We start from the raw sequence: 42,477 nt of genomic DNA, 5'->3' as shown, positions 1-42,477 counted from the left end.
GACAAATAGTCTATATCCTGAATATTTCTGCTCCACACTTCTCTTAAATCGTTACCTGTAGATTATGGGTATTCAAAAAAATTATTGATATATTTTTTAAATTTTTTCTTGATTTCTATTATCCAATTTTTTTCTTATAAAAATTGAGAATAAGGAGCCTGCGGTCGCGCGAATTGGGATAAAGGGGCATGCCCCTTTATCCCAATTCCTTAATTCCAGTTTCATTTTACAATTGAGGATTGATTTTAAAAATAAAGAAATTAATATCAACAAAACTATTAATTTTGTCGGAAAGGATCCAATTATTGGACCACCAAAAACAAATAACAGCTATCGAATACTAGGAATGTCTAATACCGTTTTTAACATTCTTAAAATGGTCCAACAAGAACAAAATGAAAAAAAAAAAACAATTTTTAAAAGAACAATATATTAATCCTAATATAGTTTTCTCTACTCCATTAGGAGATTATATACATAGAAATAATATCAATAAAAGATTAAACGCAGTAAAAAAAGGAACTGATTATGAATATATAACAGTTCACTTCTTAAGACATGCTAATGCAACATTGTTAATTATGAACGATGTAGATATAAAAGTAGTCTCTTCTCATCTAGGCCATAATGATATTCAAACAACAGCTAATATATATGCTGATGTCTTAAAATCCAAGGAACATCAGATAGCTCAACTAATCGAATTCAATCTTGAAGATGACCAATAAAAAACAGGCTTTTTTACTTAATATTTCCAAATTAGTGCGTAAATAAGCGTAAAATTTGAATATCAATCAAAAAAAGTGCTGATTATATCGGCACTTTTTGAGAATTGAATTTATTCAACACCAACAATAAATGAGTAAACTGGCTGTTTACCAACATGAACTTCACATTCTACATCTTCATAGTTTTCTTCAATGAAGCTTCTAGCTGCTTCCTGTTCTTCTTCTGTTACGTCTTCACCACAAATAAGTGTAACGATTTCAGAATCTTCATCTACAAGATTGCTTAAAACATTCTTTAATGCTTCTAGCTTATCTGGTACACAAGCCACAATCTTCTTTTCACATAAAGCCATATAGTTATTTGCTTTAATTTCTAAACCATCAATTGAAGTATCCTTGATTGCGAAAGTCACTTGACCAGTCTTTACATTTGCAATAGCTTCCTTCATTTCATCCACATTTTCATCTAATGTTGCTTCTGGATTATACATGATAGCAGCAGATAATCCCTGAGGAATAGTCTTAGTAGGTAATACCACAACGTCTACTTCTCCTTCTAATACTGTAGCCGCCTGCTGTGCAGTCATGACGATATTAGAGTTATTTGGAAGAATGATGACATGTTTTGCATTCACACCCTTGATTGCTTTAACGATATCTTCAGTTGCAGGGTTCATTGTCTGACCACCAGATACAACATGATCACAATTTAATTCAAGGAACATATCCTTAATACCATCACCTGCAGCCACAGAAATAAGAGCCATTTCCTTAGCAGGAGCCATTGGGATTTCTTCTTCAGATACTTCAGTATTCACTACAGTTACCTTAGTGAATTCACCAAAACGAAGACCTGTATTTAATGCATTACCAGGCTTTAATGTATCTACATTACCAATAACCTTATTATCTTTCTGTGCTACATCTACGTTCTTACCTGGTAAGTTCTTTAACTCATTGATGAAACCATCTAAGTTGAATGCATTCATCTTTCTTTCATCAATCTTTAATGTGAACTGTACACGATAACCATAAGGCTTTTCTTCTTCCTGTACAATTTCCACATCACTTGCGGCACCAACATTGTCTACTTTTTCAATCACTTCACCAGCAAGAGCAGCCATGAAACCAGTTAATACTAATAATAAACCAGCTCCTCCTGAGTCAACTACACCTACTTCTTTTAATACTGGAAGAAGTTCAGGTGTATTATCTAAAGACTTTTCAGCACTCTTTACAAAGTAAGAGAACCAGTCTTCAATTTCCATATCTGGCTGTACATACTTAGCAGCTACATCAGCAGATTCTCTGATAACTGTTAAGATTGTTCCTTCTACTGGACGCATAACTGCCTTATAAGCCACTTTAGCACCAGAAGAGAATGCATCAGATAATTCTGCAACATTGGCAGTTTCTTTGCCTTTAAGTGATTTAGCTACACCTCTAAAGATCTGAGAAAGAATAACACCAGAGTTACCTCTTGCTCCCATTAATAAGCCTTTAGAAAGAGTTTTAGCGATATCACCAATAGGTGTATCATCAGCAAGCTTTTCAACCTGTTCAGCCCCAGAATTGAATGTAAGAGACATATTAGTACCTGTATCTCCATCTGGTACTGGGAAGACGTTTAAAGCATCTACCTCAGGATGATTATTATGTAATACGATGGCCCCGCTTAAGACCATCTGTTTAAACATTTTACCGTTAATTTCCTTCATGCTTCATCCTCCTAGTCCATTACACGGATGCTCTGAACATAAACATTCACAGCTTCAACATCAATATCTAGAGTCTTTTCTAGTACATATTTAACTTTCTTCTGTACTTCATATACGATTTCAGAAATCTTCACACCGTAACCTACAATAATATAAAGATTAATAATAGAACCAGTCTGACCTTCTTCAACAACAATTCCTTTAGAATAATTATCTTTACCTAGAAGATCATAAAAACCATCCATCATCTTCTGGCTAGCCATACCTACAACACCATAACATTCTGTTGCAGCTCCGCCACAAATAGTAGCAATAACGTCAGTTGAAATATCTATATTTCCAAGATCAGTTGTTTTTTTAATCATATTGATTCCTCCATTTTTATTCTTTTTTCATAATAGTAATTATATATCATATACACAAACATTACAAACAATTAGGATTATAGCAAACAATAAAGATTTTTCAATCCTTATTTTGTCCATATATTCAACTTTTTTTACATTTTGGACAGATTAATTAAAAAAATGATTGATTTTTGATGAGGTAGATGGTAAGATACACGAGTATGTGAAACAAGTAAAAGGATGGTGAATTCAATGTCTAGAAAATGTCAGCTTAGCGGTAAAGGACCTATGTCTGGTAACAACCGTTCTCATGCATTAAACGCTACAAGAAGAAAGTGGAATGTTAACTTACAGAAAGCTACTGTCATCATCGATGGTAAGCCTACAAAGGTAAGAGTTTCTGCAAGACAGTTAAGAACTTTAAGAAAGAGCGCTTAATCGATATAATAATAGAGGCTGGCAACAGCCTCTTTTATTTTACTACGTCTAACACTTTTATAAGTTTGTCTATTTCGTATGTGACAGCTTGAGAAGTGTTTTTTTGATGTCCTGGATTAAAGTAGCATGTATCAATTCCTGCGTTCTCTCCACCCTTTATATCACTTGTAAGTGAATCTCCGATAATAATTGTGGTATCAGGATCATAGTGGGTCTTTTCTTTAATATAATTAAAGTATGTAATATCTGGCTTTTCATGCCCTACATCTTCTGAGATGAATATATCATCAAATAAGTCATAAAGCCCTGTACCCTTTAATTTGCCTAACTGAGCGACTTTTGAGCCATTTGATGCTGCATACTGCTTGCAATGTGGTTTAAGTGCCAAAATGACTTCTAAGGCGAATTCATTCAAACAATAATAAGTACCTAATGCTTCCTGATAATCCTTATTAAACTGAACACCATCAATAGAAACATTAAGTAATATAAAAAAGTCTACAAAACGTTTCACCATGAGTTCATTTCTTCTTGAATGATCCTTTTCAATCATCTTCCAGCATTCTTTATTAATCTTTTTGTATTCTTCAAATTGTGCTTCTGTCATAGATACGCCATGCTTCTCTAAACATTTTTCCATGCTGATTCTTTCAGACATTTCAAAATTAAGAAGTGTGCCATCTATATCCCATAATATAGTTTTATATTTCATAATGTCCTCCTTATTTCATTATACAAAAAAGATAGGAATACTCAATATCCCTATCTCTTGAATGATTTCTTAAATTGATCAAAAATAGATTCTTTTTCATCTAATTCTTTAAGTTTTGTATAAAGGTCTTTTTCTTTCTTGCTTAACTTCTTAGGAATAGAAACGTTAACCTGAACATACTGATCACCATAAGTATCACCACGCATGTTCTTGACACCTTTACCCTTAAGTCTCATGACTGTACCAGTCTGTGTTCCTGCTGGAATCTTCATAGTGACATCACCATAAACAGTAGGTACTTCAACTTCACAGCCAAGAGTTGCATCTACTGCAGAAACTGGAACTGATATAGAAATATCATTACCGTTTCTCACAAAGTATTTATGTGGACGTACATAGATTTCTACATATAAGTCACCATTAGGTCCACCATTGACACCACGCTGTCCTTTACCAGCGACACGCAACTGCTGATGAGAATTAATACCAGCTGGGATTGTTAATTCTACAGTGACATTCTTATTAATATATCCTGAACCATGACAATGTGGGCACTTATCCTTGACTACCTTACCTGTACCATGACAGTCTGGGCAGACTGATTCATTAATGATAGTACCAAATGGTGAACGCTGCTGTACTCTAATACGTCCTGTTCCACCACATCTAGAACATGTATGCACATCATTAGGATTCTTAGCACCTGTACCATGACAATGAGAACACTGTTCATCATAGTTAATCTTAAGTTCAGTCTTTTTACCTTTGATAGCATCCATGAAATCAATTTCTATCTGAACATAACGGTCTTCACCTTTTTGTGGTCCTGTAGGTCTTCTAGAACGTGACTGTCCTCCGCCAAAGAATGAACCGAAGATATCGCCAAAGTCCATATCTTCAAATCCGCCAAATCCCTGGCCACCAAATCCTCCAGCACCTGCACCACCCTGTTCAAATGCTGCATGTCCATAACGGTCATAAGCAGCCTTCTTATTCTCATCAGAAAGAACTTCATAGGCTTCATTAACTTCCTTGAACTTATCTGCTGCATCTGGCGCTTTATTCACATCAGGGTGATATTTCTTTGCCATCTTACGATAGGCACGTTTTATTTCATCTTTTGAAGCATCCCTAGATACACCAAGGACTTCATAGTAATCTCTCTTATCTGCCATAAATTACACCTCATTTAATATAAGCCAAGGGGATTGCCCTTGGCTTTCTTGTTAGTTCTTTTCAGTAAAGTCTGCATCAACGAAATCATCGTTATTGTTGTTAGATGAAGTGTCTGCACCTGCTGTATTACCAGCATTCTGCTGCTGATACTGAGCAGCAGCCATCTGCTGAGCGATCTGTTCAAGTTCACTCATCTTAGATTCAAGAGTAGCCATATCATTATTGTCTAATGCAGTCTTAAGTTCATCTCTTAAAGCTGTAGCCTGGTTCTTCTGATCTTCTGGAAGGTTAGCACCCTGTTCAGCTAAAGCCTTATCAATCTGGTTAATCATAGCTTCTGCTTTGTTCTTAGTTTCGATGTCTTTACGTTTCTTTTCATCGTCAGCTTTATTGCTTTCAGCTTCCTTAACCATTCTATCGATTTCTTCTTCACTTAAACCTGTAGAGTTCTGAATAGTGATAGACTGTTCTTTGTTTGTCTTCATATCTTTTGCTTTAACATTTACGATACCGTTAACGTCGATATCAAATGATACTTCAATCTGAGGAATGCCTCTTGGAGCTGGTTCAATACCATCAAGTTTAAATAAGCCTAACTGCTTATTATCTTTAGCCATTGCACGTTCACCCTGTAGTACGTTAATATCTACAGCTGGCTGGTTGTCAGCAGCAGTTGAGAAGATCTGTGATTTAGTAGTTGGGATAGTTGTGTTACGAGGGATTAATACTGTCATAACACCACCCATAGTTTCGATACCAAGTGATAATGGTGTAACATCAAGTAATACGACATCCTTAACATCACCAGTGATAACACCACCCTGGATTGCAGCACCCATAGATACTACTTCATCAGGGTTAACTGACTTGTTAGGTTCTTTTCCTAATAATCTCTTAACTGATTCCTGTACTGCAATGATACGAGTAGAACCCCCAACTAGTAAGATCTGATCGATTTCAGATGCAGATACTTTCGCATCAGTTAATGCCTGTCTTACTGGAACTTCTGTTTTAGCAACTAAATCAGCTGTTAATTCATCAAATTTAGCTCTTGTAAGAGTCATATCTAAATGAAGTGGTCCATTAGCACCAGCAGTGATATATGGTAATGAGATCTGAGTCTGCATCATACCAGATAAGTCTTTCTTAGCCTTTTCTGCAGCATCTTTAACTCTCTGCATAGCCATCTTATCAGCACTTAAATCAACACCGTTTTCTTTCTTGAATTCAGAAACCATGTAGTCCATAACTTTCTTATCGAAGTCATCACCACCTAAGCGGTTGTTACCTGCAGTGGCTAATACATCAAATGTACCATCATATAAGTCAAGGATAGAAACATCGAATGTTCCTCCACCTAAGTCATATACTAATACTTTCTGTTCCTGTTCAGTTTTATCTACACCATAAGCAAGTGCTGCTGCTGTAGGTTCATTGATAATACGTTCAACATCAAGGCCTGCAATCTTACCAGCATCCTTAGTAGCCTGACGCTGAGCATCATTGAAGTAAGCTGGAACTGTGATAACAGCCTTAGTTACTTTTTCACCTAAATAGCTTTCAGCAGTAGCCTTTAAGTTCTGAAGAATCATTGCTGAAATTTCTTCTGGTGTATAATCACGACCATTTACATGTTCTTTATAGTTTGTACCCATATGTCTCTTGATTGATGCTACAGTATCAGGATTTGTAACAGCCTGACGCTTTGCAGCTTCACCAACGATGATTTCACCGTTCTTGAATGCAACAACCGATGGAGTTGTTCTCATTCCTTCTGGATTTGCAATTACTTTTGCTTCACCATTTTCCATAACACTGACACATGAATTTGTTGTACCTAAATCAATACCAATAATTTTACTCATAATAAGTTCTCCTCCTATTAATCCTTATTCACTTTCACTAAAGTTGCTCTAATTACTCTATCTTTTAACATATAACCTTTTTGTAATTCTTCAGTCACAATATTTGGACCAAAGTCAGGATTATCATCCTGCATGACTGCCTGGTGCATATTTGGATCAAATTCCTTACCCTGTGCTTCAATCACAGTTACACCATTCTTACCAAGAATATTCATTAACTGGTTCAAAATCATCTTATTACCCTTAAGAATATTCTTACCTTCTTCGCTTTCAGGCTCAACAGTTAATGATCTTTCATAGTTATCAATAACTGGTAGTAACTCTTCAATAAAAGACTGCATTGCATACTTTAACTGATTCGCGTGTTCATTTTTAAGTCTTTTCTTTAAGTTTTCCATATCAGCGAATACTTTATAATAATCTGTCTTCCACTTGTTGATTTGAGATTCTAAATCCTTAATCTTTTCATCTTTAGGATCTACTGTTTCTTCAGCTGTTTCTTCAGTTGTTTCTTCTTTTACTTCTTCAGCTTCTTCCTTAGTAGATTCTTCAACAGTTTCTTCTGCTTCTTTCTTCATTTCTTCTGCCATGGTCTCACCTCTTCTACTCATCATTTTCCTTGATGATTCTTTCTATATTTTCAGTAATATATTCTACAAGCGATACAACTTTCTTGTAAGGCATACGTGTTGGACCGATTACAGAAATCGTTCCTTTACTAGCTCCTCCTGTATCAAAAGAAGATGAAATAACTGATACATCATCAAGTCCAGATACATTTGAATCATCACCAATCAATACCTTGATGCCATCATCATCAGTTGGTGGTAAGAAATTCCAGTTTGATGAATTTTCAAATGCACTCACTAATTTTCTTAACTTGTTGACATCATTGTATTCTGGTTGATACAGCAAATGATCTTTACCAGAGAAATATACATTGTTTCTTGCAAACTTCATAAATGCTTCTAAGAAAGCATTAAACAAGATTTCATGTTCCTTGATTCTCGTATTGAGGATTGGCTTGACATCGTTTTCTAATCTATCTGCCACCTGATTGATTGGTGTGCCAACTAATGTGTCATTCATTACCGCCACACAAGATTGTAAATCATCCAAACTCAATGTCTCAGATAAAGTGAAAACTCGATTTTCTACATGTCCCTTATCCGTTACAATAATCGCAGTGACATTACGCGTCCCAATTGGAACAAGTGTAATGTTCTGCAGACATTCATAACTTGAATTAGGTCCTAGAGCAACCGCCGTCAGATTAGTCAACTGGCTTAACATTTCGCAGCTTTCTTTAATCAAACTATTCAATGATTGATGTGTATCACTAAAGATAGTTGCAACCTGATTCTTCACCTGTTCGTCGACATTTGGCTGAAGCAAAGTATTTACATAATAGTAATATCCCTTCTTAGAAGGAACACGGCCAGAAGATGTATGTGTCTTCACTAGAAAACCAAGTTCTTCAAGCTTGCTCATTTCATTTCGAATAGTGGCGCTTGAATATGGTAATTCATATTTTGTCATCAGAAGCTTAGATCCAACAGGTTCTGCTGTTTCAATAAACTCTTCGACAATATATTTAAATATAAGCATTTGTCTTGCCGAAAGCATCCCAAGCACCTCCTTAGCACTCTTTTTCCTCTTGTGCTAGATTCATTATACATTCTTTTTTAGCAGTGTCAAGACTTTAGTGCTAGTTTATATTAAAAAGGGGTTCTCTTATTTGAGAAACCACTTATTCTGGTAAGAAATCTAGAAGAATGGAATTAAGAAGATCGAGTGTATCATTTGTTTTCAAATGATTGTTTTCAATAATCAACGAATGATTACCTAGGTTCTTAGTAAGAGCTTCTTTATAGACATCTTCTACAGAACAATGATATCTTCTTTTAAATTCATCAAGGTCTAATCCTTCTTTTAGACGTAAAGACATCATAAGATAATTAAACATTGTATCTTCAATTGTTTCTTTTTCTATATATATTGTATTCTTCCCCTTCAAGTAATCAGTAAGACTACGCGAGTGAGAAATAAGTTCATCATCTATTTTACCTGTCGCACCAATGCCCACACCATAATAATTATCATAATGCCAATAAACTTTATTATGTTCTGATTCATGATTTCCTAACGCAAAGTTAGAGACTTCATAGCGATGAAAACCAGCATGAGAAAGTGTCTCTACAATATAATCACTCCACTTTCCTTCTGTCTCTTCATCAAGAGGTTCATAGTTGTCATAAAGTCTTGTATGTTCCTCCAATATAAGTGAATAATAAGATAAATGATTAATAGGAAGTGATAAGGCAGTCTTTAAATCTTCTTGGACATCTTCTAATGTCTGATTAGGAAGTCCATACATGAGATCAATAGAGATATGCTTAAAGCCTATAGAGCATGCATTTCTTATTACTTCTTGCGCAATATCAGAAGTATGATAACGTTCAATCCTTTTTAATAAATCATTATTAAATGTCTGTACACCAACGCTTATTCGATTCACACCATGAGTATGCATACATTCTAGTTTATCAAGCGTTGCTGATTCAGGATTGACTTCTATTGTATATTCGAGAGTATCATCCCCTACAAAAGGATCAACCATACTTAATAATGTGTCTAATTGTTTTAAAGAAAGAGCACTTGGTGTGCCTCCTCCTATATAAATAGTTCTCATAATATGATGAGGAAGAGCGTTAAGTTCTTCCTTTAATCGTTCTAGATATTTTAAGACAAACTCTTCACGATAATAGACCTTTGCGAAATCGCAATAAGAACAGATATGATCACAAAAAGGAATATGAATATAAAGTGCTTTTGTTTCCATATTATATCCTCATCAAGAAGAGTTCTAATCCTCTAAATTTATCTACTGTACCTGTCTTGATTGCATAATCCAGTTCTGATAAGTCATAAAGTTTTTCCATGAGTTCAGTAATATCAAAATGTGCTGCATTTTTACGAATTGGATAGATAGCACGAGGATTAAGACCTAGTGCTGAGGCAATATCATTATCACGATATCCCTTCTTGCTCATAATAGAGACCTGGTAGAGATTACGTAACGCATTCGCAATTAAACCAATGAGTTCTAAAGGATCATGTTTCTTAGAGATTAAGTCTTGATAAACACGCATTGTATTTCTTAAATCATGATTCAATAATGCATTAGTTAACTTAAAAACATCCTCTTCAACTCGTGGTGGGACTAATCTTTCAACATCTTCTTTCTTTATACTATGTGTATAGAGACATAATTTCTCTACCTGATTAGAAATAGTCAAAAGATCATTTCCACAGCGTTCTAGTAATAAAGCAAGAGCATTGTCTTCAATAGAGGCATTTCTATGAACAATGGCTTCTCTAGTAGCCTTATAAAGCTGATTGAAGGTTAATTTCTCTATTTCATACCATTTCGCGTTTTTACGTAATGATTTAACTACTTTTTTTCTTTCATCAAAGTTACGCTGATCATGATATATTACAAATAATGTTGTTGGATTATCATGTTCAATATAATCTAAAAATAACTTGATATCTTCATCTGTGACTAGCTTCTTTTTAGGCTTCTCTTTTGTAAGAAAGATTGGATTCTTTAATACAACCATCTTATATTCTGTTAAGAAAGGTTGTGTTAAAGCATCTTCAATAATGTCCTTCATAGGTGTTTCACCTGCATGATAGACCATATAGTTCATATCATCGCTTGTACATTGATATTTCTTTTTTAAGTCTTCTAATCTTTGTGCACGTAATAGTTTTTCTTCTCCATATAATACAATATTCATAGTTCTCCATCCTTTTGTCCTATTCTACCATATATTCATGATTAACGGTAAATAAGATGTTCTCCTAAATAAGTGATAATAGAAAAGCTACCATCAAGATCTGTACGCAGTATTTTAATCTTTCTTTCTTCTAATCGTTTAATGACAATATGAGCTGGATGCCCATAGAGATTATGTTCTCCTACACCAATCATTGCGATACGAGGATGAACCATTTGAAAGAATGTTACAGAAGAAGAATAACCACTGCCATGATGTGCAACCTTTAAGACATCCACATCTATTTTCCCATATTTCTTATAGAGGTCTTCTTCTACATTACTTGGGATATCGCCTGTAAATAAATAATTATAGCCTCCTGTTGTGACTAACATCACTAATGAGTTTTCATTAGTAGAAGGATAGATAACATCACTTTTGAGCATCTTGATTGTAATGAGCTTATTCTTCTCTTCTTTTTGATAGGTATCAACAACACGCTTGACTTTATATTTCTTCTTTAATGAATCTAATGCACCATAGTGATCATAATCATGATGAGAGATATAAACTCTATCAATACACGGAACACCTTGAGATTTAAGAAATGGAATCACATTATGAGAGGCAATATCATATTCCCTATTACCACCTGTATCAATCAAATAATTTCCTTGATTAAAAGGGAGACGAATGAGTGAACAATCTCCCTGTCCTACATCAATAGTAGAGACCTGCGTGTAAGGTTTATAGATACTATATATATGGAAGCTGATCAGTAGTGCGCACAACAATGACATAGAAAGTTGAATACTTTTCTTTTCTTCTAATAATAAGAAGATATTAAACAAGATAATGTAATAAAGAATAATAAATGAGAATGTTGGTTTTTGAAAAATGATTTCAGCATTGAATGAAGTAATAAAGGTAAGAATCATCTGCTGGTAGCCAATCATCATCTTCATAATCAGATCTATTGGAAAAATAAGAGAGAGAAGTGTCACAATATAGAAACAGGATATAAAAGGAGAAAGAAGAACTGTTAAGAAATAAGAAAAGATATTAATAGAGAAATTAAGTGAGAGGACAATAGGAATACCACCTAAATAAATAAGGAAAGAGCGGTATGGGAAATGTTTGGTCATAATGACAAGAAAATAAATAAAATATGAAAAGATAAAAGAAATACTAAAGATGATATAAGGATTCTTAATAACATTAACTAAAACAAGAAGTGATAAAACATCTAGTTGATTGAACTTCTCCTTCACAAGATCATAGATAACAAGCATATAAAAGGCACGATAAAGAGATATATTATAAGGTATAGAAAAAACATAAAATCCTATAAGTACTTTAATGATGATATCTGCAATATCATCACGTATAAATGATTTAATAAGACTGAGACATTTATAGAGTAAATGAATATGCATTCCTGAAAGAGCAAACATATGTACGAGAGAAAGACTTGTGAGGAGTGAATAGTCTTCTTTAATGGCTTCATCTTTAATGCCTAAGATAAACAGCTTCTGGTAGCTTTTAATAGATTTTGAAGAAGAAAACTGTTTTTCTAATAATTGATAAAAGGACGGATGGGATGAGACAGAAGTAATATGGGTGATTTTAGCCTTTGCGACGATATTGTTAGCTTTGAATGAATGATATTCATCATAACCTATAGGATCTTTACGATGATTGATTTCTAGAAAGTTCAATTTAACGAGTACTTCATCATTATATTGAAACGTATGATCTGTATAAGCTTTAATCTTCCCATAATCTGTATTTAAAATAACATAATTATCTCTTATATCTTTCACCTTTCCAGAAACAATAGAAGACACTTCTGTTGATGTGGCTGGTCTAAGTATAATTGGTAATAAAAAAAGAAGAAATAACATCTTTCTTCCAAATCGTTTTACTAGATAAATTAAATAAGCTAATAGAAATATATAAAATAAAGGATGAACAAGATAAGCAACAGATAGTAATAAGACAAATACTGCATAATATACTAAATGATATCTTAAAGGCATAAGTAATCACGGTAGATGAGATATTTCTTCTCACCGATTCCTTGTATATTCATAATGTCTTCTATTGTATAAAAGGGCTGTGTATGCCTATAGTCTATAAACTTCTGTGCTGTTTTCTCTCCTACTCCTTTTAATGTCATAAAGTCTTCTATTGTTCCTTTATTGAGTGAAATCATATTTGCTCTTTTTTCTGGTAAGTAAAGACGCATCTCTGCCTGAATACTTCTATTCATATTCAAAGAATCCATGCAAGCATTTTCTTTAACTCCAACTTCCTTAACTAAATCACTCATTGTCATCCCTTCTTTTATAGGGACTTCTCCTGTCTTGTTAAAAGCACCTTCTAATGTAATATAGACTTCTGATTTTTGTGTTGAGCCGACCTTCTCAGGCTTTTGATAACCATATATAAATGAGGCAATACTTAGAAGAATCAGCCCTATAATCTTAATTTGACGCATAAAAAAAAAGAGAATTAAATTAATTCTCTCTTGTAATATGAAAATGCCTATAAGCAAGATCTGTCGCAATTCTGCCTCTTGAAGTACGTTTGATCAAGCCTTTTTGTAGTAAGTAAGGTTCATAGACATCTTCTAATGTCATTCTTTCTTCACCAACGCTTGCAGCAAGTGCTTCTAATCCTACAGGGCCGCCTTGGAAACGATTGATGATACCAAGCAAATATTTATGATCAACATCATCTAGTCCTAGATTATCTACTTTTAAACGGTCCAATGCCTGCATTGTACGGTCTTTAGTAATGATTTCATCACCATAGAACTGAGCAAAATCTCTGACACGTCTAAAGAGTCTATTCGCAATACGTGGCGTTCCTCTTGAACGTCTGGCAAGTTCCATCTTGGCTTCTTCTTCCATGACCATACCATAGACTTTACTTGTACGAGAAATAATATCTCGGAGTTCTTCATCCTTATAATAATCAAGTTTAGCTACAATACCAAAACGATCACGCAATGGGGCAGAAATATCTCCTGCACGTGTAGTCGCTCCTACTAATGTGAAAGGGGGTAAATCAATACGTACAGAACGTGTTGTCGCATCTTTACCAATCATAACGTCTACACAGAAATCTTCCATTGCAGGATATAGTATTTCTTCTACAACTTTATTTAAACGATGAATTTCATCAATAAAGAGTACATCACCTGGTTCAAGAGATGTAAGTAATGCAACAAGGTCTCCTGTTTTTTCAATAGAAGGTCCTGTTGTAATCTTGATATGCGTTCCCATTTCATTCGCAATAATCATTGACATTGTGGTTTTACCTAGTCCTGGAGGGCCATAGAATAAAACATGATCAAGTGTTTCATCACGCATCTTTGCAGCGCCTACAAAAACACGAAGGTTTTCTTTTAAATCATGCTGACCGACATATTCATCAAAAGAAGCCGGTCTTAAAGAACTTTCTTCATCTTCGATATGTTCATTTGTATCTAAAATATCACGATCCATAAGATTCTCCTTTCATTATTGTGTTAATAAAGCTAATGCACGTTTCACATAACCATTAGTGTCTAGATTTTCACTAGATAATACTTTCATTGCTTTTTCTACATCATTTTGTTTATAGCCTAATGCGATTAATACTTCAGTGGCTTCTTCATAATCTGGAGAACCAAGAGGCTTCATTGCACGTTTATCAAACTTTCCATGCAAATCAAGGATAATCTGCTGTGCAGCTTTAGGACCAATCCCAGGTATCTTCTTAAGATATGCTGTATTTTTACCTTCTATCGCATCAATAATTGCATCAATCTCACCTGTCGCAAGAATACCAATAGCTGTCTTACAGCCTATCCCTTTTACAAGAATAAGTTTCTGAAATAATTCTTTTTCTTCTTTTTTCTTAAAGCCAAATAAAGTAATATCATCCTCTTTGACCTGCTGATAGATATAGACTGTTGCATCATCACCCTTTTTAAAATTATAGGGGTTGGATACATGTACCTCATAACCTATTCCATGATTATCTATGACAATATGATCTGAATATAAATCTGCAATGATTCCTTTGATATAACTATACATAAAAATCTCCTTTACGCATTTCCTAATTCTATCATATGTCAAAAAAAAATACCATTTCTAGAAATGGTATTAATTATAAAATTCAAATTCGAAGTCATATAAGCGTACAGTATCGCCATCTTCACAGCCAGCTTCCCTTAATGCATCATCAATACCCATATTACGGATTTGTAATGCGAATCTCTGGAAGCCATCATCTGTAGTAAATGAGGCCATCTGTACAAGTCTTTCAACCTTCTTACCAGTAACTTCCCATACACCATTACCTTTATTATGAATAGTGAATGGTTTTTCTTCTTCCTTATAAGTATAAAGAACACTTTCCTGTTCTTCTTCCTGATTAAAGAAGTCTGGAGCAGTTTCTAATGCATCAGCAACTGCATAAAGAACAGCGTCGATACCTTCATGAATTGGTGCAATAATTGGGAATACTTTCTGATCTCCAAGCTTTTCCTTGAATTTCTTTAAGTTTTCTTCTGCTTCATCACCATCCATCTTATTAGCCACAATAATCTGTGGTCTTTCCAATAGGCGATATTCATATTCACCTAATTCTTTATTAATAGTGACATAATCTTCATAAGGATCTCTGCCTTCGCTGCCGCTCATATCAATGACATGAACAATAACACGACATCTTTCGATATGTCTTAAGAACTGATGACCTAAACCCTTACCCTGTGATGCGCCTTCAATAAGACCAGGTAAGTCAGCCATAACAAATGAACGACCATCCTTAACCTGTACAACACCTAAATTAGGTACGATAGTAGTAAAGTGATAATCAGCAATCTGTGGTCTTGCCTTTGAAACAACAGATAATAAAGTAGACTTACCAACACTTGGGAATCCTACTAATCCAACATCTGCAAGTAGTTTTAATTCTACTCTTAGATTGAATTTTTCACCCGGTTCGCCATTTTCACAGATCTTAGGTGCTGGGTTACGTGATGAAGCAAATCTTGCATTCCCTCGACCGCCACGGCCACCTTTTGCGATTACAGCATGCTGACCATCCTTTGTAAGGTCGGCAATAATATTGCCTGTTTCGTCATCATAAACACAAGTTCCTACTGGTACTCTGATAACTAAATCATCAGCATCAGCACCATGCATCTTTTTAGCATGACCTTTTTCACCATTTTGAGCCTTGTATTCACGATAATATCTTAAATCTAACAAAGTTGATAATGAGTTTGTTGCAACGAAGATAACACTTCCGCCACGACCTCCATCTCCTCCAGATGGTCCTCCCTTTGGAACATGCGCTTCACGTCTGAAAGCAACTGTACCATTACCTCCAGTACCTGCTTGAACATAAATCTTAACGCGATCAATAAATTTCATGTATCCACCTTCTTTCTTTAAAAAAAGAATCCCATGGGGGATTCTTGAGATTAAGCTACAGGGTAAACAGATACCTGTTTCTTGTTTTTACCAAGTCTTTCGTATTTAACGACACCATCAACTTTAGCGAATAAAGTATCGTCTCCACCTTTACCAACATTAGTACCAGGATGAACCTTAGTACCTCTCTGTCTATAAATAATTGAACCAGCTGTGCAAGTCTGTCCATCAGAAAGCTTAGCACCTAGACGCTTTGATTCAGAGTCACGACCGTTCTTAGTAGAACCTACACCCTTTTTAGAAGCGAATAACTGTAAATCTAACTTTAACATAGTATTATACCTCCCTAGTGTTAATTTTAACATATTGTTCATATGAGTATTCAACAGTTTCTAGAATTTTTAATAAAGTTTCTAGAATAATCTGATAATCTTCACGATTATTGAATATCTCGAAATAAGAGTAACCACTCTCAACATTGGCAAGATTGCCATCTTTCATGAAGCCTTTAGCTTCAAGCATATTGTAAATACCTACCACTGCGGTACTGATACCAGCACATGCAAGATCTTTACCATATTCATCTTGACCAGCATGTCCTTCAACCTTAATTGATTGAATCTGACCTGCATGGCAAACGACATCTACGTGAGTCATTAAGCGTTGATTTCTTTGATTGTTAGCTTAGTATAAGGCTGTCTATGACCCTGTTTCTTATGATAATGCTTCTTTGGCTTATACTTGAATACAGTGATCTTCTTTTCCTTACCCTGTTTTTCAACAGTTGCAGTAACCTTAGCACCTTCTACGTAAGGATGACCAACTTTAACACCGTTATCACCAACTAAAAGAACCTTTTCGAAAGTGTATTCAGTGCCTTCTTCAACATCTAACTTTTCTACAAAAATAGTATCTCCAGCTTCAACCTTTAACTGTTTTCCACCAGTTTCAATAATTGCGTACATCAGTGTACCTCCTTCATATTTTTTTCTCTTAGACTCGCCAACCAAGGCAGCACTTGCATTTAATACCTTTTATGTGCGGTTGTAGTCAGAGGTCTACAACGCTGATTATAATATCATTTATTACCCTTATCGTCAATATTTTTTTCAATTTTCTTAAATTCTTGTCGAGGGCAGGTACGATTATATACTTCTCTTAAGTGTTCTTGGGATACATGGGTATAAATCTGAGTTGTTGATAAAGAGGAATGACCCAATAATTCCTGTACAACACGGATATCCATTCCTGCATCAAGTAAATGAGTCGCAAAAGAATGACGTATCGTATGAGGATGAATCTTACGCAATGGATCATAGAGATACATTGTACGATCGATAATATTTTCTACTCCCCTATTTGTTAGCTTTTTTCCTCTTCTGTTCACAAATACATAATCATGTGTTTCATGATATTCATTCATAATGCTTACTCGATCATTATCAATATATTCTATTAACCATTTCTTTGCATAATCATGAAATGGCACTTCTCTTTCTTTACTTCCTTTACCGAATACTCTAAGCATCTGTCTATTATAATCAACCTGGGATAAACGTAATGAGACAACTTCACTCACACGAAGTCCTGATGCATACATAAGTTCTAAAAGAGCCTTATTTCTTACGCCTAAAGACGTATGCGTATCAATTGAGTCTAGATACCCCATCATTTCATCTACATAGAGGAAATCAGGATTTCTAGTACCTGTTTTTAATGAGTGCACCTGTGTGAAAGGATTAGAAGAAACAATCTCCTGTTTACATAAATATTTAAAGAAAGATCTTAAAGAACTCAAATAATGATTAATTGTTGTATGAGATAAGTGCTTCTCATTTAAATGAATCAAATAATTCTGAATAACATAATAATCTACTTCCTGTAAAGAAATACTTTCTTTACCTATAAATAAAAGAAAATCAGTCAATTCTCTATCATAAGATTCTAAAGTGAGTACAGAGTAGTTCTTTTGATATTTAAGATAGTGAAGAAAAGTTTTCTTCTCATCCATTGATAAATTCTTCCATCTTTTCTAATGCACGTTGTGCATATTTTTCTTTCTTTTCTTTTTTCTTCACTTTACCTTCTAAATCAGGAAGAATTCCAAAGTTAGCCTTCATTGGTTGGAAATCACTAGGAGACGCATGAGTAATATAATAAGCGAGAGATCCCATAACTGTTTCTCTAGGATAGACTAGTAATTCTTCTCCCTTTAAATATCTCACCATATTTTTACCAGCCACAATACCACTCTGAGCAGATTCCACATATCCTTCTACACCAGTCATCTGACCTGCAAAGAATAAATCTTCACGATTCTTGAACTGATATGTAGGATTTAAATATGTAGGTGAATTAAAGTAACAGTTACGATGCATAATACCATAACGGACAATAGAGGCATTTTCTAGTCCTGGAATCATATGAATAATACGGTCCTGTTCACCCCATTTTAAATGTGTCTGGAATCCTACAATATTATATAGAGACCCAACCGCATTATCCTGTCTTAGCTGAACAACTGCTTCAAAACGCTGACCATCCTTTTCTAGTCCTACTGGTTTCATTGGGCCAAAAAGTAATGTCTGTTTACCTCTTCTCGCAATTTCTTCAAAAGGCATACAGCCTTCAAAGAACTTTTCTTCAAAATCATGAGGCTTAACAACTTCCGCAGTAATCAGTGCATCATAGAAAGCATCAAATTCTTCTTTAGTCATTGGACAGTTAATATATTCTCCATCGCCCTTATCATAACGTGATTTATAAAAAGCTTTATTAAAATCAATAGATTCTTTTGTGACAATAGGAGCTGCTGCATCATAGAAATAAAAATAATCCTGATTACCCATTAAATTCATAATTTCTTTTGCGAGTGCATCACTTGTCAAAGGTCCTGAGGCAATAATAGTAGGCCCTTCAGGTATTTTGGTCACTTCTTCTCGGTGTACAGTGACTAAAGGATGATTTTCAATAAATTCTGTCACTGCATGAGAAAAACCTTCACGATCGACTGCCAAAGATCCTCCTGCAGGAACTGCATGGTCTCTTGCCATCTTGATAATCAAGCTATCATTCATTGTCATTTCCTGTTTTAATACACCAACCGCATTCTTTAAACCATCTGCACGTAATGAATTAGAACATACAAGTTCTGCAAAATCACTTGTCCTATGAACATCAGTCTTTTTCACTGGTCTCATTTCATATAAATGTACAGGAACACCTTCTTTAATAAGCTGATAAGCCGCTTCGACACCAGCCAAACCTCCACCCACGACATTTACTTCCTTAATCATATTTTCCTCCAACAAAGAAAATGAACTGCATGGGCAGTTCATTATTCTTCTTTCTTTTTCTTTTCTTTAATAATTGTTTTACACTTTGGATAATTAGAGCAGGCTTTAAATGGACCAAAACGACCCTTTTTCCATACAACTGGACTGCCACAGTTAGGACATGTTTCACCTGTCTCTTCAAGCTTCTGAGGCTTGATATATTTACATTTAGGGTAATTAGAACATGCTTCAAAGCGTCCAAAACGACCCATTTTATAGATCATAGGAGAGCCACATTGAGGACATGTCTCACCTGTTTCTTCATTGATCTTATTTTCATCAGCCTTAACATATTTACATTCTGGATAATTGGAGCAGGCTACAAATTCTCCAAATCTTCCTTTTCTAATAACAAGATCTCCACCACACTCAGGACATTTTTCTCCTGTTTTTTGTGGTTCAATCTTTTCCATACCATCATAGGCTTTTTCTAATAGTGGTTCAAATACTTGTTCAAATTCAGTTAAAGCATGAACATAAGTATCCTGACCCTTCGCAATTTCATCAAGCTCATTTTCCATCTTTGCAGTATAGTCTACATTGATAATTGAATCAAAATATTCAAGAAGTTTCTTATTAGTCAAAAAACCTGATTCAGTAGGCTTGAATGTTTTCTTTTCTAAAATGACATATTCTCTAGTCTGAATTGTATCAATAATAGTGGCATAAGTAGAAGGACGACCAATACCTAATTCTTCCATTGCCTTAATAAGTTTTGCTTCTGTATAACGTGCTGGTGGTGTAGTGAAATGTTGTTCCTTGTTGATCTTTTTAGCGTCAATTTCTTCATTTTCACTCATATCTGGGAGTAATTCATTCTTACTCTTATCATATTCACCATAAACCTTTAACCAACCATCAAACTTTAAGATAGAGCCTGATGCATTAAACTTATAATCATTGTTGTCTAATACTAAAGATGTACTTGCAGACTGGCTTGGTGCCATGAGTGAAGCAAGTGCGCGGGCATAGATCAATGAATAAAGCTTATATTGTTCCTGTGTAAGATATTGTTTAATACTTTCTGGTGTACGTTCAATACTTGTTGGACGGATGGCTTCATGGGCATCCTGAACATTTTCAGTCTTTTTAGACACCTTAATGCTTCCTACATATTCTTTACCATATGTCTTTTCAATATAATCCATAGCAGCAGAAGTGAATTCTGGTGATAAACGGATAGAGTCAGTTCTCATATAGGTAATTAGACCGACAGTTTCAGTACCGATATCAATCCCTTCATATAATTTCTGAGCAATGGACATAGTACGTCTTGCCTTAAATCCTAATTTACTGGATGCTTCCTGCTGAAGTGTCGAAGTAATAAATGGTGCATAAGAATTTCTTTTCTTTGTTGTCTTTTTAATCTTTTCAACAGTAAAAGTTGAACCTAGTGCATCATAAATAACCTGTGCTTCTTCACCATTATGGATTTCTAACTTCTTAGTCTTATGTTTTGTAAGTTCTGCCTTGAAAGGAATATTATCCTTTTCAAATTCAGCATCGATTTTCCAGAATTCTTCTGGTACAAATGCATCAATTTCTGCTTCTCTTTCACAGATCAATCTTAATGCAACTGACTGTACACGTCCTGCAGACTTAGATTTAATCTTCTTCTGTAGTAGTTTAGAAAGCTTAAACCCAATAATTCTATCTAGAACACGTCTTGTTTCTTGTGAATGAACTAAATCCATATCTATCCTACGTGGATTTTCAATTGCATTTGTGACTGCATTCTTAGTCACTTCGTGGAATTCTACTCTCTTTGTAGTTTCAGGATCTAATCCTAATACTTCTGCTAAATGCCATGAGATGGCTTCCCCTTCACGGTCCGGATCGGTTGCGAGATAAACATCATCTGCTTTTTTCGCACATGCTTTTAGTTCTTTTACAACATCTTTCTTATCTTTACTAATAACATAATGAGGGGCAAACTCATTTTCTATATCTACACCTAAGCCGCCTTTACCCGAGATAGCCAGGTCTCTGATATGTCCTTTTGATGATTTAACTACGAAATCATCGCTTAAGTATTTACTAATTGTTTTAGATTTAGATGGTGATTCGACAATAACTAAATGACTCATACATCTAACCCTCCTTCATCACCTTATAATATGGGATTTTTTTATTTTGTCAACATCTTAGTGAGAATAAGAAGCGAAACGCTTCCTATTCTTCTAAGATATCTTCTACACTCATAACTAGCTTTGCGCCCTGCTGGATGAGTGCATTACAGCCTTTACAGTCATATATACGCCCTGGAACTGCAAAGACATCCTTGCCTTGTTCTAGGGCAAAACCAACTGTAATCATTGTGCCACTTTTAATATCTGCTTCAGTGACAAGAAGTTTCTGTGAGAGTCCGGCTATAATACGATTTCGTTTAGGGAAATAGTCCTTTCTTGGTGGGGTAAGACCTGGATATTCACTGATAATAAGTTCGTTTTTTAATTGATCATAGAGTTCCTTATTCATTGGTGGATAGGGATAATCAATCCCACTTCCAAGTACTGCCACTGTATGACCATTAGATTTTAAAGCCGTACGATGGCCCACACCATCTATACCTTTAGCCATGCCTGATACAATCACAAGTCCTTGTTTTACAAGATCTTCTACAAGAATACGCGTCGCCCTGACACCATACTCACTGCAGTCTCTCTTACCAATCACACCGATACATTCATTATCTAACAAAGATAAAGATCCATAATAATAGAGCACAAATGGAGGACAGTTGATGAACTTAAGATGCTGTGGATAATCATCACTAATAATAGTCGTATAAGAACACTTAATTGTCGCAAAAAGTTCTTTCTTTAATGATTCATCTACGCGTTCTTTACGTTCTAATGCCTTATAAATTAAATCAAACTGTCCATGATACTTCAACGAAAAATAAAGTAGAATATCTTCCACACAATCACCTCCTACTATATCTATTCCCTGTAAGAGGCTTCTTTTCTCAAAAAAGAGAAAGATATTTAATCTTTCTCTTCAAAATCAAATGATAATTGTTCATTCAGTACTTTTTGTACTGGCGCAAAAGATTTACGATGTATTGGAGTCACACCATATTTTTCTAATGCTTCCTTATGTGCCTTAGTGACATAACCCTTATGTTTTTCAAAGCCATATTCTGGATATTGTTTACCATATTCCTTCATGATGCGGTCTCGAGTCACTTTCGCAAGAATACTTGCTGCTCCAATAGATAAACTTTTTGCATCTCCTTTAATAATAGAAAGATGAGGAATATCTCCTAAAGGCATTGCATCACTTAATGTAAAATCAGGTTCTAATGATTCTACAATACGTTTCATACCAGTACGAGAGGCTTCATAAACATTCAGTGTATCTACTTCTTCTACTGATAAAACCTCTATTTGATAAGCAAGCGCATTCTCTATAATGAGGTCATAGAGTGCTTCTCTTTTCTTTTCTGTGAGCTTCTTTGAATCATTAATACGTTCATCATAGAAATCCTCAGGAAAGATGACACCCCCCACAACAAGAGGTCCAGCCATAGGACCTCTACCTGCTTCATCGACACCTAATATTCTAGAATAACCAGCACCTCTGGCTTCATTTTCATATTTTAAACGTTCCTGATTATTCATCGATTAACTCCCAAGTAATTCTTCCCAGAGAGGCATTCTTTAAGTCATTAAAGAACGTTTCCTGAACACGGTCATAATCTGTTTCGCCTCTTAATTTCTTAATATGACGATAATCTGAAATATGATCATAGACTGGTAGTACCCAATCAGAATCTAAATTAATAGTCAAATTATAACGTTCCTTCAACTTTTCTGGATAATGTTTTGCAAGATAACCAATTGCATGAATAAAGAGATCATCAAGAGGAAGAATTTCCATCTTAATAGAGCCACATAGTGCAACATTCATCGCTTTATTGATATCTGTAAACTTAGGTTCTAGAACACCTGGTGTATCAAAAAGTTCAAAGTCCTTATCAACACGAATAATCTGCTGAGCCTTAGTTACACCTGGTTTATTTCCTACTGCAGCAGCTTTTCTTTTCGCAATCTTATTAATAAAAGTAGACTTACCTACATTTGGAATACCTGCAACAAGAGCACGAATTGGTTTGGGTTTTAATCCTCTAGCCGCTTCTTTTTCACGCTTTTCTTTTAACTGATAGCGGCACATATTAACGATTTTCTTTTCTTCCTTGAAGTTCTTTAAGTCAACCGCAATAGCACTATGTCCCTGTCTTTTAAATTCTGCAATTAATGCATCTGTAGCCTTAGGATCAGCTAAATCTTTCTTTGTAAGAATATAGAGGCGTGGCTTATTCTTAATCATATAATCAAGCTCTGGATTATGTGTTGAAAAAGGAGCTCGTGCATCTACAAGTTCAATCACAATATCTACTAACTTAACTTTACTTTCGATTTCTCTTTGGGCTTTAGCCATGTGCCCTGGATACCACTGAATCTGTTTTGCCATAATTTCCTCCTCAATCATTACTCTTAATATGTTTTATAGGATAAATGATATATCCATTTTTAGCACGTATATCTTCTTTGTAGATAGGTCCAAAATATCTTGAATCATAGGATAATGGACGGTTATCCCCTAAAACAAAATATTCATTATGCTTTAACTTGATTTTAAAATCTCTTGTATATTGTGTGAGACCTAATTCTCTTTTTTCTTTCTGTATAAAAGAAAGTTTGAAGAATGATTCTTCTACAAGTTTACCATCAATATATAAATGATCATTCTTATAGCTGATTTCTTCTCCTGGCAGTCCTATCACTCGTTTAATGATATCTTCTTTTAATGCTGCGCTGCGTACTTCAACGATATCAAAACGGTGTATCTGCTTATGTGATGTAATTCCAGTCATTAAGATAAAATCTCCATCATGAATAGTAGGCATCATTGATGTTCCTTTTACCTTTACAGGAAGAACAATAAAAGTAAATAAGCATAATATAAGAGTCACTAGACCAGGTAAACACAGCTTCTTTAATTTATTCATAATATAGAAAAAAGAATGGGGTAAGCCCCCATTCTCTTATCGAATTTCTTTAATTCTAGCAGCTTTACCAGATAATCCACGTAAGTAATGTAATTTAGCTCTACGTACTTTACCAACCTTAGCTACTTCGATATGATCGATGATTGGAGAGTTTACTGGGAATACTCTTTCAACACCTACACCGTAAGAAATCTTTCTAACAGTGAAAGTTTCACCAATACCACTACCCTTTTTAGCAATACAAACACCTTCGAACATCTGAAGACGAGTCTTATTACCTTCCTGGATCTTTACAAATACTTTTAAAGTGTCACCAGCTTTGAACTGAGGTACATCAGTCTTGATCTGGCTCTTAGTAATTTCATTTACTAACTGCATGTTCATTATAACATTTCCTCCTACACAAATTTAGTCTTGGAAGCTCATTCGTATATATAACCAGCGGAACTTCTGTGTCTTACGACTCGCCTATTATAGCACCGTCTTTTTTATAAATCAATTACTTTTTTAATTCTTTTAGAATTTCTAACTCTTCTTCTGTAAATGAACGTTTTTCTAATAAATCAGGACGTTTGATCATTGTTTTACGTAATGATTCCTTTAAACGCCATTTACGGATATTTTCATGATGACCACTTATGAGGACATCAGGAACCTTGCTGCCTTCATATTCATAAGGTCTTGTATATTGTGGATATTCTAATAATCCATTAGAGAATGAATCATCTTCATGACTTGCCTGAGTGATCACTCCATGAAGCAAACGGATCACACTATCCATAACTACCATCGCACCAAGTTCTCCTCCTGTGAGTACATAATCACCAATAGAAAGTTCTACATCTACATAATCACGAATACGTTCATCAAAGCCTTCATAATGACCACAGATGATAACGATATGTTTCTGATTGAGAGCTAATTCTTCAGCATAAGCCTGATGATGTGTCATACCCTGAGGGCTCATTAAAATAACAAGTGAATCCTTTGTGACTACTGTCTTTAAACAATCTAATAAAGGCTTACACATAAGCACCATGCCCTGTCCACCACCATAAGGTGTATCATCTACACTCTTATGACGATCTGTCGCAAATTCTCTAAAATCATGAATATTCACTTCTACATGACCACTATCAATAGCTCTTTTAATAATAGATGTTGTCAAGAATCCTTCAAACATCTCTGGAAATAATGAAAGAACATCAATCTTCATCTAAGAAGCCTCCAATCAATGAGACATCAATACGCTTATGTTCAATATCCTTATTCTTTACAAAAGCATCAATATAAGGAATCATAACCTTCTTACCATTTACATCTACACCAATAATAGCCTGTGCCCCCTGATATACATCAGTGACCTTGCCAATATAAGTGCCATTATTATAGACTTCACAATCCACAATATCAGAAATATAATGCATGCCTTCAGGTAGTAAAGAAGTATCCTTAGGTGCATAACAAATACATCCCTTATACTTTTCTACTTCATTAATATCTGTATAACCTTTAAAGGCAATCATATCAAATCCTTTATGGATATAATGCTTACTGATTTCAAAATCAAGATATTCTCTTGGTGTTTTGACAAGAATATGGCTGCCAGGGGCAAAGCGCTGTTCTCCAAAATCAGTTGAAGAAGCAATCTTTAAATCACCCTTGATTCCAAATGTATTAATGATTTTACCAATTTCTACAAGTTCCATTTGTACCTCCAAAAAAAAGGAAGTGTACACTTCCTTTATTCCTCACCATATGATTCAAATTTGATATCTAATCTCTTATGCATACCACGTGTACTTACAGACATAAGCTGTCTAATAGAATTAGCCATAACGCCTTTTCTACCAATTAACTTAGAAATATCATCATGTGATGCATAAACATATAGAACAATCGCGTTATCATCTAATGAAGGCATTTCTCTAACCTCTAACTTATCACGATCATTGACAAGTTCAAGACAGATGTCCTGTAATGCCTTAACGTAATCCATAATTATTTAGCCTTCTTAGATTCAGCAAATTCTTTGATTACGCCTTCTTTAGAAAGGATGTTCTTAACTGTGTCAGAAGGCTGAGCACCGTTACCTAACCACTTTAAGATTTCTTCTTTCTTTAAAGAAACCTTAGCTGGATTCTGTCTTGGATCATAAGTTCCTAACTGTTCAATGAAACGACCATCTCTTGGCATTCTTGAATCAGCTGCAACAATTCTATAAAATGGTGACTTCTTAGCACCCATTCTCTTTAATCTTAATTTAACTGCCATTGTATTTTCCTCCGATCAATTTAATTTGCTTACTTATAATACCATATTCAAATTAGGTGTCAAGTATTTTTACTTGACACTTTAACTTTTTTTAAATGTCATGATGACTTTAAAGAGATCACCATCTATTTCTATATCAAATGTACCACCCTGAGCAACGACAAAGCTTTTCGCAATCGCGAGTCCTAGACCGCTGCCTGTTTCATGACGGGATTTATCTCCACGTACAAAACGTTCCTGGATTTCTTCACTAGAGAAGTTCATTTCTACTTCACTCATATTCTTGAATATGACTGAAACATAGTCTTCTTCCTCATGAATATCAATATAAGCTCGACTATGTGGCATGGCATACTTACCAATATTAGTTAATAGGTTTTCAAAGACACGATATGTCTTATCTCCATCTAAGTGTACAACAACATCTTCGACATTCTTAATGACCTGGATATCTTTAGATTCTAATACTTCAATACATTCAGCTAAGGACTGATCAACTAACGCTTGTAATCTTAAATCAATAGGATGAAGGTCAATATTACCACTAGAGGCTTTAGAAACATCAAAGAGATCCTGAATGAGATTGGAAAGTCTATTTGTATATTTTTCTAACTGGTTTAAATATTCAGTTCTTGTTGCTTCATCAGCTTGTGTATTCTTAAGTAAAATAACATAGTTCTTAATACATGTAAGAGGTGTTTTTAAATCATGAGAGACATTGGTAATAAGTTCTGTCTTCATATTCTGTGATTTTGTTTCTTCCTTTACAGCTGCTTCAAAACCAGTTTTCAGGTTATTTAAGCGATTACGCATACTGTTGAAAATACCTAGATCATCTTCTATTTCTGTATCAAAGTGACCATGAGAAAGCTGTTCTGTAAAGTTAAGCATATTTTCATAATCATTCTTTACCTTCAGTGACTGCTTTCTTATATATAAGAAAGAGATCATTACATAGATAATCGCAAAGATTGTCTTACTAGGTGAAATGACATATAAAATAATAACGAGCAATGCATTACAGATAGTAAATTTCAAGATATCCTGATTGATATTATCCTTCAAATCAAATTCAGTCACTCTATTACCTAGTTCCTTTGTTTTTGCATAAAGGGCATAAATGCATGTATTGTTTCTAAAATAGTCCATTCCATTCATAAGCATATACTTCACAGTAAAGCATAACATTGAGAACAAGAAATAGAAAATGAGCATACAGAAGAAATAGAGGCCATAACTGATAGATGTAGCATAAGCTATATTATGTCTTGCAAGGGCACCTTGAAGTTCTCCCATCATCACAAGAGCACCTGTTACTCCTGATGCCCCTATAAAAATAAAACTAGTTAATCCAATAATGATAATAACAGTTAATAGCTTCCATTGTTTAATTGTGCGATATGGATTAATAACTTCTTCTACATCTAATGAATTCATTAAAATATATATAAAGATAACTAAACCCAGAAGAAGAGCAACTCCTGAAAGGACTGCAATATCATATTCATCCACAAAATTACGTTCAATATATGTCATAGGCGATTCATACATTGTACAATAATAAGTCATTTCTATATCTTTAGGTAAATTAATACTTACCTGATTTAAATCTACATACGTATTATATACTTTAAGTAAAGATCTTTTTCCATCTTTTCCTTCTTCGAGCTTATATCCTGCATCAAGGTTACTAATAATATCACTTTCATCAAAAAGAGCTACAGTATCCGTGTAAAAATATTTCGAACGCGCACTAGATTTAAAAAATTCTTCATAGGCGACAGGATAATAAGATTTCTGATTCTTATAATACTGTCTTGTCTTTTCATTATATGCTTCATAGTGAAATCCATCATCATCCTGTTCCATATCTAAAACAGTTTTGAATATTTCATTCATCGTCGCAGTAGCTGCTTCTTGTGATTTTTCATCTAGCCCATTAAAATTTAAAGGCTTATAATCAGGATCTGTTTTTGATTCAACTGCCATTGTAAGAAACTGCAGCATATATTCATTCGTATTGTCTGCGACTCTTTTCTTATAACCATCCTGCTGTTTGACTGTGATATAAATCATACAGCTCGGACAAGCCAATAATAAGACAATTAAGCCAATAATAAATATACGTCTTTTCTTCATTGTCATCACTCCATCTTTTCTATTTTATAGCCAACACCCCAGACAGCCTTCAAATACTCAGGATGTTTAGGATTGGCTTCAATCTTTTCTCTAAGCCTTCTTACATGAACCATGATTGTTTCTGTATTAATGGCTGTTTCTTCCCAGATAGATTCATAGATTTCTTCTGCAGAATACACCTTACCAGGATAACTCATTAGTAGTTCTAATATCTGGAATTCTTTCTTAGTGAGTCTTACTGAACGACCATTCACAAAGACTTCTTTAGTTGCCTGGTCTAATACTAAACCTCCTACAATAAGCTGATTACTTGGTGTCTGTGTACTTCCCTTTAAATTTAAGATTTGTTCATAGCGTCTTAAATTAGAATTCACTCTTGCAATAAGTTCCATAGGTTCAAAAGGTTTAGTGATATAATCATCTGCCCCTAGATTAAGTCCTGTAATCTTATCAATATCTTCTGTTTTCGCTGTCAAGAAGATCACAGGAATATCTGATACTTCACGAAGTTTCATTGTCATAGTCAGCCCATCCATAACAGGCATCATAATATCTACAATAGCTAAATGAATATCATTGTTTTGAAGTGCAATAAGCCCTTCTTTTCCATTCTCCGCTTCAATGACTTCATAATTCTGACTCTTTAAAAAAATCTTAACTGTTTCTCTAATACCTAACTCGTCTTCTACAAGTAATATTGTATGTTTCATTAACTTAACTCCCCTTCTTCATAATCAGCGAGTCAATGTACTTAAATAAGCGATAATACTGATCATAATAACAGGAAATAATAATGTGAACATAAATGTTTCAAACATATGTATCCCTCCTTCGCTTATAAGTATAGTGACTAAAAATAAAAAGATTCGTGATGAAATTCTTAAATAATTCTAAAGAAAAAACCTCCGAGGAGGTTTTATTTCTTCTTTTTCTTATGTCTTGTCTTTTTACGATAAGGATTGAACTGCTGCTGAGTCTTCATTGGTCTTTGTGTTGGCATACCAGTTGTGGGATCAATGTTACCTAACTGCTTCATGACCTTACGTGACTGTTCAAACTGTTTTAATAGCTTATTCACTTCAGTCACAGGCTGACCACAACCCTTGGCAATTCTTTCTTTACGTGATGAATTAATCATATCCGGATTTGCACGTTCTGCTTTAGTCATAGAATAAATGATTGATTCAGTCATCTTCATCTTAGCAGCGGCATCATCATCATTTAAATTAGGAATCTTAGGCATTCCTGGAATCATCTTTAACAAACCAGATAAAGGACCCATCTTTTGAAGTTTCTTCATCTGATCAAGCATATCATCTAAACCAAAAGTACCGGCTTTCATCTTATTGAAAGCTTTCATACTTTCTTTTTCATCATAAACATCCTGTACCTTTTCTACAAGGGAAACAACATCCCCCATACCAAGGATACGATCTGCCATACGGTCAGGATAGAAATAATCGATTTCGTCTAATTTTTCACCTGTACCGATATATTTAATAGGGACATGAGTGACATGTCTAATAGAGAGGGCACCCCCACCACGTGCGTCACCATCTAACTTAGTTAAAACTGCACCAGTGATTCCTAGTCTATCATTGAATGTTGAAGCAACATTAACGATTTCCTGACCAGCTAATGAGTCAACAACTAAAAGGATTTCATCAGGATGGGCAATTTCTTTAACGTTTGCAAGCTCCTGCATCAACTTTTCATCAATCTGTAAACGACCAGCAGTATCGATGATCACTACATCGTTGTGATCATCACGCGCTTTAGCTAAAGCTTCAGTAACGATTGTTTCTACAGGTGTATCAGTGCCTTTAGAGAATACTGGAATATTAAGTTGTGCCCCTAATGTCTTTAACTGATCAATGGCAGCAGGACGATAAATATCGCCAGCAACCAATAAAGGCTTCTTACCTTGTTTTTCAGTGATTAATTTAGCAATCTTACCAGCAGTTGTAGTTTTACCTGAACCCTGTAAACCAACCATCATGATGATTGTAGGATCTTTAGAGTAGTCTACAGTCACCATTTCTGTACCAAGTAATGATACTAATTCATCATGAACAATCTTAACAAGAACCTGTCCTGGTTTTAATGAACCAATAACGTTCTGACCGATTGCTTTTTCTTTTGTATTTGCAATAAACTCTTTAACTACCTGGTAGTTAACATCGGCTTCAAGTAAAGCCAAACGGATTTCACGAAGCATCTCCTCCATGTTTGCTTCAGTAAGAGTCGCTTGTCCTGTTACCTTTTTTAATGTCTCTTGGAGTCTATCTGATAAAGATTCAAAAGCCATAATTACCTCCCTAGATATTCTTCAGCATTTCAAGATATTCATCAATATCTTCATGCTTCTTATTCTTTTCTTCTTCAATCTTATTAATTAAATTAAGTCTCTTACGATGATTTTCAAGAATATGTAATTTAGATTCATACTTCTCTAAACTCATCACAGAACGCTTAATATTATCAAAAACAGCATTTTTAGAAACACTTAAGTCTTCAGCTATTTCTGATAGAGACAGATCTTCCTCATAGTAGAGAGAAAGATACTGTTTCTGTTTGTCTGTCAACAATTCTCTATAACAATCCATCAAGAGGATGACTTGTTCTTTCTTTTTTAACTCTTCATCCATCATCTTACTCCATTAGATCATTACACAAACCATAAATATACTGTTCAAGATCAAATTCCTGTAAGTCATCAATCTTTTCACCTAGACCAATAAACTTAACAGGGATATTCAACATATCCTTAATAGAAAGAATAATACCACCCTTGGCAGTACCATCCATCTTAGTAAGGACGATACCTGTAATATCTGTAATCTTAGAGAATTCTACAGCCTGTGAAATACCATTCTGACCTGTTGTTGCATCTACTACAAGTAATGTTTCCTGAGGTCCTTCTGGTACAACTCTCTTGATGATACGATTCATCTTTTCAAGTTCTTTCATTAAGTTTACTTTATTCTGTAAACGTCCTGCTGTATCACAGATGAGTACATCATAACCGCCTGCTTTTGCCTGTTCTAATGCATCAAAGATAACAGAAGAAGGATCTCCTCCTTCTTTTCCCTTAACACAAGGAATATTTAAACGGTTTGCCCATTCAGCAAGCTGTTCTATAGCACCAGCTCTAAATGTATCACCGGCAGCCACCATAACCTTCTTGCCTTCTTCATGCATAATCTTATTGGCAAGCTTAGCGATAGTAGTTGTTTTCCCTGCACCATTGACACCAACCATCAAGATGACTGTTAAGTCATTTTCTGCATAGTTGATCTTAGTTGTCATATATGAATCATTGGCATAGATGACAAACATCTTATCAACGATAATATCATTAATCGCATGAGGATCCTTGATATTTTCAAGACGTACTTCCTTCTTGATTTCATCTACAATCTTCATAACCATGTTGACACCAACATCACTCATGATCAGGATATTTTCTAACTCATCAAAATATTCATCGTTGATTTCACGATATCTTGCGGCTAACGCATTAATTTTAGATGAGAAAGAAGCAGATGATTTATCAAGACCAGCAACATACTTCTCATTCTGTTTTGTAGACTTACCTACAAATGTTTCTTTAATCTTTTGAAAAAATCCCATAATGCATCCTCCTAACTGCTTGCATATTCAGTGGCATCCTTAAGCTTAACACTGACAAGCTTAGTGACACCTTTTTCCTGCATTGTAGCCCCGTATAATAGGTCACATTCAGCCATAGTTCCTTCACGATGTGTAACGACAATAAATTGTGTCTGATCTGAGAAACTACGCAAATACTTCGCAAAACGCTCTACATTCGCAATATCAAGTGCCGCTTCTACTTCATCGAGAATACATAAAGGAGATGGCTTTACGCTGATCATCGCAAATAAACAGCTTAATGCGATTAGTGCATTTTCTCCTCCTGAGAAAGAATGCAGCTTAGCAGCCTTTCCAGGTGGCTGTGCTTCAATATCAATACCTGTTTCTAGAATATTATCTGGATCAGTATATTTAAGTGAAGCATGTCCTCCGCCAAATAAATAACGGAATACATCGTTGAACGCCTTATTGATTGCTTCAAATGAAGCGCTGAACTTCTCAACCATAATAGCATCCATATCTTTAATAGCTTTTAATAAGCTATCCTGTGCTTCTAATAATTGTGAACGCTGTGTACTTAGTGTTTCATAACGTGTACTTACATCATTGTATTGTTCAATTGATTCTACATTGACATGTCCTAGTGACGCTATACGCTGTCTTAAATCACGTACTTTATCCTTAGCCTTATCGATATCAATAGACATATCGGCTTTTTCCTGCGCATGTTCAAAAGTCATTGCATATGCATCATTAAGTCTTAATAAGTAGTTCTGAATTTCTGTTTCTAAACGAGACTTTGCGACCTTCTTATCCGTACTCTGACTTTCTACATCTTTTAAAGCAGCACGATGTTCACGTAAACGACGAGAGACTTCTTCGTTTTCATTCACATAACCCATACGGATTGTACGTTTTGCCTGAATTGTTTCTTTTAATTCATCACGACGTCTTTTTGCATCATTTAAACGATCGAGTAATTCATTGTTTTGAGTGCCTTTGATGACTTCATCAAGTTCGACACTCTGGTGTGTCAAGTTTTCATAATCAGCCTTAGCAACTTCATATTCATTCTTCTTATTTGTGACAACAAGTTCAAGTTTTGCGAGAGACATCTGTTTCTGCATAAAGAGCTGTCCAATTTCTCTTCCCTCATTTTCTAATGTATGAAGATCGGACTTCATCTTATTAAGATCTTTTTCTTGTTGATCCAATGTATGAGACACACGTTCTAATTCTCTTTTAGACATCATTGAATTATTTGTATGCTTATTTGCCCCACCAGTTAAAGAACCACCTACATTGATGATATCTCCTTCAAGGGTGACAACACGATAGCGATGATAAATAGACTTTGCGATTTCTGTCGCATGATCTAGATGATCAGCTACAATTGTATTACCTAACTGGTTTAATATAACATCACTAATAGACTTATCATAAGTCACAAAATCACTCATTACACCTAAATATCCAAGAGACTGTTCAGCAAGCATCTTTGCTTCATCTCTTAATAATCTAGGTTTCATTGTATCAATAGGTAGGAATGTTGCACGTCCTGCCTTATTCTTTCTCAAGAAATAAATAGCTTCTTTTGCCTGATCATTTGTACGAGTGACAATAAATTGAACTGCCCCACCTAGCGCTGTTGCAAGTGCTGTTTCATAGGTTTCTTCTGTTTCAATCAGATCACCTAAAGTACCACAAATACCAGATAAAGAATTCTTCGCACCTAAAATAGTACGTACACCATAGCTATAGCCACTCTTATTCTCAATAATATCAGTCAGTCTTGTCTTCTCAGTACGAGAATTATGAATGTCAATATTCTTCTTTTCAATTAACGAACGAAGATTTGCCTGCTGTTTCTTATTTAAAGAATCTTTCTGTGCCAAATCATTCTTTTCTTTCTTGACATCATTATAACGCTTCACTCTATCGTTATAATCTATAATCGCATCTTGAAGAATAGACTTCATACTTGCTTTCTTTTGTTCTATATCTTCCTGGCTTGTTGTTTCTAATATATGCTTACGATTGGCATCAATTTCAACCTTCTGTGTTTCAAGACTGCTGACTTCATTCATTGCCTCTAATAGCTTTTCCTGAAGTTCATTGACTTCCTGGTCAAGTGCATACATCTTCTTTTCAAGTTCTTCACTCTGCTTTTCATCAAGAATAACAGCACCATCATTGGTAATACGTTCATTTTCTAGGTCTTCTAACTCTTTATTTAAAGTCTTTAATTCTTCAGAAAGAGTACTGATTTCCTTTACTAGCACTGAAACTTCTACTTCCTGAAGTTCTTCTTTGAACTCTAAATATGTTTCAGCCTTTTCTTTTTGTCTTTTCAATGGTCCTATCTGTCGTTCTAATTCACTACAGATATCCTGAACACGGTCTAAATTGTCTGTTGTACGTTCAAGCTTTCTGACTGTTTCAATCTTACGTTTCTTATATTTTGCAACACCTGCTGCTTCTTCAAACATCGCACGTCGATCTTCTGGTTTGCTTTTCACAAACTCATTGATATTATTCTGAGAAATAATAGATAAAGAATCTCTACCAAGACCTGTATCCATAATCAAATCAGTAATATCCTTTAAACGGCACTGTTCTCTATTTAATAAGAATTCAGAATCACCTGTACGATAAAGACGACGTGTGATTTCTATTTCATTAGAATTAAAATCAAGAAAATGATCTTCGTTATTAAAGACAAGTGTCACTTCTGCTTCACCCTGTGCTTTACGATCTTCACTTCCAGAGAAAATGACATCCGTCATTGTTTCTCCACGCATTGCCTTTGCAGACTTTTCTCCTAGTACCCAGCGAATGGCATCAGTAATATTTGATTTACCACATCCATTAGGTCCTACTATTCCAGTAATACCTGGCATGAATTCAACTACACTTTTATCCGCGAAGGATTTAAAACCATGAAGTTCAATTCGTTTTAAATACATGTTATTCCTCTCTAATCTAAAATAACTTTGCCGTCTTCAAAGCCCTTTACGATTGCAAGAGACTGTACTTCATATCCAGCTTCTTCAATTCTATGTCTTCCCTGCTGGAATCCTTTTTCAACGACAATACCAATACCTTCAACTGTTGCTCCTGCCTGATGACATAAGTCAATCATGCCCATAACAGCTTCACCATTAGCTAAGAAATCATCCACGATTAATACATGGTCTTCTGGACTTAAATACTTCTTAGAAATCTGTCCAATATAGTCTTTATTCTTAGTATAAGAATGAATTTCTGTAGTATAGAAATCATTGTCAGTAATTGCAGAAGAACCTTTCTTAGTAAATACTACATGACAATTATTGAATTTCTGTGCAACGACAACAGCTAAACCAATACCACTTGCTTCAATAGTAACAATCTTGTTGATTGGTTTATTGTTATATCTTTCATAGAATGCATCTGCAATCTTATTAAATAGTTCTACATCAATCTGATGATTTAAAAAACTATCTACTCTTAATACATTCTCATTAATAACATATCCGTCTTCTAAAATCTTTCTCTTTAACTCTTCCATCTTCACTAATCCTTTTTCTTTTTTGTGAGTCCTGTAAACATCTCATATGGGATATAAACAGTAAATACAGAACCAACATCTTCTTGTGATTCTACATCTATTTTATAGTGATGTAAATCAATAATCCTTTTTACTATAGATAAACCAAGTCCATTTCCTTCAATTGTACGTGATTTATCCTGTCTATAGAATCTTTCAAAGATATGAGAAATAGCATCCTGGCTCATTCCCACACCTGTATCTTCAAATCTTACCTGTAGTTCAGTGGCTGTTCTTCTCACTTCTACTGTCACTACACCATGCTCATTCGTATACTTGATCGCATTACTTAATAAATTGATCCATACCTGTTCCATACGGCTTTCATCGGCTTCAATAATGAATTCTTTTTTAGGATGAATGAATTCTATTTCAATATCCTTACTTAAAGCCGCATTATCTTCCATCTCAATAACACGATTAAGCTGTTCAATAAGTGGGAACTCACTCTTATCTAATGATGTATCTTCACCATCTAATAATGTTAATTGAAGCATATTCTTAGATAGATGAGACAAACGATTTGAGTTGAACAATATAATATCAGCATATTTCTGTCTTTGTTCATCTGTCAGATTCTCATTCTTTAATATTGTCGCAAATCCACTAATAGCCGTTAAAGGCGTCTGGAACTCATGAGATACATCCGATATAAATTGTTGTCGGATTGTTTCCTGCTTAGCGAGTCTGACTGCCATTTGATTGAAGGAAGCATACAATGAAGATATTTCATCCTTTCCTTCATAATTGACACGCACCTTATAATTCCCTTTCGCAAGCTCATCAGTAACCTTTGTGAGACGTGAGATTGGTTTCACAATAATATCTGCAACAATCAGGAAGACAATACTTCCTGTCATCATAAAGATGATAGCTGCACTTGTATAAGACTTCATAAAGATATCTTTTGTAGCAGAAAAATCCTTCTGAACTGTAATCACATATGTTTGATTATCAATCTTAAATGCTTTTGCATATTGCGAAATGATTCCTTCGCTACGTAATGACTTTTCTTTAGAAGTCGCAAGTGTTTTTAATTCATCATCTTTAAGTATAAGTTTCTTATTAACATGTCCATAACTTTTGGTCTGTCCTTCACATGTGACGGTGAAAGACATTTCTGATGTTTCTGAATAATCTGCTAAAATCTTATCCTGATTCTTATCATCAATTAACTTGATCAAATCTGCAATATGATTGGAAGAATGTTCTAACTCTTCTAATGCCAGTTGATCAGAGTCACGATTATAAGATCTGATTGTAAAGAAACAACAGATTGAAAAGCTTAATAAAGATGTTAATAAAAAGCCAATTATAAGTTTACTATAAATAGACTTCATTACTCAACCTCTATTTTATAACCTAAGCCACGTACTGTCACAACTTTGAATCCTGGGAGATGTCCAAGATTCTCACGAATACGCTTAATGTGAACATCTACTGTACGATCAAAACCGTCATAATCCATTCCCCAGATTTTTTCAATAAGCTGTTCTCTCGTGAAAATCTGATTAGGATTCTTTGCGAGTTCAAATGCCAATTCAAACTGTTTTAAAGGAAGATGGATAATCTGATCCTGATAACGCACTTCATATTTATCACCATCAAAGATGACATCACCAATCTTCACTACATTAGAAGAATTAATACTATAACGCTTTAAGATTGTTTTAACACGCGCCATTAATTCATCTGGGTCAAAAGGTTTTGTAACATAGTCATCAATACCTAAAGAGAATCCTCTTAATTTATCTTTTGATTGTGATTTAGCTGTCAACATAATGACCGGGAATTCACGATATTGTCTCATTTGTTCAACAAGTTCAAAACCATCCATTCCGGGCATCATGATATCAACAACAGCCAAATCAATATATTGGTTTTCTACTATATCCAATGCTTCTTCAGCATTAGCTGCTTCAATTGTATCAAAACCTGCTTTATCAAGATAGAAACGCACCAATTCTCTAATATGCATTTCATCATCTACAACCATGATTTTAGATTTCATCTTATTTCACCTCATTTTTTTCATTATATCATACTTATTGCATCATGAAGAGATGAAAGTAAGTCCTCAAGCTGATCTAGACTCGAAAGTGTTGCACCTGAAGCAAGGGCATGTCCTCCCCCACCAAACTTAGCAGCCACTTCATTAATAATCGCATTTCTAGAACGAATAGAGACACGATAGACATTATCTTTCGTATTTTCTGTAATAGCACACCAGACTTCAAATTCCTTGACATTTGCAAGTGTATTGACGTAGCTAGAACCTTCTTCACGACTAATACCTAATTCTTTAAGGTCTTCATCCTTCAATATATAGTAAGCCACTTTATCATTGACTTTATAATTGTTCAAGATAAACTGCGTGACTTTTAAATCTTTTTCTTCTCTTAAATACATTGTTTGATAGATTTCTTCAATATTAATACCTGATTCCAATAAATAAGAAGCTGCCTTGAATGTACGCTCATCAGTAGAGCGATACATAAATCTATTTGTATCACCAATAATACCCATATATAAAGCACGTGCACCTTGTTCATTTAAAGAATAAGTATCCTTTACTTCTTCTAATAATAGAGAAACAATCTGTGAAGCACTTGATGCAGTGGCATCTTCAATATTGATATCTCCATAAGAATCTACGACGATATGATGATCAATCTTAATGATCTTCTCACATACTGAAATATCACCATCAATACGTTCACGATTAGCTGTATCAATCACAATACCTAGAGTAGGAAGTTCTTTTTCTTCATCTATAGGGGCATTGAATTTTTCCCATAAAACATTATCAAAGCTCCCTTTTAACACAACATTGATTTCTGGAAAGTTTTCTTTTAAGAAATAATACATACCTACAGTAGAACCAAAAGCGTCATAATCAGGATTAATATGACGATATAAGAATACTTGTTTATATTGTTTTAATAAATTAATTATTTTATCCATAATTTAACCCACCTTTTCCCCCATTTTAACATACTTTCATAGAAATAAAAAAGACAGAAATCAATATATGACTTCTGTCTGTCATTTTATCCTAAATGTAATAGTTTCATAGTATCTCTAGCGATTTCTACTTCTTCATTTGTAGGGATTACAAAGACATCAATCTTAGAGAACTGATGAGAGATTAATCTATTTTCGTCTGAACGAATCGCATTTGATTCTTCATTGAGGAATACACCTAGTGCACGAGAACAATCATCGATAATCAAACGTCTTAAGTAAGCAGCATTTTCACCTACACCCGCAGTGAAGGCAATCGCATCTAAGCCACCTAATTCAACGAAATACTGACCAATATATTTAGAAACAATACGTGAATATAATAAACCAGTTAATAATGCACGTTCATCACCTTCATTGAATAAAGCATTTTCAATATCACGTGAATCTGAAGAAATACCTGAAATACCAAGCATTCCTGATTTCTTATTATAGATATCTAATACTTCATCAGGTGTTTTATTCAATTTCTTACATAAATAAGGCATGATAGATGGATCGATTGTACCACATCTAGATCCCATCATTACACCTGCTAGTGGTGTGAATCCCATTGATGTATCAATACACTTACCATCTAATACTGCAGAAAGTGATGCGCCATTACCTAAATGACATACGATGATACGTGAATGTTTTGGATTACCTAATTCTTTAATAACCTGTTCAGAAACATATTTATGACTTGTACCATGTGCACCATATTTTCTAATCTTATAGTCTGTGTAATATTCTAATGGTAATGGATATAAATATCTTTCTCTATCCAATGTCTGATGGAATGCTGTATCAAATACGAATACATGTCCTACTCCTGGAAGAGCTTCTTTGAATGCACGATATCCTACTAAGTGTGCAGGGTTATGTAGTGGTGCTAATTCACATAACTCTTCTACCTTACTTACTACGTCTTCATTTACAACAGCACTAGAATCAAAGTATTCACCACCGTGTACAATACGATGTCCTACCCCTTCAATTTCTTCTAGCTTTTCAACAATTTTTTCCTTCACTAATGCTTCTAACAATAAAGAAACAGCGACCTTATGGTCTGGAATAGGTAATTTTTCTGTTTTCTTCTGTCCATTATGCTTAATAGTAAAAATTCCTTCTTCTAGTCCAATTCTTTCCACAATACCTGAGCAGATTACTAGTTCTGAAGGCATTTCTAATAACTGGAATTTTAATGATGAACTACCAGCGTTTACCGCCATGATTTTAGCCATATTATAACCTCCTTAAAATCATATAATTTTATTTTACTAAAATTTTATGTAAAAGACAACAACAACTTGTAAGCGTTCTCATACAAATGTGTAAATTTTTATTGAAATTTATACAAAAAGTACTTGCATAATATATTTATACATGGTATATTTAGTAGGCAGTCCGATGCAGACATACTCAAGAGGCTGAAGAGGCTCCCCTGCTAAGGGAGTAGGTGGGGTAACCTGCACGAGGGTTCAAATCCCTCTGTCTGCGCCATTGCAAATGGTCTGGTAGTTCAGTTGGTTTAGAATGCCGCCCTGTCACGGCGGAGGTCGCGGGTTCGAGCCCCGTCCAGACCGCCATTTGTAATTTAACACTTCTTCGGGAGTGTTTTTTTATTTATATATACTTTAAATGCCAGACATTGTCTGGCATTTTTATTTAGAATAAGATGACTAATAACGCAAATATATTGTTTGTCATATGTGTAAGAATAGAAGCCCAGATATTATCTGTACTTTCATAAATATACGCAAAGACTAGTCCTGAGCAAGCATATGGTATCATCTGTACCATTTCAAAGATATTACCCGCAAAGACTGAATTCATAACATGAATAAAGCCAAATAAGAAGGCAGAGACCACATAAGCTAAGAATCTATTATATTTACGTAGACCTGTAAAAATAATGCCTCTAAAGATTAATTCTTCCCCAATTGGTGCTAAGAATCCCGTCACAAAGAACATGATGGCAGGAATACTTTTAGTAAGTGATTCTACCTGCTGCTGATTCACACTTGATGATTGATCCACAAAAAGTTTAACTATACTACTTCCAATCGCATTAGCACAAATATTAAGGAAGAATCCTAGAAAACATCCTGCAACAATAATAGATAGCTTATTATTCATGAAGTCTTTCCATTGACGCATAATAAATTTTCTAAGGATAATGACCGCAATAAGTGCAGTAATCAAATCTACCACAAAATTCAACCAAATATTCGCATTCGTTGAAGTGATTGAAAGGTTAAATGTTAAGATTGTCCACTTTACAATCGCACTACCAATATAACTATTACAATAAAAGAATAAAGGAAGTAGAATCAGACATCCAAGTACTAATTCCTGACCTGAAAGTCTTCTAGTAAAACGATCAATTTTTTGTCTCATTAGATTCTCCCTTCATCATAGAACTTATAAGCAATTTCTTTATAGAATAGTGCCTGAACAGTAATATAAGCAGGCTGGTATGTATAAGCCGCTACTGCCGCGCTTAGAATTGAACCAGTCAATCCTGCAATACCATTATCACCGAATACGCCACCAATCATACCACTAATGATGGCACATAGAAGAATCCATCCAATAAATGAAAGATTGATTAATAATAAATCCGCGCAATGACCTTTCATTAATGTGAATGATTCCTTAAGCGCCCCAAAGCCTTTAATGCCATATTCCTGATGTAAGTAAGTCATCGCAAACATACGTAAATTAACCCAGATCATTACAAATGCGAAGGCAAAGAGCAATATAAACAATAATATCGCACTTAGTGCTGTAAGACCTGAAACAACCCCGGTAACAGGTGAAACACTATAAGGATCACTTAATAGCGCAAATAAGCCACCAAAAGAGCCAAGAGAGCATACCACAATAAGTGCTACAAAAATGGATATTATGACGAAGTTTACAAGTACTTTTACAAGATAAGTTGGTACGTATTCAATCCAGTTAACTAGACCATAGATACCATCATTATCTGATAATTCTTGTTCACGATCAGTAACAACTTTAAGCCCTGCAACAACATATCCTTGTTCTACTGCAAGTAATAACGCTGAAATAATCAAATAAATGATATACATCACCCCATTACCCGAATCAAATAAGCTAGGGAATGCTGAAATAACACCTATGATCAAGCAGATGCGTGATAGACTTGCTTTGTTGACGCGTGCAATTTCTCTTGCACGCTGTTTAATCATTGAAATATTCATAATTTCCTCCATTTCCCCGCGCCTTCGTTGCGCGGACACAAATATATAACCAAACTCAAATCCCCCAAAACTCT

General features: G+C 34.7%; 44 protein-coding genes, 2 tRNA genes and 1 other annotated feature. Of the genes, 4 read left to right on the top strand and 42 right to left on the bottom strand.

Going from position 1 to position 42,477, the window contains the following annotated elements; all coding sequences use genetic code 11:
• The first annotated feature begins 395 nt into the window (after positions 1 to 395).
• On the top strand, positions 396 to 728 hold the full coding sequence (locus EAI80_RS04135; RefSeq protein ID WP_129981028.1) for a tyrosine-type recombinase/integrase: 333 nt from the start codon (positions 396 to 398) through the stop codon (positions 726 to 728).
• A gap of 110 nt (positions 729 to 838) precedes the next feature.
• Here the strand turns inward: EAI80_RS04135 and EAI80_RS04130 are convergent, their stop codons facing one another.
• Positions 839 to 2,446 carry a DAK2 domain-containing protein gene (locus EAI80_RS04130; RefSeq protein ID WP_129981027.1) on the bottom strand — a complete coding sequence of 536 codons (1,608 nt, stop codon included), beginning with the start codon at positions 2,444 to 2,446 and terminating at the stop codon, positions 839 to 841.
• 11 nt (positions 2,447 to 2,457) lie between these two features.
• Positions 2,458 to 2,811, bottom strand: a complete 354-nt coding sequence (locus EAI80_RS04125; protein ID WP_022425068.1) for an Asp23/Gls24 family envelope stress response protein — start codon at positions 2,809 to 2,811, stop codon at positions 2,458 to 2,460.
• Between the two features lie 234 nt (positions 2,812 to 3,045).
• Between EAI80_RS04125 and rpmB the strand changes: the two genes are divergently transcribed.
• Positions 3,046 to 3,231: a 50S ribosomal protein L28 gene (gene rpmB, locus EAI80_RS04120; RefSeq protein ID WP_022425067.1), complete on the top strand. Its 186-nt coding sequence runs from the start codon at positions 3,046 to 3,048 to the stop codon at positions 3,229 to 3,231.
• A gap of 34 nt (positions 3,232 to 3,265) precedes the next feature.
• Here rpmB and EAI80_RS04115 read toward each other — a convergent pair whose 3' ends face one another.
• From EAI80_RS04115 to EAI80_RS03930, 38 genes are all read right to left on the bottom strand, one after another.
• A complete protein-coding gene (locus EAI80_RS04115) occupies positions 3,266 to 3,943 on the bottom strand; it encodes a YjjG family noncanonical pyrimidine nucleotidase (RefSeq protein ID WP_129981026.1) in 678 nt (225 codons plus the stop codon).
• 50 nt (positions 3,944 to 3,993) lie between these two features.
• Positions 3,994 to 5,118, bottom strand: coding sequence for a molecular chaperone DnaJ (gene dnaJ / locus EAI80_RS04110; RefSeq protein WP_117459041.1), 1,125 nt, complete (start codon positions 5,116 to 5,118; stop codon positions 3,994 to 3,996).
• Between the two features lie 51 nt (positions 5,119 to 5,169).
• Positions 5,170 to 6,984, bottom strand: coding sequence for a molecular chaperone DnaK (gene dnaK / locus EAI80_RS04105; protein WP_022425790.1), 1,815 nt, complete (start codon positions 6,982 to 6,984; stop codon positions 5,170 to 5,172).
• A 17-nt stretch (positions 6,985 to 7,001) separates the two neighbouring features.
• Complete coding sequence (grpE, locus tag EAI80_RS04100; protein WP_129981025.1) at positions 7,002 to 7,574, bottom strand: nucleotide exchange factor GrpE; 573 nt, start codon at positions 7,572 to 7,574, stop codon at positions 7,002 to 7,004.
• 13 nt (positions 7,575 to 7,587) lie between these two features.
• Positions 7,588 to 8,610: a heat-inducible transcriptional repressor HrcA gene (gene hrcA, locus EAI80_RS04095; RefSeq protein ID WP_129981024.1), complete on the bottom strand. Its 1,023-nt coding sequence runs from the start codon at positions 8,608 to 8,610 to the stop codon at positions 7,588 to 7,590.
• A 124-nt stretch (positions 8,611 to 8,734) separates the two neighbouring features.
• Positions 8,735 to 9,826, bottom strand: a complete 1,092-nt coding sequence (gene hemW / locus EAI80_RS04090) for a radical SAM family heme chaperone HemW (protein WP_129981023.1) — start codon at positions 9,824 to 9,826, stop codon at positions 8,735 to 8,737.
• A 1-nt stretch (position 9,827) separates the two neighbouring features.
• The gene (holA, locus tag EAI80_RS04085; RefSeq protein WP_129981022.1) at positions 9,828 to 10,787 is read right to left on the bottom strand and encodes a DNA polymerase III subunit delta; all 960 of its coding nucleotides are present in this window, start codon (positions 10,785 to 10,787) and stop codon (positions 9,828 to 9,830) included.
• Positions 10,788 to 10,828: 41 nt separating this feature from the next.
• Positions 10,829 to 12,805, bottom strand: coding sequence for a ComEC/Rec2 family competence protein (locus EAI80_RS04080; protein ID WP_129981021.1), 1,977 nt, complete (start codon positions 12,803 to 12,805; stop codon positions 10,829 to 10,831).
• Positions 12,796 to 13,266, bottom strand: coding sequence for a helix-hairpin-helix domain-containing protein (locus EAI80_RS04075; protein ID WP_129981020.1), 471 nt, complete (start codon positions 13,264 to 13,266; stop codon positions 12,796 to 12,798). Before EAI80_RS04075 ends, EAI80_RS04080 begins: the two co-directional genes overlap by 10 nt.
• A gap of 19 nt (positions 13,267 to 13,285) precedes the next feature.
• Positions 13,286 to 14,278 carry a Holliday junction branch migration DNA helicase RuvB gene (ruvB, locus tag EAI80_RS04070; RefSeq protein WP_129981019.1) on the bottom strand — a complete coding sequence of 331 codons (993 nt, stop codon included), beginning with the start codon at positions 14,276 to 14,278 and terminating at the stop codon, positions 13,286 to 13,288.
• 15 nt (positions 14,279 to 14,293) lie between these two features.
• Complete coding sequence (gene ruvA, locus EAI80_RS04065; RefSeq protein ID WP_129981018.1) at positions 14,294 to 14,854, bottom strand: Holliday junction branch migration protein RuvA; 561 nt, start codon at positions 14,852 to 14,854, stop codon at positions 14,294 to 14,296.
• A 69-nt stretch (positions 14,855 to 14,923) separates the two neighbouring features.
• Positions 14,924 to 16,201: a GTPase ObgE gene (gene obgE / locus EAI80_RS04060; RefSeq protein WP_129981017.1), complete on the bottom strand. Its 1,278-nt coding sequence runs from the start codon at positions 16,199 to 16,201 to the stop codon at positions 14,924 to 14,926.
• 50 nt (positions 16,202 to 16,251) lie between these two features.
• A complete protein-coding gene (rpmA, locus tag EAI80_RS04055; RefSeq protein ID WP_022425801.1) occupies positions 16,252 to 16,533 on the bottom strand; it encodes a 50S ribosomal protein L27 in 282 nt (93 codons plus the stop codon).
• 4 nt (positions 16,534 to 16,537) lie between these two features.
• Positions 16,538 to 16,858 (bottom strand): ribosomal-processing cysteine protease Prp, encoded by a 321-nt coding sequence (locus EAI80_RS04050; protein ID WP_129981016.1) that lies wholly within the window; start codon positions 16,856 to 16,858, stop codon positions 16,538 to 16,540.
• Positions 16,858 to 17,166, bottom strand: coding sequence for a 50S ribosomal protein L21 (rplU, locus tag EAI80_RS04045; protein WP_022425803.1), 309 nt, complete (start codon positions 17,164 to 17,166; stop codon positions 16,858 to 16,860). The genes EAI80_RS04050 and rplU overlap by 1 nt, the downstream gene beginning before the upstream one ends.
• A gap of 20 nt (positions 17,167 to 17,186) precedes the next feature.
• Positions 17,187 to 17,257: a sequence feature (ribosomal protein L21 leader region), on the bottom strand.
• A 22-nt stretch (positions 17,258 to 17,279) separates the two neighbouring features.
• A complete protein-coding gene (xerA, locus tag EAI80_RS04040) occupies positions 17,280 to 18,212 on the bottom strand; it encodes a site-specific tyrosine recombinase/integron integrase (RefSeq protein ID WP_129981015.1) in 933 nt (310 codons plus the stop codon).
• Positions 18,205 to 19,497 (bottom strand): methylenetetrahydrofolate--tRNA-(uracil(54)-C(5))-methyltransferase (FADH(2)-oxidizing) TrmFO, encoded by a 1,293-nt coding sequence (gene trmFO, locus EAI80_RS04035; RefSeq protein WP_192923996.1) that lies wholly within the window; start codon positions 19,495 to 19,497, stop codon positions 18,205 to 18,207. Before trmFO ends, xerA begins: the two co-directional genes overlap by 8 nt.
• 41 nt (positions 19,498 to 19,538) lie before the next feature.
• Positions 19,539 to 21,623, bottom strand: a complete 2,085-nt coding sequence (gene topA, locus EAI80_RS04030; protein WP_129981014.1) for a type I DNA topoisomerase — start codon at positions 21,621 to 21,623, stop codon at positions 19,539 to 19,541.
• Between the two features lie 85 nt (positions 21,624 to 21,708).
• A complete protein-coding gene (dprA, locus tag EAI80_RS04025; RefSeq protein WP_129981013.1) occupies positions 21,709 to 22,458 on the bottom strand; it encodes a DNA-processing protein DprA in 750 nt (249 codons plus the stop codon).
• A 65-nt stretch (positions 22,459 to 22,523) separates the two neighbouring features.
• The gene (locus EAI80_RS04020; RefSeq protein WP_129981012.1) at positions 22,524 to 23,159 is read right to left on the bottom strand and encodes a ribonuclease HII; all 636 of its coding nucleotides are present in this window, start codon (positions 23,157 to 23,159) and stop codon (positions 22,524 to 22,526) included.
• Positions 23,152 to 24,012, bottom strand: a complete 861-nt coding sequence (gene ylqF, locus EAI80_RS04015; protein ID WP_129981011.1) for a ribosome biogenesis GTPase YlqF — start codon at positions 24,010 to 24,012, stop codon at positions 23,152 to 23,154. The genes EAI80_RS04020 and ylqF overlap by 8 nt, the downstream gene beginning before the upstream one ends.
• 10 nt (positions 24,013 to 24,022) lie before the next feature.
• Complete coding sequence (gene lepB / locus EAI80_RS04010) at positions 24,023 to 24,550, bottom strand: signal peptidase I (protein ID WP_129981010.1); 528 nt, start codon at positions 24,548 to 24,550, stop codon at positions 24,023 to 24,025.
• 36 nt (positions 24,551 to 24,586) lie between these two features.
• Entirely contained in the window at positions 24,587 to 24,934 is a 348-nt protein-coding gene (gene rplS / locus EAI80_RS04005; protein ID WP_022425811.1) for a 50S ribosomal protein L19, read from the bottom strand.
• Positions 24,935 to 25,049: 115 nt separating this feature from the next.
• Positions 25,050 to 25,766 (bottom strand): tRNA (guanosine(37)-N1)-methyltransferase TrmD, encoded by a 717-nt coding sequence (trmD, locus tag EAI80_RS04000; RefSeq protein WP_129981009.1) that lies wholly within the window; start codon positions 25,764 to 25,766, stop codon positions 25,050 to 25,052.
• Complete coding sequence (rimM, locus tag EAI80_RS03995) at positions 25,756 to 26,259, bottom strand: ribosome maturation factor RimM (RefSeq protein ID WP_117459900.1); 504 nt, start codon at positions 26,257 to 26,259, stop codon at positions 25,756 to 25,758. Before rimM ends, trmD begins: the two co-directional genes overlap by 11 nt.
• 35 nt (positions 26,260 to 26,294) lie before the next feature.
• Entirely contained in the window at positions 26,295 to 26,549 is a 255-nt protein-coding gene (locus EAI80_RS03990) for a KH domain-containing protein (RefSeq protein ID WP_006504719.1), read from the bottom strand.
• Positions 26,550 to 26,551: 2 nt separating this feature from the next.
• Positions 26,552 to 26,824, bottom strand: coding sequence for a 30S ribosomal protein S16 (gene rpsP, locus EAI80_RS03985; protein ID WP_006504720.1), 273 nt, complete (start codon positions 26,822 to 26,824; stop codon positions 26,552 to 26,554).
• Positions 26,825 to 26,905: 81 nt separating this feature from the next.
• Positions 26,906 to 28,963, bottom strand: a complete 2,058-nt coding sequence (locus EAI80_RS03980; protein WP_161220275.1) for a sensor histidine kinase — start codon at positions 28,961 to 28,963, stop codon at positions 26,906 to 26,908.
• A gap of 5 nt (positions 28,964 to 28,968) precedes the next feature.
• A complete protein-coding gene (locus EAI80_RS03975) occupies positions 28,969 to 29,673 on the bottom strand; it encodes a response regulator transcription factor (protein WP_129981007.1) in 705 nt (234 codons plus the stop codon).
• 206 nt (positions 29,674 to 29,879) lie between these two features.
• The gene (gene ffh, locus EAI80_RS03970; protein ID WP_129981006.1) at positions 29,880 to 31,271 is read right to left on the bottom strand and encodes a signal recognition particle protein; all 1,392 of its coding nucleotides are present in this window, start codon (positions 31,269 to 31,271) and stop codon (positions 29,880 to 29,882) included.
• Positions 31,272 to 31,281: 10 nt separating this feature from the next.
• The gene (gene ylxM, locus EAI80_RS03965; RefSeq protein ID WP_022424280.1) at positions 31,282 to 31,611 is read right to left on the bottom strand and encodes a YlxM family DNA-binding protein; all 330 of its coding nucleotides are present in this window, start codon (positions 31,609 to 31,611) and stop codon (positions 31,282 to 31,284) included.
• 4 nt (positions 31,612 to 31,615) lie between these two features.
• On the bottom strand, positions 31,616 to 32,596 hold the full coding sequence (ftsY, locus tag EAI80_RS03960; protein WP_022424279.1) for a signal recognition particle-docking protein FtsY: 981 nt from the start codon (positions 32,594 to 32,596) through the stop codon (positions 31,616 to 31,618).
• Between the two features lie 11 nt (positions 32,597 to 32,607).
• Positions 32,608 to 35,544 (bottom strand): chromosome segregation protein SMC, encoded by a 2,937-nt coding sequence (locus tag EAI80_RS03955; RefSeq protein WP_129981005.1) that lies wholly within the window; start codon positions 35,542 to 35,544, stop codon positions 32,608 to 32,610.
• A gap of 11 nt (positions 35,545 to 35,555) precedes the next feature.
• Positions 35,556 to 36,128: a xanthine phosphoribosyltransferase gene (locus EAI80_RS03950; RefSeq protein WP_129981004.1), complete on the bottom strand. Its 573-nt coding sequence runs from the start codon at positions 36,126 to 36,128 to the stop codon at positions 35,556 to 35,558.
• 5 nt (positions 36,129 to 36,133) lie between these two features.
• Positions 36,134 to 37,507, bottom strand: coding sequence for a HAMP domain-containing sensor histidine kinase (locus EAI80_RS03945; RefSeq protein WP_129981003.1), 1,374 nt, complete (start codon positions 37,505 to 37,507; stop codon positions 36,134 to 36,136).
• On the bottom strand, positions 37,507 to 38,178 hold the full coding sequence (locus EAI80_RS03940) for a response regulator transcription factor (protein ID WP_022424275.1): 672 nt from the start codon (positions 38,176 to 38,178) through the stop codon (positions 37,507 to 37,509). The genes EAI80_RS03945 and EAI80_RS03940 overlap by 1 nt, the downstream gene beginning before the upstream one ends.
• 23 nt (positions 38,179 to 38,201) lie before the next feature.
• Positions 38,202 to 39,131 carry a bifunctional oligoribonuclease/PAP phosphatase NrnA gene (locus EAI80_RS03935; protein WP_129981002.1) on the bottom strand — a complete coding sequence of 310 codons (930 nt, stop codon included), beginning with the start codon at positions 39,129 to 39,131 and terminating at the stop codon, positions 38,202 to 38,204.
• 86 nt (positions 39,132 to 39,217) lie between these two features.
• Positions 39,218 to 40,417, bottom strand: coding sequence for an acetate kinase (locus tag EAI80_RS03930; protein WP_129981001.1), 1,200 nt, complete (start codon positions 40,415 to 40,417; stop codon positions 39,218 to 39,220).
• A gap of 168 nt (positions 40,418 to 40,585) precedes the next feature.
• On the opposite strand from EAI80_RS03930, the gene EAI80_RS03925 reads away from it, so the two are divergent.
• Both EAI80_RS03925 and EAI80_RS03920 read left to right on the top strand, forming a co-directional pair.
• A tRNA-Ser gene (locus EAI80_RS03925) sits at positions 40,586 to 40,676 on the top strand.
• Between the two features lie 8 nt (positions 40,677 to 40,684).
• A tRNA-Asp gene (locus EAI80_RS03920) sits at positions 40,685 to 40,762 on the top strand.
• A 79-nt stretch (positions 40,763 to 40,841) separates the two neighbouring features.
• On the opposite strand, the gene EAI80_RS03915 is transcribed toward EAI80_RS03920, so the two are convergent.
• Both EAI80_RS03915 and EAI80_RS03910 read right to left on the bottom strand, forming a co-directional pair.
• On the bottom strand, positions 40,842 to 41,573 hold the full coding sequence (locus EAI80_RS03915) for a CPBP family intramembrane glutamic endopeptidase (RefSeq protein ID WP_022424231.1): 732 nt from the start codon (positions 41,571 to 41,573) through the stop codon (positions 40,842 to 40,844).
• Positions 41,573 to 42,477, bottom strand: a 905-nt coding sequence (locus EAI80_RS03910) for a DUF975 family protein (RefSeq protein ID WP_129981000.1), incomplete at its 5' end; no start/stop codon positions are given. The genes EAI80_RS03910 and EAI80_RS03915, both read right to left, overlap by 1 nt.

It is taken from the genome of Catenibacterium sp. co_0103 (assembly GCF_004168205.1).
Taxonomy (GTDB): Bacteria; Bacillota_I; Bacilli_A; order Erysipelotrichales; family Coprobacillaceae; genus Catenibacterium; species Catenibacterium mitsuoka_A.
The sequence above is the reverse complement of the archived record's forward strand: the minus strand, read 5'-3'. Positions and strand labels throughout refer to the sequence as shown.

What these genes read in the sequence shown, in the direction of transcription:
- EAI80_RS04135 (WP_129981028.1), top strand. Translation starts at nt 396, where the DNA reads ATGAAAAAAAAAAAACAATTTTTAAAAGAACAATATATTAATCCTAAT.
- EAI80_RS04130 (WP_129981027.1), bottom strand. Translation starts at nt 2,446, where the DNA reads ATGAAGGAAATTAACGGTAAAATGTTTAAACAGATGGTCTTAAGCGGG.
- EAI80_RS04125 (WP_022425068.1), bottom strand. Translation starts at nt 2,811, where the DNA reads ATGATTAAAAAAACAACTGATCTTGGAAATATAGATATTTCAACTGAC.
- rpmB (WP_022425067.1), top strand. Translation starts at nt 3,046, where the DNA reads ATGTCTAGAAAATGTCAGCTTAGCGGTAAAGGACCTATGTCTGGTAAC.
- EAI80_RS04115 (WP_129981026.1), bottom strand. Translation starts at nt 3,943, where the DNA reads ATGAAATATAAAACTATATTATGGGATATAGATGGCACACTTCTTAAT.
- dnaJ (WP_117459041.1), bottom strand. Translation starts at nt 5,118, where the DNA reads ATGGCAGATAAGAGAGATTACTATGAAGTCCTTGGTGTATCTAGGGAT.
- dnaK (WP_022425790.1), bottom strand. Translation starts at nt 6,984, where the DNA reads ATGAGTAAAATTATTGGTATTGATTTAGGTACAACAAATTCATGTGTC.
- grpE (WP_129981025.1), bottom strand. Translation starts at nt 7,574, where the DNA reads ATGGCAGAAGAAATGAAGAAAGAAGCAGAAGAAACTGTTGAAGAATCT.
- hrcA (WP_129981024.1), bottom strand. Translation starts at nt 8,610, where the DNA reads ATGCTTTCGGCAAGACAAATGCTTATATTTAAATATATTGTCGAAGAG.
- hemW (WP_129981023.1), bottom strand. Translation starts at nt 9,826, where the DNA reads ATGGAAACAAAAGCACTTTATATTCATATTCCTTTTTGTGATCATATC.
- holA (WP_129981022.1), bottom strand. Translation starts at nt 10,787, where the DNA reads ATGAATATTGTATTATATGGAGAAGAAAAACTATTACGTGCACAAAGA.
- EAI80_RS04080 (WP_129981021.1), bottom strand. Translation starts at nt 12,805, where the DNA reads ATGCCTTTAAGATATCATTTAGTATATTATGCAGTATTTGTCTTATTA.
- EAI80_RS04075 (WP_129981020.1), bottom strand. Translation starts at nt 13,266, where the DNA reads ATGCGTCAAATTAAGATTATAGGGCTGATTCTTCTAAGTATTGCCTCA.
- ruvB (WP_129981019.1), bottom strand. Translation starts at nt 14,278, where the DNA reads ATGGATCGTGATATTTTAGATACAAATGAACATATCGAAGATGAAGAA.
- ruvA (WP_129981018.1), bottom strand. Translation starts at nt 14,854, where the DNA reads ATGTATAGTTATATCAAAGGAATCATTGCAGATTTATATTCAGATCAT.
- obgE (WP_129981017.1), bottom strand. Translation starts at nt 16,201, where the DNA reads ATGAAATTTATTGATCGCGTTAAGATTTATGTTCAAGCAGGTACTGGA.
- rpmA (WP_022425801.1), bottom strand. Translation starts at nt 16,533, where the DNA reads ATGTTAAAGTTAGATTTACAGTTATTCGCTTCTAAAAAGGGTGTAGGT.
- EAI80_RS04050 (WP_129981016.1), bottom strand. Translation starts at nt 16,858, where the DNA reads ATGACTCACGTAGATGTCGTTTGCCATGCAGGTCAGATTCAATCAATT.
- rplU (WP_022425803.1), bottom strand. Translation starts at nt 17,166, where the DNA reads ATGTACGCAATTATTGAAACTGGTGGAAAACAGTTAAAGGTTGAAGCT.
- xerA (WP_129981015.1), bottom strand. Translation starts at nt 18,212, where the DNA reads ATGGATGAGAAGAAAACTTTTCTTCACTATCTTAAATATCAAAAGAAC.
- trmFO (WP_192923996.1), bottom strand. Translation starts at nt 19,497, where the DNA reads ATGATTAAGGAAGTAAATGTCGTGGGTGGAGGTTTGGCTGGTGTCGAA.
- topA (WP_129981014.1), bottom strand. Translation starts at nt 21,623, where the DNA reads ATGAGTCATTTAGTTATTGTCGAATCACCATCTAAATCTAAAACAATT.
- EAI80_RS04020 (WP_129981012.1), bottom strand. Translation starts at nt 23,159, where the DNA reads ATGAATAATCAGGAACGTTTAAAATATGAAAATGAAGCCAGAGGTGCT.
- ylqF (WP_129981011.1), bottom strand. Translation starts at nt 24,012, where the DNA reads ATGGCAAAACAGATTCAGTGGTATCCAGGGCACATGGCTAAAGCCCAA.
- lepB (WP_129981010.1), bottom strand. Translation starts at nt 24,550, where the DNA reads ATGAATAAATTAAAGAAGCTGTGTTTACCTGGTCTAGTGACTCTTATA.
- rplS (WP_022425811.1), bottom strand. Translation starts at nt 24,934, where the DNA reads ATGAACATGCAGTTAGTAAATGAAATTACTAAGAGCCAGATCAAGACT.
- trmD (WP_129981009.1), bottom strand. Translation starts at nt 25,766, where the DNA reads ATGAAGATTGATGTTCTTTCATTATTTCCAGAGATGTTTGAAGGATTC.
- rimM (WP_117459900.1), bottom strand. Translation starts at nt 26,259, where the DNA reads ATGGAACTTGTAGAAATTGGTAAAATCATTAATACATTTGGAATCAAG.
- EAI80_RS03990 (WP_006504719.1), bottom strand. Translation starts at nt 26,549, where the DNA reads ATGGATTACGTTAAGGCATTACAGGACATCTGTCTTGAACTTGTCAAT.
- rpsP (WP_006504720.1), bottom strand. Translation starts at nt 26,824, where the DNA reads ATGGCAGTTAAATTAAGATTAAAGAGAATGGGTGCTAAGAAGTCACCA.
- EAI80_RS03980 (WP_161220275.1), bottom strand. Translation starts at nt 28,963, where the DNA reads ATGAAGAAAAGACGTATATTTATTATTGGCTTAATTGTCTTATTATTG.
- EAI80_RS03975 (WP_129981007.1), bottom strand. Translation starts at nt 29,673, where the DNA reads ATGAAACATACAATATTACTTGTAGAAGACGAGTTAGGTATTAGAGAA.
- ffh (WP_129981006.1), bottom strand. Translation starts at nt 31,271, where the DNA reads ATGGCTTTTGAATCTTTATCAGATAGACTCCAAGAGACATTAAAAAAG.
- ylxM (WP_022424280.1), bottom strand. Translation starts at nt 31,611, where the DNA reads ATGGATGAAGAGTTAAAAAAGAAAGAACAAGTCATCCTCTTGATGGAT.
- ftsY (WP_022424279.1), bottom strand. Translation starts at nt 32,596, where the DNA reads ATGGGATTTTTTCAAAAGATTAAAGAAACATTTGTAGGTAAGTCTACA.
- EAI80_RS03955 (WP_129981005.1), bottom strand. Translation starts at nt 35,544, where the DNA reads ATGTATTTAAAACGAATTGAACTTCATGGTTTTAAATCCTTCGCGGAT.
- EAI80_RS03950 (WP_129981004.1), bottom strand. Translation starts at nt 36,128, where the DNA reads ATGGAAGAGTTAAAGAGAAAGATTTTAGAAGACGGATATGTTATTAAT.
- EAI80_RS03945 (WP_129981003.1), bottom strand. Translation starts at nt 37,507, where the DNA reads ATGAAGTCTATTTATAGTAAACTTATAATTGGCTTTTTATTAACATCT.
- EAI80_RS03940 (WP_022424275.1), bottom strand. Translation starts at nt 38,178, where the DNA reads ATGAAATCTAAAATCATGGTTGTAGATGATGAAATGCATATTAGAGAA.
- EAI80_RS03935 (WP_129981002.1), bottom strand. Translation starts at nt 39,131, where the DNA reads ATGGATAAAATAATTAATTTATTAAAACAATATAAACAAGTATTCTTA.
- EAI80_RS03930 (WP_129981001.1), bottom strand. Translation starts at nt 40,417, where the DNA reads ATGGCTAAAATCATGGCGGTAAACGCTGGTAGTTCATCATTAAAATTC.
- EAI80_RS03915 (WP_022424231.1), bottom strand. Translation starts at nt 41,573, where the DNA reads ATGAGACAAAAAATTGATCGTTTTACTAGAAGACTTTCAGGTCAGGAA.